49 protein-coding genes and 2 pseudogenes (2 of these 51 cut by a window edge) are annotated in these 57671 nt (G+C 56.3%); 12 read left to right on the top strand and 39 right to left on the bottom strand.

Going from position 1 to position 57671, the window contains the following annotated elements; translation table 11 throughout:
* The 4 genes from alaS to pncC all read right to left on the bottom strand — a co-directional run.
* Positions 1–144 carry the start of an alanine--tRNA ligase gene (gene alaS, locus SERAS12_RS03905; RefSeq protein ID WP_013811547.1) on the bottom strand. It extends 2484 nt beyond the left edge of the window, so only the first 144 of its 2628 coding nucleotides appear in the window; the start codon lies at positions 142–144; its stop codon lies beyond the left edge, outside the window.
* Between the two features lie 132 nt (positions 145–276).
* Entirely contained in the window at positions 277–783 is a 507-nt protein-coding gene (recX, locus tag SERAS12_RS03900) for a recombination regulator RecX (RefSeq protein ID WP_004950322.1), read from the bottom strand.
* Between the two features lie 64 nt (positions 784–847).
* Positions 848–1912: a recombinase RecA gene (recA, locus tag SERAS12_RS03895; protein WP_004950320.1), complete on the bottom strand. Its 1065-nt coding sequence runs from the start codon at positions 1910–1912 to the stop codon at positions 848–850.
* A gap of 112 nt (positions 1913–2024) precedes the next feature.
* Positions 2025–2513, bottom strand: coding sequence for a nicotinamide-nucleotide amidase (gene pncC / locus SERAS12_RS03890; RefSeq protein ID WP_013811546.1), 489 nt, complete (start codon positions 2511–2513; stop codon positions 2025–2027).
* 254 nt (positions 2514–2767) lie between these two features.
* Here pncC and SERAS12_RS03885 point away from each other — a divergent pair, with 254 nt between their 5' ends.
* Positions 2768–4162, top strand: a complete 1395-nt coding sequence (locus SERAS12_RS03885) for an MFS transporter (RefSeq protein ID WP_013811545.1) — start codon at positions 2768–2770, stop codon at positions 4160–4162.
* Between the two features lie 34 nt (positions 4163–4196).
* Here the strand turns inward: SERAS12_RS03885 and chbG are convergent, their stop codons facing one another.
* From chbG to SERAS12_RS03860, 5 genes are all read right to left on the bottom strand, one after another.
* Positions 4197–4958 (bottom strand): chitin disaccharide deacetylase, encoded by a 762-nt coding sequence (gene chbG, locus SERAS12_RS03880; RefSeq protein ID WP_013811544.1) that lies wholly within the window; start codon positions 4956–4958, stop codon positions 4197–4199.
* Between the two features lie 152 nt (positions 4959–5110).
* Entirely contained in the window at positions 5111–5974 is an 864-nt protein-coding gene (gene chbR / locus SERAS12_RS03875) for a transcriptional regulator ChbR (RefSeq protein WP_013811543.1), read from the bottom strand.
* Positions 5974–7359 (bottom strand): glycoside hydrolase family 1 protein, encoded by a 1386-nt coding sequence (locus SERAS12_RS03870; RefSeq protein WP_013811542.1) that lies wholly within the window; start codon positions 7357–7359, stop codon positions 5974–5976. The genes chbR and SERAS12_RS03870 overlap by 1 nt, the downstream gene beginning before the upstream one ends.
* A gap of 48 nt (positions 7360–7407) precedes the next feature.
* Complete coding sequence (gene chbC, locus SERAS12_RS03865; protein ID WP_013811541.1) at positions 7408–8769, bottom strand: PTS N,N'-diacetylchitobiose transporter subunit IIC; 1362 nt, start codon at positions 8767–8769, stop codon at positions 7408–7410.
* Between the two features lie 11 nt (positions 8770–8780).
* Complete coding sequence (locus tag SERAS12_RS03860) at positions 8781–9098, bottom strand: PTS sugar transporter subunit IIB (RefSeq protein ID WP_006317708.1); 318 nt, start codon at positions 9096–9098, stop codon at positions 8781–8783.
* 875 nt (positions 9099–9973) lie between these two features.
* Between SERAS12_RS03860 and mutS the strand changes: the two genes are divergently transcribed.
* Positions 9974–12529, top strand: a complete 2556-nt coding sequence (gene mutS, locus SERAS12_RS03855) for a DNA mismatch repair protein MutS (RefSeq protein ID WP_013811540.1) — start codon at positions 9974–9976, stop codon at positions 12527–12529.
* An 81-nt stretch (positions 12530–12610) separates the two neighbouring features.
* Here mutS and rpoS read toward each other — a convergent pair whose 3' ends face one another.
* The 13 genes from rpoS to cysG all read right to left on the bottom strand — a co-directional run bounded on the left by rpoS (position 12611) and on the right by cysG (position 24466).
* On the bottom strand, positions 12611–13609 hold the full coding sequence (gene rpoS, locus SERAS12_RS03850) for an RNA polymerase sigma factor RpoS (RefSeq protein ID WP_004950287.1): 999 nt from the start codon (positions 13607–13609) through the stop codon (positions 12611–12613).
* A gap of 54 nt (positions 13610–13663) precedes the next feature.
* Positions 13664–14650, bottom strand: a complete 987-nt coding sequence (gene nlpD / locus SERAS12_RS03845; RefSeq protein ID WP_013811539.1) for a murein hydrolase activator NlpD — start codon at positions 14648–14650, stop codon at positions 13664–13666.
* Between the two features lie 325 nt (positions 14651–14975).
* A complete protein-coding gene (locus SERAS12_RS03840; protein ID WP_006323650.1) occupies positions 14976–15602 on the bottom strand; it encodes a protein-L-isoaspartate(D-aspartate) O-methyltransferase in 627 nt (208 codons plus the stop codon).
* Positions 15596–16357 (bottom strand): 5'/3'-nucleotidase SurE, encoded by a 762-nt coding sequence (gene surE / locus SERAS12_RS03835; RefSeq protein WP_006323649.1) that lies wholly within the window; start codon positions 16355–16357, stop codon positions 15596–15598. Before surE ends, SERAS12_RS03840 begins: the two co-directional genes overlap by 7 nt.
* A 250-nt stretch (positions 16358–16607) precedes the next feature.
* Complete coding sequence (truD, locus tag SERAS12_RS03830; RefSeq protein WP_013811538.1) at positions 16608–17654, bottom strand: tRNA pseudouridine(13) synthase TruD; 1047 nt, start codon at positions 17652–17654, stop codon at positions 16608–16610.
* 3 nt (positions 17655–17657) lie between these two features.
* A complete protein-coding gene (gene ispF, locus SERAS12_RS03825; protein WP_004950274.1) occupies positions 17658–18131 on the bottom strand; it encodes a 2-C-methyl-D-erythritol 2,4-cyclodiphosphate synthase in 474 nt (157 codons plus the stop codon).
* A gap of 10 nt (positions 18132–18141) precedes the next feature.
* Positions 18142–18849: a 2-C-methyl-D-erythritol 4-phosphate cytidylyltransferase gene (ispD, locus tag SERAS12_RS03820; RefSeq protein WP_013811537.1), complete on the bottom strand. Its 708-nt coding sequence runs from the start codon at positions 18847–18849 to the stop codon at positions 18142–18144.
* A gap of 3 nt (positions 18850–18852) precedes the next feature.
* On the bottom strand, positions 18853–19173 hold the full coding sequence (ftsB, locus tag SERAS12_RS03815) for a cell division protein FtsB (RefSeq protein ID WP_004950270.1): 321 nt from the start codon (positions 19171–19173) through the stop codon (positions 18853–18855).
* Positions 19174–19626: 453 nt separating this feature from the next.
* The gene (locus SERAS12_RS03810; RefSeq protein WP_013811536.1) at positions 19627–19944 is read right to left on the bottom strand and encodes a DUF3561 family protein; all 318 of its coding nucleotides are present in this window, start codon (positions 19942–19944) and stop codon (positions 19627–19629) included.
* Positions 19945–20029: 85 nt separating this feature from the next.
* The gene (gene cysC / locus SERAS12_RS03805; RefSeq protein ID WP_013811535.1) at positions 20030–20722 is read right to left on the bottom strand and encodes an adenylyl-sulfate kinase; all 693 of its coding nucleotides are present in this window, start codon (positions 20720–20722) and stop codon (positions 20030–20032) included.
* Positions 20661–22106, bottom strand: coding sequence for a sulfate adenylyltransferase subunit CysN (cysN, locus tag SERAS12_RS03800; RefSeq protein ID WP_013811534.1), 1446 nt, complete (start codon positions 22104–22106; stop codon positions 20661–20663). The genes cysC and cysN overlap by 62 nt, the downstream gene beginning before the upstream one ends.
* An 11-nt stretch (positions 22107–22117) precedes the next feature.
* Positions 22118–23026, bottom strand: coding sequence for a sulfate adenylyltransferase subunit CysD (gene cysD, locus SERAS12_RS03795; protein ID WP_004950261.1), 909 nt, complete (start codon positions 23024–23026; stop codon positions 22118–22120).
* A gap of 9 nt (positions 23027–23035) precedes the next feature.
* A complete protein-coding gene (cysG, locus tag SERAS12_RS03790; protein WP_013811533.1) occupies positions 23036–24466 on the bottom strand; it encodes a siroheme synthase CysG in 1431 nt (476 codons plus the stop codon).
* Between the two features lie 261 nt (positions 24467–24727).
* On the opposite strand from cysG, the gene SERAS12_RS03785 reads away from it, so the two are divergent.
* A complete protein-coding gene (locus SERAS12_RS03785; protein ID WP_013811532.1) occupies positions 24728–25798 on the top strand; it encodes an aminopeptidase in 1071 nt (356 codons plus the stop codon).
* A 63-nt stretch (positions 25799–25861) separates the two neighbouring features.
* Here SERAS12_RS03785 and SERAS12_RS03780 read toward each other — a convergent pair whose 3' ends face one another.
* The 3 genes from SERAS12_RS03780 to cysJ all read right to left on the bottom strand — a co-directional run bounded on the left by SERAS12_RS03780 (position 25862) and on the right by cysJ (position 30180).
* A complete protein-coding gene (locus SERAS12_RS03780; protein ID WP_006323641.1) occupies positions 25862–26596 on the bottom strand; it encodes a phosphoadenylyl-sulfate reductase in 735 nt (244 codons plus the stop codon).
* 69 nt (positions 26597–26665) lie between these two features.
* Positions 26666–28381 carry an assimilatory sulfite reductase (NADPH) hemoprotein subunit gene (gene cysI, locus SERAS12_RS03775; RefSeq protein WP_013811531.1) on the bottom strand — a complete coding sequence of 572 codons (1716 nt, stop codon included), beginning with the start codon at positions 28379–28381 and terminating at the stop codon, positions 26666–26668.
* The gene (gene cysJ / locus SERAS12_RS03770; protein ID WP_013811530.1) at positions 28381–30180 is read right to left on the bottom strand and encodes an NADPH-dependent assimilatory sulfite reductase flavoprotein subunit; all 1800 of its coding nucleotides are present in this window, start codon (positions 30178–30180) and stop codon (positions 28381–28383) included. Before cysJ ends, cysI begins: the two co-directional genes overlap by 1 nt.
* Before the next feature lie 559 nt (positions 30181–30739).
* Between cysJ and queD the strand changes: the two genes are divergently transcribed.
* Positions 30740–31099 (top strand): 6-carboxytetrahydropterin synthase QueD, encoded by a 360-nt coding sequence (gene queD / locus SERAS12_RS03765; RefSeq protein WP_004950240.1) that lies wholly within the window; start codon positions 30740–30742, stop codon positions 31097–31099.
* Between the two features lie 29 nt (positions 31100–31128).
* Here the strand turns inward: queD and queE are convergent, their stop codons facing one another.
* Positions 31129–31800: a 7-carboxy-7-deazaguanine synthase QueE gene (queE, locus tag SERAS12_RS03760; protein WP_013811529.1), complete on the bottom strand. Its 672-nt coding sequence runs from the start codon at positions 31798–31800 to the stop codon at positions 31129–31131.
* Between the two features lie 323 nt (positions 31801–32123).
* Between queE and SERAS12_RS03755 the strand changes: the two genes are divergently transcribed.
* The 4 genes from SERAS12_RS03755 to SERAS12_RS03740 all read left to right on the top strand — a co-directional run bounded on the left by SERAS12_RS03755 (position 32124) and on the right by SERAS12_RS03740 (position 38637).
* Complete coding sequence (locus tag SERAS12_RS03755; protein ID WP_013811528.1) at positions 32124–33461, top strand: aromatic acid/H+ symport family MFS transporter; 1338 nt, start codon at positions 32124–32126, stop codon at positions 33459–33461.
* A gap of 399 nt (positions 33462–33860) precedes the next feature.
* Entirely contained in the window at positions 33861–35552 is a 1692-nt protein-coding gene (hutU, locus tag SERAS12_RS03750) for a urocanate hydratase (protein ID WP_004950232.1), read from the top strand.
* Complete coding sequence (hutH, locus tag SERAS12_RS03745) at positions 35549–37084, top strand: histidine ammonia-lyase (RefSeq protein ID WP_013811527.1); 1536 nt, start codon at positions 35549–35551, stop codon at positions 37082–37084. The genes hutU and hutH overlap by 4 nt, the downstream gene beginning before the upstream one ends.
* A 161-nt stretch (positions 37085–37245) precedes the next feature.
* Complete coding sequence (locus SERAS12_RS03740; protein ID WP_013811526.1) at positions 37246–38637, top strand: amino acid permease; 1392 nt, start codon at positions 37246–37248, stop codon at positions 38635–38637.
* Positions 38638–38667: 30 nt separating this feature from the next.
* On the opposite strand, the gene SERAS12_RS03735 is transcribed toward SERAS12_RS03740, so the two are convergent.
* The 9 genes and pseudogenes from SERAS12_RS03735 to SERAS12_RS26735 form a co-directional block, all read right to left on the bottom strand.
* Entirely contained in the window at positions 38668–39858 is a 1191-nt protein-coding gene (locus SERAS12_RS03735; protein WP_013811525.1) for a methionine gamma-lyase, read from the bottom strand.
* 36 nt (positions 39859–39894) lie between these two features.
* On the bottom strand, positions 39895–40275 hold the full coding sequence (locus SERAS12_RS03730; protein WP_013811524.1) for a hypothetical protein: 381 nt from the start codon (positions 40273–40275) through the stop codon (positions 39895–39897).
* A gap of 12 nt (positions 40276–40287) precedes the next feature.
* Positions 40288–41478: an FAD/NAD(P)-binding oxidoreductase gene (locus tag SERAS12_RS03725; protein WP_013811523.1), complete on the bottom strand. Its 1191-nt coding sequence runs from the start codon at positions 41476–41478 to the stop codon at positions 40288–40290.
* Between the two features lie 306 nt (positions 41479–41784).
* A complete protein-coding gene (eno, locus tag SERAS12_RS03720) occupies positions 41785–43080 on the bottom strand; it encodes a phosphopyruvate hydratase (protein ID WP_013811522.1) in 1296 nt (431 codons plus the stop codon).
* A gap of 81 nt (positions 43081–43161) precedes the next feature.
* Entirely contained in the window at positions 43162–44799 is a 1638-nt protein-coding gene (gene pyrG / locus SERAS12_RS03715; RefSeq protein ID WP_013811521.1) for a glutamine hydrolyzing CTP synthase, read from the bottom strand.
* A gap of 378 nt (positions 44800–45177) precedes the next feature.
* Complete coding sequence (gene mazG / locus SERAS12_RS03710; protein ID WP_013811520.1) at positions 45178–45972, bottom strand: nucleoside triphosphate pyrophosphohydrolase; 795 nt, start codon at positions 45970–45972, stop codon at positions 45178–45180.
* Positions 45973–46098: 126 nt separating this feature from the next.
* Entirely contained in the window at positions 46099–48330 is a 2232-nt protein-coding gene (relA, locus tag SERAS12_RS03705; protein ID WP_013811519.1) for a GTP diphosphokinase, read from the bottom strand.
* A 9-nt stretch (positions 48331–48339) separates the two neighbouring features.
* Positions 48340–49004 (bottom strand): annotated as a pseudogene (gene rlmD, locus SERAS12_RS03700) (23S rRNA (uracil(1939)-C(5))-methyltransferase RlmD); the annotation flags it as partial.
* A 1-nt stretch (position 49005) separates the two neighbouring features.
* Complete coding sequence (locus SERAS12_RS26735; protein ID WP_371105508.1) at positions 49006–49125, bottom strand: TRAM domain-containing protein; 120 nt, start codon at positions 49123–49125, stop codon at positions 49006–49008.
* A gap of 125 nt (positions 49126–49250) precedes the next feature.
* On the opposite strand from SERAS12_RS26735, the gene barA reads away from it, so the two are divergent.
* Positions 49251–51977 (top strand): two-component sensor histidine kinase BarA, encoded by a 2727-nt coding sequence (gene barA, locus SERAS12_RS03695; protein ID WP_013811518.1) that lies wholly within the window; start codon positions 49251–49253, stop codon positions 51975–51977.
* 29 nt (positions 51978–52006) lie between these two features.
* On the opposite strand, the gene SERAS12_RS26730 is transcribed toward barA, so the two are convergent.
* The 4 genes and pseudogenes from SERAS12_RS26730 to dgt form a co-directional block, all read right to left on the bottom strand.
* Positions 52007–52153, bottom strand: a complete 147-nt coding sequence (locus SERAS12_RS26730; RefSeq protein WP_371105549.1) for a hypothetical protein — start codon at positions 52151–52153, stop codon at positions 52007–52009.
* Between the two features lie 8 nt (positions 52154–52161).
* Positions 52162–52284: pseudogene (locus SERAS12_RS26725) on the bottom strand (glycerate kinase); the annotation flags it as partial.
* 60 nt (positions 52285–52344) lie between these two features.
* On the bottom strand, positions 52345–53784 hold the full coding sequence (degP, locus tag SERAS12_RS03685) for a serine endoprotease DegP (RefSeq protein ID WP_013811517.1): 1440 nt from the start codon (positions 53782–53784) through the stop codon (positions 52345–52347).
* Between the two features lie 191 nt (positions 53785–53975).
* Positions 53976–55493 carry a dGTPase gene (gene dgt / locus SERAS12_RS03680; RefSeq protein WP_013811516.1) on the bottom strand — a complete coding sequence of 506 codons (1518 nt, stop codon included), beginning with the start codon at positions 55491–55493 and terminating at the stop codon, positions 53976–53978.
* A gap of 129 nt (positions 55494–55622) precedes the next feature.
* Between dgt and mtnN the strand changes: the two genes are divergently transcribed.
* The 3 genes in view from mtnN to SERAS12_RS03665 are tightly spaced (at most 1 nt apart) and all read left to right on the top strand, a layout consistent with a single transcriptional unit that may run on beyond the window.
* Entirely contained in the window at positions 55623–56324 is a 702-nt protein-coding gene (gene mtnN / locus SERAS12_RS03675) for a 5'-methylthioadenosine/S-adenosylhomocysteine nucleosidase (RefSeq protein WP_041415885.1), read from the top strand.
* A gap of 1 nt (position 56325) precedes the next feature.
* Positions 56326–57132 (top strand): vitamin B12 ABC transporter substrate-binding protein BtuF, encoded by an 807-nt coding sequence (gene btuF, locus SERAS12_RS03670; protein ID WP_013811514.1) that lies wholly within the window; start codon positions 56326–56328, stop codon positions 57130–57132.
* A protein-coding gene (locus SERAS12_RS03665) for a TRIC cation channel family protein (RefSeq protein ID WP_004950186.1) crosses the window boundary here: on the top strand, positions 57132–57671 show its 5' portion. Its footprint extends 75 nt past the window's final position; 540 of the gene's 615 nt are visible here — the first part of the coding sequence; its start codon is at positions 57132–57134; its stop codon lies off the right edge, out of view. Before btuF ends, SERAS12_RS03665 begins: the two co-directional genes overlap by 1 nt.

Raw genomic sequence — 57671 nt, 5'->3', positions numbered from 1 at the left:
TTTAAATTGGTTCATGCCGGCATTGGTAAACAACAATGTCGGATCATTGTTAGGTACCAGGGAGCTGCTTGCTACAACCTGGTGGCCTTTACTATGAAAGAAATCGAGAAACGCTTGACGGATCTCAGCGGTGCTCTTGCTCATAATTTTCCCGGAAAGGCTAGAATAACGACACGTGAGCAAGAGCGCGACATCCTGACGATGGCATCTAGCTCACGAACAAAAAGTGGGGATAAGATAAATTTTCTTCAGAGGGAAGTAAAACCCCGTGTGCGCTCATTGCGCAAAATCACGGTAAATTGACTGAATTTCTTCCTGAAAGAAGCCCCGATAGAGCAGATAACGCTGCACTTTGGCTTTCTCTTTCCAGTCCGTTGGCAGTTCGTCGCCAAATTTACGCTGCGCCACCAGTTTGGCTTGTTCACACCAGTCGATATCACAGTCTGCCAGCGCCGTCTGAGTCAGCTCTTTATCCACGCCCTTTTGCATCAGTTCCGAGCGAATGCGCTGCGCGCCGTAGCCTTTACGGCTGCGACTGCCGATATAACTGCGGGCAAAGCGTTGATCGTCCAGCCAGTTGTGCTGGTAACAATAGGCAATAACCTGTTCGATAACGGCGGGATCTACGGGTTCTTCAGGAGGAGGCGCAGAGGGGCTGGGGGTCTTGGAGCCGAATCTGGCTTTCGCCATAAATGGCTGCGCCGCAAGTTTGCGGCGCAGTTCAGCTTCACTATGATCGCGTTGCGACAGCAGACGCATTGCGCGGCTCAGCAAGTCATTCATTATTCAAGCCTGATTTAATCGACGTTGGTGCGGCCTACACAGCACGCACCAACCTCAACAGCGATTAAAACTCTTCGCTGGTTTCAGCTTCGCCATCATCGAAGCTTTCATTGGTAGCAGTAACCAGTTCACCGTTGCTGTGCAGCAGCAGGTCGCGCAGTTTTTTATCCAACTCAGCGGCAACAGCCGGGTTTTCTTTCAGGAAGTTGCAGGCATTCGCCTTACCCTGACCGATTTTATCGCCGTTATAACTGTACCAGGCGCCGGCTTTCTCGATCATCTTGTGCTTAACGCCCAGATCGACCAGTTCACCGCGGCTGTTGATGCCTTCACCGTACAGAATTTGGAACTCAGCCTGCTTGAATGGCGCAGCGATTTTGTTTTTCACCACTTTAACGCGGGTTTCACTGCCCACCACTTCATCGCCTTCTTTAACCGCACCGATACGGCGGATATCCAGACGAACAGAAGCATAGAATTTCAGTGCGTTACCGCCGGTGGTGGTTTCCGGGTTACCGAACATGACACCGATTTTCATACGGATCTGGTTGATGAAGATCAACAGCGTGTTGGCGTTTTTCAGGTTACCGGCCAGCTTACGCATCGCCTGGCTCATCATACGTGCCGCAAGGCCCATATGTGAGTCACCGATTTCACCTTCAATTTCCGCTTTTGGCGTCAGCGCCGCTACGGAGTCAACGATGATCACGTCAACCGCACCAGAACGGGTCAAGGCATCACAAATTTCCAGAGCCTGTTCACCGGTGTCCGGCTGGGAACACAGCAGGTTGTCGATATCGACGCCCAGTTTTTTGGCATAAATCGGGTCCAGCGCGTGCTCGGCATCGATAAATGCGCAAGTTTTGCCTTCGCGCTGTGCGGCAGCGATAACCTGCAGCGTCAGAGTGGTTTTACCGGAGGATTCCGGGCCATAAATTTCAACGATACGGCCCATTGGCAGGCCGCCCGCACCCAGTGCGATATCGAGTGACAGTGAGCCGGTGGAGATCGTTTCTACATCCATAGAACGGTCTTCACCCAGACGCATGATGGAGCCTTTGCCGAACTGTTTCTCAATCTGGCCCAGTGCCGCAGCTAACGCCTTTTGCTTGTTCTCATCAATAGCCATTTTTGCTCCTTCGTTTCGCAATGCCGGTGTTACCCCACACTGCCACGGAATGTATGTTGTGCAGGAAATGTCGCTAATTATACTGTATGGTCATACAGTATCAAGCCTAATTTTACAAAAATTCGTCAAGTGCGGTTTGCAGCGCGAAAATCGTCGCCTGAAGCCGCACTGCATCACGATCGCCGGCAAATTGCATCTTGTGCGCCAACACCTGCCCAGAACGTTCGGCGAAACCAAACCATACGGTACCCACCGGTTTTTCCGCACTGCCGCCGTCCGGCCCGGCAATGCCGCTGACCGACAGCGCCAGGCTGGCCTGCGCCGCGTGTAATGCCCCCTGCGCCATCTCGCGCACCACTTCCTCGCTCACGGCACCGTGGGCGGCAAGAGTCGCTTCCGCCACGCCCAGCAACTCGTGTTTCGCCGCGTTGCTGTAGGTGACGAACCCACGATCGAAGTAGGCGGAGCTGCCGGCAATGTCAGTAATGGCTTTGGCGATGCCGCCGCCGGTGCAGGATTCCGCACAGGTGATCCACAGACCCTTGGCTTTCAGTTTTTCCCCTACGGCAATGCTGAGTTCCCGCAGCTGATTTTCACTCATAACCCCTCCATAGCGAATCAGGTATATGCGCCCGATAGTAGCACTTATCAATGCCTGGCCGACGGCGCGATGGCATAAATGCGCAGTGCCTCGCAGGAGAGGCGGTGTTAAGCCGTGGGTCAAACTGCTAGTATCAAATGTAACGCTCGGGTTACGAGCGGCGTTTCCAGATGAGGGATCTCACAGGGCTGTCTGTCTATGCTGCCGGCATGGCTGGCCCCAAGCAAACCAGGACAAAAGATTAGGATGATAGAGTGAAAAAAACGTTAGGCGTCTTCTTTCCGTTGTATACCACCACCCTGCTGATGTTGCTGGGTTCAGGGTTGCTCACCACTTACATCTCCCTGCGCTTAACCTCAATCCACGTCACCGGTGCGCTGATCGGCGCGATTATCGCCGCCAACTACATCGGCCTGGTGATCGGCGGTAAAGTCGGGCATTTCCTGATTGCCCGCGTCGGCCATATCCGCGCTTACGTCTCCTGCGCCGGCATCATTACCGCCGCAGTGCTGGGGCACGGCCTGACGGAATACATTCCGGCCTGGGTGGTGCTGCGCCTGATTATCGGCCTGTGCATGATGTGCCAGTTTATGGTGCTGGAGAGTTGGCTGAACGACCAGTCGGAATCCAATCAGCGCGGTAGGGTTTTCGGTTTCTACATGGCGGCCACCTACCTGGGCATGTCGCTGGGCCAGGTGGTTCTGATGCTGCAGACCAATCTCGGCATCACCACGTTGTTGGTGATCGCACTGTGTTTTGCACTCTGTCTGGTGCCCATCGCCCTCACCACTCGCACCAATGCGCGTCATATGTCACCGGCGCCCATGGAGCTGCGCTATTTTATCGGCGCCATTCCCAAGGTATTGGCGACCACGCTGGTGATCGGCATGGTCGTCGGCTCTTTCTATGGTCTGGCGCCGGTCTACGCCAGCATGCAGGCGCTAACTACCCAACAAACCGGCCTGTTTATGGCGATCTCCATCTTTGCCGGGCTGGTGGCGCAGTTCCCGCTCAGTTGGCTGTCGGACCACTATAACCGTACGCTGTTGATGCGCATCAATGCCATTTTACTGATCGTGGCAGCACTGCCGCTGGCTCTGGTGCCACACATCGATTTTCCGGTGCTGCTGGTGGTGGGATTTATCGTCAGCATGCTGCAATTCACGCTGTATCCGCTGGTCGTGGCATTGGCGAACGATCTGATCGAACCGGAGCGGCGCGTATCGCTGGCAGCCTGTTTGCTGATGGCGTTCGGCGTTGGTGCCAGTATCGGGCCGCTGGCGGTCGGTGCGCTGATTCAGCCGCTGGGCGGCAACATTCTGTATGCGTTCTTCTCGCTTTGCGGCGTGCTGCTGGTGGCCTTCAGCCGTACGGTAAAAGAAGACGAATCGCAGTTTGTGCAGGATGCGCCATTACCGCATATTCCCCTGCCGGACAGCCTGACCAGTTCGCCACTTTCACCGGCATTGAACCCAACCTTCGATGAGCAGATCATTCACGATACCATGCCGCCGCCAGAGGCGGCACCGGATCCAATAGAGGAGCAAACCAGCGAAACGCCGGCGATGGAAGAAGCGGAGGAGCCTATCCCGCAGGGCGCAGACCCCGATGAGGATACGGGGTTGAAAAAGGCCCACTCGATGCTTTAATCATCGGCCCCTCCTTGAGCGCGGTATCCGAGCATCACAGATCCAGGAAGGATCCCAGACGGTAACCGCGCTCCGCAATCGCGTTTTTAATGCCTGGCGCGGTCAATACTTCCACCTCCGCAAGCCGCGGATAACAGTATTTGCTCTCCAATAGGGTCTTATCCAGGAATGCCGGGTGGCACATCATCTCTACTGAACCGACGCCACGTTCGTCGGCCCGGTCAAGCACCTGCAAAAACAGGGCTTCGGATATAGCCTCGCCATAGAAACCCGAATCAAACCACTCGGTGCTGTGATCATAACGCAACGGAATACCTTGTTGCTCCACTGCCTGGCGGTCAATACGCAGCGGAATGGATTTTGACTGAGCGAAGGCTTCCACCAACGGATAGATCTGCGGCAGCATATGCGCATGATGGTGGCTGTCGATATGAGTCGGTGCTTTACCGAAAACGGCCGTAAACTTGTCGTACTGCCCCACCAGCTCATTGTAGATTTCGTCCAAATCCAACATCGCAGACTCGGCCCTTTCCCACAGCCACTTACCCAGTTCCCCCCGCTCATTGACCAATGACGGCATAGCAGTCAAGGGACGCCCATGAGTCAACACAAAATGCAGCCCCACCTGCAGCCCAGGAAAAATTCTGCTTAACTGCGCCGCGTGGTGCACATCCTCGCCATTCACCATGGCGGTAGTTGAAGAGACCACCCCATAGTGAAACGCCTCGATAATGCCGTAGTTCTGGCCTTTGCTCAGGCCAAAATCGTCGGCGTTCACTATCAGTAACTTTTCCATTTTGGCATCCATTTAACACATTTTTGGCGAGGGAAAGCCGTCCGTCAGGTACGGCAGGTCCCTTCACGTAGACAAAGAAACTTATTTCATCAGGCTATGAGTGGCCTGAAAGGTATTCGGAATATCGGCGTTAATACTTATCGGGAGCGGCCCTAAATAGGGCCGTAGAACTTTTTTCGGTAATTACCCGGGGTGACTTCGGTGAGTCTTTTAAAGTTTTTAATAAACAGGCTCACGTCACCGTAGCCTGAATCGAAGGCAATATCCGACACGGAATAGTTCGTCACCTCAAGCTGCGTTTTGGCAAAATTGATGCGGATTTCATTAATCACCTGCATCGGCGTTTTATGGTAATAACGCCGCATCGCCCGGGTCAGGTATTCCTGCGTTTTCCCAGACAGCTCAACCATATTCAGCAGCGCCTTTTCGCCAAACATCGCTTTATCATGCATGCCCGCCAGCGTATTCTTCAGCCATTGGGGAATGTCATCGCCTTCGCCGCACTCTTCCTTGTAATGACGGATGCGGCTGACGATATAAAAAGTCAGCGTTTCCAGGAACTCGGCAAAGTCATCTTCGCGAAACTGCGGGGAACCGACGACCGACTCGATATAGGCCAAAAATTCGTTCTTCAGACTGTAAGCCTGTGAGGCGACAAAACAGCGCGGCAGAAGCTGCAGGTAGTGCTCCTCAAAGAAGACCTTGCCGACCGCCACGTTGAAAATTTTCGCGGCGCCAAACTCGTAGAAGCTTTGATGGCGTGAGCCGATAGGGATAAAAACAAAGTCTCCCCGCTCGAGCAGCACCCGCTTGCCGTTGATCTCCTGATAGCATTTACCGCTCAGGACAATGGTGAACTCATAGTAGTCATGCTGATGCAGCCCGGTCGCGCTCTCCACCTTGTTATAGATAAACAGATGAAAGTCTTTGCAGTTAAAAAAATCCTGCTCCCGAATCAGCTTAACGTCGTTCGCATTCAGCGAAACCTGATTATCAGTCACCGCGTACGCTCCCATTAGTCGAAACCGTTTTGTCTGGCCGTTTCGGCGAACCAGTAGCCACTCTTTTTAAGCGTGCGCCGTTGGTTTTCCCGATCCAGTCTGACTAGCCCGTAGCGATTCTTATAGGCATTGAGCCAGGACCAACAGTCAATAAAGGTCCATAAATGATACCCTTTGCACTGAGCCCCCTCTGCCAGCGCCTGATGCAACCATTTGAGATGATCGCGTATAAAGTCGATGCGATAGTCATCCTCCACCCGGCCGGTAGCGCCGATGAACGCCTCCTCACCCTCTACGCCCATGCCATTTTCTGAAATATAGCAGGGAATATTGCCGTAGTTTTCCTTCAGATCCATCAGAATGTCATACAGCCCTTTTTCGTAGATCTCCCAGCCCCGGTGCGGGTTAATCTTCCGGCCCGGCATCTCATAGTAGCTGAACAGATCTTCCGGCATCGTCACCCTATCGGTGGCCCGGAAACCTTCTTTCGCTTTAACCCTGCGAGGCTGGTAATAATTGACGCCCAGGATATCCACAACCCCGTCGGCAATCAGCTGTGCATCCTCGGGCTCGGTCTGCGGTTGCAGCCCATTGGCTTTCAGCAAATCCACCAATTCTTGCGGATAACGCCCTTTTGTCACTGGATCCAGGAAGCTCTTGTTCAGCAACAGATCCGCATAGTTGGCCGCCACGAGGTCGTCCTGGCGGGTCGAGCGGGGATAGGTCGGGCTCAGGTTCAAAATAATGCCGATCGTGCCCTCGTTACCCAGCGCCCTGAAATGACTCACCGCTTTGGCGTGCGCCAGAACGCTGTGGTAAGCCACCACGACGGCCCTTTTGAAATCGACCACGCACGGATAGTGCAGGTCGTTCAGATAGCCCGCTTCAACCGGCACAATCGGCTCATTGAACGTGAACCAGTGGGTGACTCTGTCGCCGAACAGGGTGAAGCAAGTCTTGGCGTAGCGAGCATAGGCTTCGACCACAACCCTGCTTTCCCAGCCGCCTTTCTGCTGCATGCACAGCGGCATATCGAAATGGTAGAGATTGATAAATGGCGTGATGCCCTGCGCTAACAGACTATCAATCAGCGCATTATAGAAGGCGACCGCTTTAGGGTTCACTTCGCCATCGCCCTCCGGGATCAGCCGGGACCAGGAGATGGACGTTCTGAAGGTGTTATGTCCAAGCGTTTTTAACAGCAGGATATCGTCGCGGAAATTGTCATAAAACGTGGACGCTTCGGAGGGACCCACCTGATGATGAAAACGTTCGGGGGTGGTTTCATGCCAATAATCGAAGATGTTCCGGCTCTTGCCATCCCGCGCAGAGGCCCCTTCCGACTGCGGCGCAGACGTGGCGCTTCCCCACCAGAAATCGTCAGCAAAGTGATATTTCATTCAAACGCCCCTAAAACCGGGGCAGCAGACGCTGCCCCATTCCGACAGTTAGAATTTCAGCGCCTTGGCGATATCTTCTTCGCTCTCGGTCGCCTGATCGATCTGGCTTTGCGCCTTGTTGGAAATCATTACAAACGGCAGGTAAATCAAGGTCGCAACGCCCAGGTTGAAGAAACTCAGCAACATGGCGACAATGCTGCCGTTGGTGTTGAAGAACGCCCCCAGCCCGACCGGCATGGTCCAAGGCGCAATGTTGGTGATGGGCGGGATCATCCCGGTGTAATAGGCCACCGTGGTGATAATCGTCAATACCGGTTGAACCAGGATGAACGGAATAAACATCACCGGGTTCATAATCACCGGCAAGCCAAACAGGATAGGTTCATTGATCTGGAAGATGCCCGACGGGGTAGCCAGCTTGGCAACCTGACGATAGTCTTCGCGGCGTGAGGCGATAAAGATGGCGATAATCAGCCCCAGCGTCGAGCCGGTCCCGCCCAGGTAAATGTAGGAGTCGACGAACGGCTTCGCCCACATGTGGAACTCTTTGCCCGCAGCAACCGCAGCCTCTACGGAACCGTACTTGTTGTAAAGCTCCACATTCTCCAGCGCGAATGGCGTCATGATGCCACTGTCCAACGCCGCCAACGCCATCGAGCCATGTACCCCGAAGAACCACAGCAGCGAGGAGAACATCACATATACCCATCCCACCACGCTGCCCATTTTCGCCAGCGGAGCCGAAATGCTGTCCATAATGATTTGGTGGAAGTTGGTGCCCCACAGCGTAAGGCAGTAAGCCAGCACGCCCATAATCGACAGGATAATAAAGCCGGGGATCAACGCGGAGAAAGATCGTGATACCGAAGAAGGCACACTGTCCGGCAGGCTGATCACCCAATTGCGGCGCACCACAAAGGCAAACATCTCCGCCACCACCAGGCCGATCACCATACCGGAAATGATGTTGGCGCCCCCCAGCCAGTTCGCCCCCACAGCGTAGGCTTCACCCACACTGAACGGCGTCACGGTCATAAAGGCGGCAACGGCCAGCAACGCGGCTGCCAACGGATCAACCTTTCTTTCCTCAGCTAAAGCCATACTGATAAAAAAGGGCGTCATAAGGGACATAATCCCCAGGGTACCGTTATAAACGCTGCCGCCGATGCTTTTCAGGCCATTGAGCGTTTCAATGGTGGATGCATCCAGCCGCACTCCCAGCGAGAAGAAGAACGATCCCTCACCGAAGCTGAGAAACACGTTGTTGATCAGAACGAACATCGCCCCGGTCAGCGTCAGCGGCATTAACCGGATAAACCCGTTTTTGATGGCATTAACATGGGGTTGCTTACCAATTTTCACGGCAAAAGGCAGAATGACCTTTTCCAACGAGGCAATTAACGTATTCACGGCAACGCCCCTTATTGGTTAGCTTTTTTGATTGTGGCAACCGCCGCCTTCAGTACGCCAAGGCCATCGAGTTTGCCGTACAAAACGGAGTCGATCACTTCGACCGGTTTATGCGGCAACTGTTTCTGCACTTCGGCAAGCGTGTAGGCAATCTGTGGCCCCAGCAGGATCACATCTGCCTCAGCGCCTTTCTCCGCAGCCAGAGCTTCGGGATAAGCGGCAATGATCACCGGCACCTCGTACTTCTCCGCTTGCGCTTTCATTTTTGAAACCAGCAGAGAAGTGGACATACCGGCAGAACAAAACAGATAGATTTTTTTCTTTTCCATACCAAGCACCTTGAGATAATCAAAAAAGCCACATGTCATTTGTATGCCAGATGCAATGACGATTGCCCTACGCACTTTCCTTGTGAAGACTCCATGAATGTTGCCCTGGTTGCGAACAGTATACGGAGCTGCAAGCGCGGATAAGTAATTCACCGCTCCGGATAACCGTCTCTCCTTGACCTGACAACTTGACTCCCTTCACATTTCGGGCAAAAAAATTATGTGAGCGGCTTAACAAATAAATGCACACGACGAAATAAAAACGAAGAAACCCCTTAAATGTTATCTATAAACAATAAGTTGTAAATAGACACGCTATATATACGTCTTATCAGCGGCTTTGTCTCATAGCATTCAAGGTAACAGTATAAAATAGTTCATAGTTGATTATGGCGCTGTACCGGTGGCACCCGGAAACCCGTAGCCTAACGGGCAGGTTCTGGCGTGCGCCAACGGATAGGAGAAGTGAAACATCGAAGGGAAAAATCATGGAAATTTGGTGCCGACCGGCAGATTGATGTGCAACTTCATCCTTTCATTGCAAGCCATCTTTGCGCAAAGCTTCCAATTTTTACCTGTGACAGCGGATTGCCCGCTGGGCTAGTATAGCGTTGGAAAAGGTCCTTATATTCGTAGCGCTACCAGTAACACGCAAGCCTCATCATCTTGATGGCTCAGGCGACAAAAGTTTGCCAGCCTGTTTGCCTGCCATATAAGCTCCGTTTTAGGCCCACTGATTGATTTACATGAGCTATCGTATATTTTTGCTCACAACCCACAGATTTAGCGATTTTTTGTGAAATGGCGTGATACCTAATGATGACAATGAAAATCACAATTAACTTTAAATTCAATGGATTGGAACCGGTAACGTTATGACCAGCACCGATAAACTCGATTCACACACCCCCATGATGCAGCAGTACCTGCGCCTCAAGGCGCAGCACCCCGAAATTCTGCTGTTCTACCGCATGGGCGATTTCTATGAGTTGTTCTACGATGACGCCAAACGCGCCTCCCAACTGCTGGATATTTCGCTGACCAAACGCGGCGCTTCAGCGGGTGAGCCAATCCCAATGGCCGGCGTGCCGCACCACGCGATCGAAAACTACCTTGCCAAGCTGGTTCAGCTCGGCGAGTCCGTCGCCATTTGCGAACAAATCGGCGATCCGGCGACCAGCAAAGGCCCGGTCGAGCGCAAAGTCGTGCGTATCGTCACGCCCGGCACCATTACCGACGAGGCTCTGCTGCAGGAACGCCAGGATAACCTGTTGGCGGCGATCTGGCAGGATGCGCGCGGTTTCGGCTACGCCACGCTGGACATCAGCTCAGGCCGTTTTCGCGTCGCCGAACCGGAAGACATTGAAACCATGGCGGCCGAGTTGCAACGCACCAATCCTGCCGAGCTGCTTTATCCGGAAACCTTTGAACACATGGCGCTTATCGAGAAGCGCCACGGCCTGCGCCGTCGTCCATTGTGGGAGTTTGAACCCGAAACCGCACGCCAGCAGCTTAATCTGCAGTTCGGCACCCGCGATCTCACCGGTTTTGGCGTGGAACAGGCCCATCAGGCATTGCGCGCCGCCGGCTGCCTGTTGCAGTACGTCAAAGATACTCAGCGCACGGCATTGCCGCATATCCGTGGCATCACCATGGAGCGTCAGCAAGACGGCATCATCATGGATGCCGCAACGCGGCGTAACCTTGAACTGACCCAGAACCTGTCTGGCGGCAGTGAAAATACGTTGGCGGCCATTCTCGATTGCACCGCAACGGCGATGGGCAGCCGTATGCTAAAACGTTGGCTGCATATGCCGACCCGCGACATCAAGGTGTTGAACAACCGCCAGCAGGCGATTGGCGCGCTGCAGGATCTGTATGCCGATCTGCAGCCTTCGCTGCGGCAGGTGGGGGATCTGGAGCGCATACTGGCGCGTCTGGCGTTGCGCAGTGCCCGTCCGCGCGATTTGGCGCGCATGCGCCATGCATTCCAGCAGTTGCCGGATATTCACGCTCTGCTCCAGAGTGTGGAAACTCCGCATGTGCAACATCTGTTGTCGCAAGTCGGCCAGTTTAATGAACTGCAGGATCTGCTGGAACGAGCGGTGGTTGAAGCCCCACCTGTGCTGGTGCGTGACGGCGGCGTCATCGCCCCCGGTTATAACAGCGAACTGGATGAGTGGCGCGCATTGGCCGACGGCGCCAGCGACTATCTCGATCGTCTGGAGATCCGCGAACGCGAAAAGTTGGGGCTGGATACGCTGAAGGTGGGGTTCAACGGCGTGCACGGCTATTACATCCAGGTCAGCCGCGGACAAAGCCACCTGGTACCTATCCACTACGTGCGCCGCCAAACGCTGAAAAACGCCGAACGCTATATTATTCCTGAACTGAAAGAGTATGAAGACAAGGTCCTGACCTCCAAAGGCAAGGCGCTGGCGATCGAGAAAGGCCTGTATGAAGAACTGTTCGATTTGCTGCTGCCGCACCTCGGGGAATTGCAGCAAAGCGCCGCTGCGCTGGCTGAACTGGACGTGCTGGCTAACCTGACGGAGCGTGCGGAAACGCTGAACTACGCCTGCCCGACCATGAGCGAGCAGCCGGGCGTACGCATTACCGAAGGCCGACATCCGGTGGTGGAACAGGTGCTGAGCGAGCCGTTTATCGCCAACCCGCTGTCGCTGTCGCCTCAGCGTCGAATGCTGATCATTACCGGCCCCAACATGGGCGGTAAAAGTACCTATATGCGTCAAACGGCGCTGATCGTTCTGATGGCGCACATCGGCAGCTACGTGCCGGCAGCCAAAGCCGTTATCGGCCCGGTGGACCGTATCTTTACCCGCGTTGGTGCCGCAGACGATCTAGCCTCTGGCCGCTCTACCTTTATGGTGGAAATGACCGAGACGGCCAATATTCTGCATAACGCCACCGAGCACAGCCTGGTATTGATGGATGAAATCGGTCGCGGCACGTCGACCTACGACGGTCTGTCCCTGGCCTGGGCCTGCGCCGAGAATCTGGCCAGCCGCATTAAGGCCATGACGCTGTTCGCCACCCATTACTTCGAACTGACGACCCTGCCGGAGAAAATGGAAGGTGTGGTTAACGTTCATCTGGATGCGCTGGAACATGGCGACACCATCGCCTTCATGCACAGCGTGCAGGACGGTGCGGCAAGTAAAAGCTATGGTCTGGCGGTTGCGGCGCTGGCCGGTGTGCCGCGCGAGGTGATCAAACGCGCACGCCAGAAACTGCGTGAGCTGGAAGCCATCTCCAGCCATACCGCCTCCGGTACCGTTGACGCCACCCAGATGACGCTGCTGAATGAAGAAACCTCACCGGCGGTAGAAGCGCTCGAGGCACTGGACCCGGACTCTCTGTCCCCACGCCAGGCGCTGGAGTGGCTTTACCGCCTGAAGAAAATGGTGTAAATCCGCCGACGCTACAGGCATAAAAAAACGGTGAGCATTATGCTCCACCGTTTTTATTTTGATGCGATTCAACTGCCGACGCTATTCGCGGAACAGCGCCTCAATGCTCAGGCCCTGCAACTGCAGAATTTCACGCAGGCGACGCAAACCTTCAACCTGGATCTGACGTACACGTTCGCGAGTCAGACCAATTTCACGGCCCACATCTTCAAGCGTTGCCGCTTCGTAGCCCAACAGGCCGAAACGACGAGCCAGCACTTCACGCTGCTTGGCGTTCAGTTCGAACAACCACTTAACGATGCTCTGTTTCATGTCATCGTCTTGCGTGGTGTCTTCCGGGCCGTTGTCTTTCTCGTCAGCCAGAATGTCCAACAGCGCTTTCTCTGAATCTCCGCCCAACGGCGTATCGACAGAAGTGATACGTTCGTTCAGACGCAGCATACGGCTGACGTCATCGACCGGCTTGTCGAGTTGCTCGGCAATCTCTTCAGCGCTCGGTTCATGATCCAGTTTATGAGAAAGCTCGCGCGCAGTGCGCAAATAGACATTCAGTTCTTTAACGATGTGGATAGGCAAACGAATGGTTCGGGTTTGGTTCATTATCGCCCGTTCAATCGTCTGACGGATCCACCAGGTTGCGTAAGTTGAGAAGCGGAAACCGCGTTCCGGGTCAAACTTTTCCACTGCACGGATCAGGCCGAGGTTGCCCTCTTCAATCAGATCCAGCAGCGCCAGGCCGCGATTACTGTAGCGACGGGCGATTTTCACCACCAGCCGCAGGTTGCTTTCGATCATTCGGCGGCGGGACGGCACGTCACCGCGCAGTGCACGCCGCGCAAAATAAACTTCTTCCTCTGCAGTAAGCAGCGGAGAATAACCGATTTCACCCAGATAGAGCTGCGTCGCATCCAATACGCGTTGGGTAACGCCTTGAGAGAGCAACTCTTCTTCCGCTAAATCACTCTCACTGGCCTCTTCTTCGACCAGTGCTTTTTCGTCGAATGACTCCGCTTCCGTTGCGTTCTCGTCGAAATCCGCATCATCCTGTAACTCGTTAACTTTCAGCGTATTTTGGTTCATATGCTGCTCCTACCCGTGATACCGCGAGCAGAATATCAGCGTATTCTGCCCAATCTATCGCTGCGGAAGAAAACGCAGCGGGTTTACGGATTTCCCCTTGTAACGAATTTCAAAATGCAAACGTACTGAACTGGTTCCGGTGCTACCCATGGTGGCTATTTTTTGACCCGCCTTCACTTCTTGTTGTTCCCGGACCAGCATTGTGTCGTTGTGAGCGTAGGCGCTCAGGTAATCATCATTGTGTTTGATGATGATCAGATTACCGTAACCCCGTAAAGCGTTGCCTGCGTACACTACGCGACCATCGGCGGTAGCGAAGATAGGCTGCCCACGGGAACCGGCGATATCGACACCTTTATTCCCACCTTCTGATGAGGAAAAGTTATCAATAATCTTACCGTCAGTTGGCCATCTCCAGCTACTCACTGGCGAGCTGTTACTGACGGTGCTGCTCACTGGTGGAGCAACGACCGGCGCGGTAACAGGTGCTGCTGCGGTGGTTGCCGCTACTGCACCCGCTGCAGGTAACATCTTACCTACATTCTGTTTACCCGAATTATCAGAATACGCGTTAGTTGATGGAGAATCAACCGTTGCAGTTTGTATCTGCGTAGTAGAAGGCGGCTTCGGAACACCGCCGCGGGTTGCGTCTGTCGCCGCCAGCATGCCACCGTTTCCGTTCGCAGAACCATTACCAAGTTGAATGCTTTGACCCACATTCAAACTGTATGGCTCAGGAATATTATTACGTTGCGCCAGGTCACGGAAATCGCTCCCGGTGATCCACGCGATGTAAAATAGCGTGTCGCCTCGTTTTACCGTGTAGGTATTACCGCTGTAGCTCCCTTTGGGAATTGAATTGTAACTGCGGTTGTAAACGATACGCCCTTCAGGGCTGGCGTTTGCTCCGGCGTTGCCGGATGCAGCGGCTCCGCCACCGCCCACACTACTGATAGGGGCTGATGTCGATGCATCATTCGTACAACCCGCCAACCACAAACTCACCATCGTACACACCGCAACCCGGCGTAAAGTAATCATTGGGCTTCCCGTGCTCATGCTTCCCCCATGACAGCAATATCAGCGATATATCCAAAATACCCTTTACATCGTAGCTGAGCTTTTACCACTCTCTCAGTTTCTGCGATGAAAGGTGCCCGCGGCCGATCCCTGAATGCCAGGAAATCTCCTGCCGGAGCCTCAAAACAGCGCGCCAATGCTAACCACATTAGCGATGCCGCACCATAAGACAACTACGCAGAAAGGCAATTGTATTGAAAATTAACTTTATTGAAACGTTAAAACCTTAACCAGACGTGATGAAAGTGCAACAGATTTCATTTTACGCCTAAAATTCAGACAATCCTTAGGCCAGCTCACCCTTCACCAACGGCACAAAACGCACCGCTTCGACGGTATCGATGACAAAATCATTACCCTGACGTTGGATACGCTTGAGAGTTTGGGTCTGTTCACCCACCGGCAACACCAGAATGCCGCCGTCGTCCAGCTGTTCCATCAGCGCCGGTGGGATCTCCGGCGGTGCTGCAGTAACGATAATGGCATCAAACGGGCCGCGCGATGCCCAACCCTGCCAGCCGTCGCCATGACGTGTGGACACATTGTGAAGATCGAGCTGTTTCAAACGGCGCTTGGCCTGCCATTGCAGCCCTTTGATACGTTCGACGGAACAGACATGTTGCACCAAATGCGCCAGAATAGCGGTTTGATAACCGGAGCCTGTGCCGATTTCCAATACTCTTGAAGTGGGCGTCAGATTTAACAGCTCGGTCATTCGCGCAACCATATAAGGTTGGGAAATGGTTTGGCCAGAGCCGATGGGCAGCGCAGTATTTTCATAGGCTTTGTGTTCAAGCGCTTCGTCAACAAAGCGTTCACGCGGTACCGCCTCTATCGCTTGCAGCAACCGTTCTTCCTGGATCCCCTGTTGACGCAGCTGCGTCAGCAATGTTTGCATACGCTTGTTCACCATTCCCCGCCAACCCCTGCTTTGGTTAACCACGTTTTTACCACGTCTTGGGCCGCATAGGCGGTTAAATCCACCTGTAATGGCGTAATCGCCACATACCCTTGCTCCACCGCGGCGAAATCCGTGTCTGGCCCGGCATCAAACTTATCACCCGGCGGCCCAATCCAATAAAGGTTTTGCCCACGCGGATCTTGCTGGCAGAACACTTTGTCGGCCGGGTGACGGCTACCGCAGCGGGTTACGCGAATGCCTTTGATCTGGTCCAACGGTAAATCCGGCACGTTAATATTCAGAATTTTTCCCGTTCGCAACGGTTCACGCTGTAAAGCGCGCAGCACACGGCAGGTGATCGCAGCAGCAGTAGCGTAATGCTGATGGCCATTCAACGACACGGCCAACGCGGGCAAGCCCAAATGGCGCCCCTCCATGGCGGCCGCTACGGTGCCGGAATAAATAACGTCATCGCCAAGATTGGGGCCGGCGTTGATGCCGGAAACCACGATGTCCGGCGCTGGCTGCATCAGGGCGTTCACTCCCAGATACACACAGTCGGTCGGCGTTCCCTGCTGCACCGCAATATCACCATTGGGCAACGTCAGGGTACGCAGCGGTGATTCCAGCGTCAGCGCATTCGAAGAGCCGCTGCGGTTACGGTCGGGCGCCACAACCTGCACCTCAGCGAATTCCCGCAGCGCCGCCGCCAGTACCTGAATACCTGGGGCGGTAACACCGTCGTCATTACTCAGCAATATCCGCATAAGAGGTTGTCTTCTTTTATCTCTCTCGCCCATACAGCGTTTAACGCAGCCTGGCATTTAAATACTCGGAATAGCCGCCCAAAAGGCGGTACTTAACCAGCAGATATTATGTTTACTCCCCCCGGCATGTCCAGTAACCAAGGGAAAGTCGAATTTTCCGGCCAACCATTGACCACGCCAAAAACAATAAACTTAGCCTCTGCCGTCATTCGCCAGACGAAAAAAAACCTGCCTCTGCAGGTTTTCTTTATTACTCGCTAATGTCCGCATCACTGCTATCTTGCCGCATGATTTCGCGCACCACGCTGGTGGCAAAACTGCCGGCCGGCAGCCAAAAGCGCAATTCAACGGTGGCATCATCCCACCAATTCCACTGTATCTTTTGCGGTTGCAGCAGCAGCGCGCGACGAGCCGGATCAACGCGTTCGCGCTTTAACAACGCCATCAGCTCCGGCTGTTCCGCCAAACATTGCTGTTCAACGTTCAGCGCTTCCCCGGCGGTACCCGGTTCGCCGTCGCCCGGCAACGGCGCGGTAATCAACAGTTCACCGGCATCCAGCCGCTGCTGCAACTCAGCCAGTTCGTCCGGTTTGGCGACAAACCAACTGCCGCGGCCAGTCAGTTGCAGCGCATCCCCTTCCAGCACCGTGCGGTGCTGTTGATTGGCCAAGCGTCGGCTGGCGATCAGGTTAAATAGCGCGCTGCGGCTGGCGGAAAGGTAAAAACTGCGCTTGCTGCGCTCTTTAACCCGGATCTCATCATTCGCCCAGCGGCGCGCCATGACCAGGTTATTGCCACCGCGACCAAAACGCTGGCTGCCGAAATAGTTCGGCACGCCACCCGCAGCAATGGCCTGCAGGCGCTGCTCTACATCCTGACGATCGGAGATCTGACGCAGCACCAGAGTAAAAGCATTGCCTTTCAGCGTACCGATGCGCATTTTTCGCAGATGGCGGGCACTGGCCAGCACTTCGCAGCCCTCCAGCGAGAACTGGCTGAAATCAGGCGTTTCTTTGCCCGGCAGATGCAGGCAGAACCACTGTTCTGTCACCGCATGGCGATCTTTCAGGCCGGCGTAGCTGACCGAACGGGCGTGAATGCCGGCGAAACGTGCCAGATAATCGGCGACAAACTGGGTGTTACATCCGTTCTTGCGGATGTTCACCAGCACATGTTCGCCTTCTCCGTCCGGCTCAAAGCCCAGATCTTCCACCACCACGAAATCTTCCGGGCTGGCTTTCAGCACCCCGGTGCTTTGCGGCTGGCCGTACAGCCAGGTCAAATTAGCCATGTCCATGCGTTATTCCTTGATCAACAAGGCAACCGCTTCGCAGGCAATGCCCTCGCCACGCCCGGTAAAACCAAGCTGTTCGGTGGTTGTGGCTTTGACGTTAACGTCGTCCATATGGCACTGCAGATCTTCCGCCAGGAAAATGCGCATCTGCGGAATATGCGGCGCCATTTTGGGCGCCTGGGCAATAATAGTGATATCCAGGTTCCCCAGGCGATAACCTTTGGCGCGGATGCGTTTCCAGGCTTCACGCAGCAGCTCGCGGCTGTCGGCGCCTTTGAAGGCCGGATCGGTGTCCGGAAACAGTTTACCGATATCCCCAAGCGCCGCCGCCCCCAGCAGGGCATCAGTCGCCGCATGCAGGGCCACGTCACCGTCCGAATGGGCCAGCAAACCTTTTTCATAAGGGATGCGAACACCACCGATCACCAGCGGCCCTTCGCCACCAAATTTATGTACGTCAAAACCGTGACCGATACGCATGATGCGCTCCTTAATCGTCTAACTGGGTTAAATAGAACGCCGCCAGCGCCAAATCCTCCGGCCGCGTCACTTTAATATTGTCCGAGCGCCCGGCAATCAGCAGCGGGTGATAACCGCAATGCTCCAGCGCAGAGGCTTCATCGGTGACCGCCGCCCCGTCGTCCAGCGCGCGCTGCAAACAAAGCTTGAGCAATTGCAGCGGGAAGAGTTGCGGCGTAAGCGCATGCCACAGGTCCTGACGTTCAACGGTATGGGAGATAGCTGCGTGGCCGGGCTCCGCCCGCTTCATGGTGTCGCGCACCATTGCTGCCAAAATGCCGCCAACGTTGCTGTGTTCGGTGATAGCCAGCAGACGATCGAGATCTTCGGCATGCAAGCAGGGGCGTGCGGCGTCATGCACCAGCACCCAATCGGCCTCGCCCGCCAGTTGCAACCCGGCCATCACCGAATCGGCGCGCTGTCGGCCGCCAACGGTCACTCGTACTCGAGGATCCTGGGCAATAGGTAACTGGCAGAACTGCCGATCCTCAGGACCGATCGCCACAATCACCTGCGGAATGCGCGGATGACGCAGCAGCGCGTGGATCGCATGTTCGAGAATGGTTTGCTTACCGATGGTCAAATACTGTTTCGGGCAATCCGCCTGCATGCGGCTGCCGATACCGGCAGCGGGCAGGACGGCAATCACCGAGGGAAAGGTGCCTGCAGAGTGATTCATTCGTTACTTTTGTACGTTATTTTGCGAGGAGGACGCCGCGTTGCGTCTTGATTGATCAGGAACCAGACGATAGAAGGTTTCACCGGGCTTAATCATGCTCAGTTCATTGCGCGCACGCTCTTCGATCGCTTCCTGACCACCGTTCAAATCGTCGATTTCGGCAAACAACTGATCGTTACGCGCTTTCAATTTAGCATTGCTGCCCTGTTGGAGCGCAACATCTTCATTGACCCGCACGTAATCGTGAACACCATTTTTACCCAGCCACAGTGAATACTGTAGCCATCCGAGCAATGCCAGCAATAGCAGCGTAAGTTTTCCCATCTCCGCCCCCTGAAAAACCGACCAATCATCCCACAACTTTTCGTTGGACTCCACACTGAGAGCGGCATTCACCGCCAAATTCAGAGTAAGGATGAGAATTTACTGAGTTTATAACCTAAATTCGCGCTGAAAGCGGTAAAAAAAGCCCATTTCGTCTCAGAAAAAACCTACCGACCACACAGTTTTTTCTCCTGTTATGCTTTTGGAAGTGATGCAACAAGAAAAATGGGGTGGCAGTTTTACTTTGTTTACGCCGGTGGCAATGCCGTAAAACAGCATTTTAGCGCCGATGGGGCTAAATTCACCGGTCGGGGCATGATTAAGAGGAAAGGTTGCCGCAGCAGATTTTCACCCACCCGCCCCATCCGCGCATTCAGGCGTGTTAAGCAAAGTTTTGTAACCTTCAGCACCGCTTTGCAATGCTTCGGGCACGGTGGTTTGGCGCCCCGCAGCTCACCAGCCGGTCAGAAAACTGAATACCAGCCAGAACAGGCAAAGCACGATAACGCCGGTCAGCAGCAACGTCAGCAGCAGCCTGTCGCGCAGCAACATGCTGAGCGTGATGCCAATCAGCACCGAAACCGGCATCAGGGCCAGGAAGAACGGCCAGGTGTAGAGCAGAAAGAACAGGGTATTGGAACCGTAAACCAGAAACGGCACCGCGAACGCCAGCCAGTAGAAAACAAAGCCGCAGACGCCGCCCAGGAAAGAATACGAGGGTTCCTCTTTTTCAAGCGTAGAGTCGATCAAGACAGGCGAGACATTTTGCATAGTAATCCCTGGTTATTCGGCGCGCTCTGCGGCGAGCTTAGCGTAAAAAGCGTATGGCGCAAAAACGCCACACGCTTTTTTGAATTCAGGGTTTGATAATAGCCCGACCACGCAACACGTCTAACAATTGCGCAATCAAATTTGTTACCAATTGTTGGCCATCAAGGTGAATATCAGGTTGCTGCGGCGCCTCGTAAACCGAGTCGATCCCGGTGAAATTACGCAGCTCGCCAGCACGTGCTTTTTTGTACAATCCCTTAGGATCGCGCGCTTCGCAAATCGCCAATGGAGTATCGACAAACACCTCGATAAAACGATCGCTATCGAGCAGTTCACGCACCATTTGTCGTTCAGCGCGATGCGGGGAAATAAATGCGGTCAGCACCACCAACCCGGCATCCACCATCAGCTTCGCCACTTCGCCCACACGGCGAATATTCTCACGCCGATCGTCATCGGAGAAGCCCAGATCGCGGCACAAACCGTGACGCACGTTATCGCCGTCCAACAGATAGGTGCTGACGCCAAGCGCGTGCAGAGCCTGTTCCAGCGCGCCGGCAACGGTAGATTTCCCCGAGCCGGACAGCCCGGTAAACCACAGCACCACACCCTTATGACCGTTGCGGGCTTCGCGATCCGCACGCGCTACCGCATGCGGATGCCAGACCACGTTGTCATCATCCGGCCCGGTTGGCCGTTGTTGATCCTCGGTCACGTTATTTGCCCCCAAGCAGGTCGCGCGCACCCCAATGCGGGAAGTGCTTGCGCACCAGGGCATTCAGTTCCAGCTCGAACGCGCTATGGTCCCCCGCCAGCGCCTGCGCACCTTGCAAGGTTTCGCGGATTAAGCCGGCACCGACCGTAACGTTGCTCAAACGATCGATAAAGATCAGCCCGCCGGTATCATGGTTGCGCTGATAGCTGTCCAGCACCAGCGGTTCGTCAAAGGTCAGTTCCACCAAACCGATGCCGTTCAACGGCAGGGTATCCGCCTGATGCTGCGCCAGCGAGTTGATTTCTACCTGGTGGCGAATGCCTTCCACGCGCGCTCGGGTCTTTTTGCCCGCGACTTTGATGTCATAGCTCTGGCCCGGCAGCAGCGGCTTCTCAGCCATCCACACCACGTCGACCAGCGCGCTTTGCGCCGCCTGCAGGGTTTCCCCGGCATCGACCAGCAGATCGCCGCGGCTGATGTCCACTTCATCTTTCAGCACCAGCGTAATGGCTTCGCCCGGCACTGCTTCCTGCAAGTCGCCATCAAAGGTGACGATGCGCGCTACGGTGGATTCCACGCCGGAAGGCAGGACCTTCACGCGTTGGCCCACACGCACTACACCGGCCGACAGCGTGCCCGCGTAGCCGCGGAAATCCAGATTCGGTCGGTTGACGTATTGCACCGGGAAGCGCAGCGGCTGCGCTTCACGCTCGCTGATCACATCCACGGTTTCCAATACCTGCAGCAGCGTCGGGCCGCTGTACCAAGGCATATGCGCGCTTTCGGTCGCGACGTTGTCGCCGTCGAGCGCCGACAGCGGCACAAATTTGATGTCCAGATCGTTCGGCAACTGTTGTGCAAAGGTCAGATAGTCCTGCTTGAACTGCTCGAACACCGACTCTTTATAGTCCACCAGATCCATTTTGTTGACCGCCACCACCAGGTGACGAATCCCCAGCAGCGTAGCGATAAAGCTGTGCCTGCGGGTTTGATCCAACACCCCTTTGCGGGCGTCGATCAGCAGGATCGCCAGATCGCAGGTCGAAGCGCCGGTCGCCATATTGCGGGTGTACTGCTCATGTCCCGGGGTATCGGCGATGATAAATTTGCGTTTTTCGGTCGAGAAATAGCGATAGGCCACGTCGATGGTAATGCCCTGCTCGCGCTCGGCCTGCAGGCCGTCCACCAGCAGCGCCAGATCGAGTTTCTCGCCCTGAGTGCCGATGCGCTTGCTGTCACTGTGCAACGTTGACAACTGATCTTCGTAGATCTGGCGGGTATCGTGCAGCAAGCGGCCGATCAGGGTGCTTTTACCGTCATCGACGCTGCCGCAGGTCAGGAACCGTAACAGGCTTTTATGTTGCTGCGCGTGCAGATAGGCTTCTACTCCGCCCTGGTCAGCGATTTGTTGGGCAATTGCCTGGTTTTGCGAAACTGTAGTCTTCATCCGGCGGCTCCTTAGAAATACCCTTGACGCTTCTTCAGCTCCATCGAGCCGGACTGATCGCGGTCGATCATCCGTCCCTGGCGCTCACTGGTGGTAGATACCAACATCTCTTCGATGATCTCCGGCAGCGTTTCCGCCTCCGATTCCACCGCGCCGGTCAGCGGCCAGCAGCCCAGGGTGCGGAAGCGCACCATACGCTGGCTGATCTCTTCGCCCGGCTGCAGATCGATACGATCGTCGTCCACCATCAGCAACATGCCGTCACGCTCTACCACCGGACGCGGTGCAGCCAAATACAGCGGCACGATGTCGATTTTTTCCAGGAAGATGTATTGCCAGATATCCAGCTCAGTCCAGTTCGACAGCGGGAACACGCGAATGCTCTCACCCTTGTTGATCTGACCGTTATAGTTGTGCCACAGCTCCGGGCGCTGGTTTTTCGGATCCCAGCGGTGGAAGCGGTCGCGGAAGGAATAGATGCGCTCTTTGGCGCGCGATTTCTCTTCGTCACGGCGCGCCCCACCAAAGGCGGCGTCGAAACCGTACTTGTTAAGCGCCTGCTTCAGACCTTCGGTTTTCATGATATCGGTGTGCTTGGCGCTGCCGTGCACGAACGGGTTGATGCCCATCGCCACGCCTTCCGGGTTTTTGTGTATCAGCAGCTCAAAGCCGTATTCTTTCGCAGTACGGTCACGGAATTCGTACATTTCGCGGAATTTCCAGCCGGTATCCACGTGCAGCAACGGGAAGGGTAACGTGCCTGGGTAGAACGCCTTACGCGCCAGGTGCAGCATCACGGAAGAGTCTTTACCGATGGAATAGAGCATCACCGGGTTGCCGAATTCAGCGGCGACTTCACGGATGATATGGATACTCTCCGCCTCCAATTGCCGCAAATGAGTGAGTCGTTTTTCGTCCATAACAGATCCTTAAGCCAAATTCACGACGGCTGGGCGTGATACCCCTTTCGTCTGCGGTTGATGCCCAAACCAGGCGATTTGGTGATGCAGTTCCACCACTTCGCCGATCACCAGCAGCGCCGGTAACGGTGCCTGTTGAGCCAATTGTTCGAGTTGTTGCAAGGTACCGATCTGCACCTGTTGGTCCGCACGCGTACCTCGGCTGATCACCGCGACCGGCGTACTGGCCTCGCGGCCGTGGGCAATCAGGCGCTGACTGATGTCCGCCGCCTTCATGGTGCCCATGTAGATAGCCAGAGTCTGTCGCGCACGCGCCAGATCGGCCCAATCCAGCCCGTCGCCGTCGGGACGACAGTGGCCGGTAATAAAGGTAACGCTCTGCGCATAGTCACGGTGCGTCAGCGGGATGCCGGCATAAGCCGTCGCCCCGGCAGCGGCGGTTACGCCTGGCACAACCTGGAATGGAATGCCTGCGGCTGCAGCCACTTGCAGCTCTTCGCCACCGCGGCCAAAGATAAAGGGATCGCCCCCCTTCAACCGCACCACGCGTTTACCCTGTTGCGCCAGTTCCACCAGCAGACGGTTGGTTTCTTCCTGAATCACCGAGTGTGCGCCGGCACGTTTGCCCACGCAGATGCGTTCGGCGTCGCGACGCACCAAATCCAGAATTTCATCGCTAACCAAATGGTCATACAGCACCACATCGGCTTGCTGCATCACCTGCAGCCCACGCAAGGTCAGCAACCCCACGTCGCCAGGGCCTGCGCCCACCAGCGCAATTTCACCCTGGGTGCCTTCGCTGCCCAGTGCAAACTGCTGCAAATCCTGCTCCAACTGCTGCTCCGCCTGCACCTGCTGACCATTGGCCACCAGCGTGGAGAAGCGACCGCCGAAAGTTTTCTCCCAAAAGCGACGACGTTCGCCGATCGAACTCAGCCGTTGCTTCACCTGGCCGCGCCAGCGCCCAGCCACCTCCGCCATCTGCCCCAGGCTGGCAGGCAACAACGCTTCGAGCTTTTCGCGCAGCATGCGCGCCAATACCGGCGCCTGGCCGCTGGAAGAGACGGCCACCACCAGCGGTGAGCGATCGATAATCGACGGGAAGATAAACGAGCAGCGCGGCTGATCGTCGACCACATTAGCCAGCACCCGGCGTTTATCCGCCTCGCTAAACACCTGGGCATTCAGCACGCTGTCATCGGTTGCGGCAATCACCAGGAAAACGTCATCCAGCTGTTGCGCGGCAAAAGCCTGCCCCAGCCAGCGGATATGCCCCTGCTGACGCTGATGTTCAAGTTCCGGTGAGAGCGACTGCGCAACTATCCGTATTTCAGCCCCGGCGCGCAGGAGAAGATCGACTTTGCGCGCAGCCACTTCGCCGCCGCCAACGACCAACACCGGGCGTTGTTTCAGGTCGGCAAATATAGGTAGATAGTCCACAACAGCCTTTTCATATATGCAGAAAGATAGTGTGACTATACGGGCTGAGATTTAGCCTCTGAAATGACGAAAAGGAATTAATAGTTCCTTTATGGAATATAGGCCGCATCGCATGGCTCAGGCGGTGATAAGCGGGATGAAAGTTTGCGTGCAGGCACCAAAATTAGGAGCCGAAGAAATTGTGTAATGTCGCGCGTCGTCTCATACTGGACACCGCAAAAAATCATCGGTATCGCCGATATCAAAGAAGGATTTTTCGGTATGTTCTCCCGCGTTTACCTGAAGACCGGCCTGCTGGCAGCAGCGCTCAGCGGCGTTTTCAGCGTTTCGGCCGCTCTCCCGGCAGTGAAAGAAACTCCCATGGGGAAATTCGCCGCCGACCAGATTCGCCATATCGCCACCTATTTCCCCGGCCGCATGGCGGGCAGCCCGGCAGAATTGCTCACGGCAGACTACCTCAAACAACAATTCGGCAAGATGGGCTATCAGAGCGATATCCGCAGCTTCAACACCCGCTATCTCTACACCAGCAAAGACGGCAAAAAGAACTGGAATAACGTCACCGCCAGTTCGGTGATCGCCGCCAAAAATGGCAGCAGCCCGCAGCAGATCCTGATCGTGGCGCATTTTGATACTTACACCCCGCAAAGCGATACCGATCTGGACAACAACCTTGGTGGGTTGACGCTGCAGGGCGTCGATGACAACGCCTCAGGCGTCGGCGTAATGCTGGAGTTGGCGGAGCGCCTGAAGAACATCCCCACCGCTTACGGCCTGCGCTTTGTTGCCACCAGCGCCGAGGAGATCGGCTCGCTGGGCGCACAGAACTACCTGCAACGTATGAGCGCGGAAGAAAAACAGAACACCGTACTGGTGATTAATCTCGACAGCCTGGTAACCGGCGATCGTTTGTACTTCAACGCCGGTCTCAATACCCCGCCTAAGATGGCCAAGCGGAGCCGCGATCGCGCCCTGGATATCGCCCACCGTTACGGCATCGCCGCTGCCACTAACCCTGGCAGCAAACAACGGCCGAAAGGTACCGGTTGTTGTTCCGATCAAGAGGTGTTTGATAGCGCGGGTATTCCGGTGCTTTCGGTCGAAGCCACCAACTGGTCACTGGGTGATAAAGACGGCTACCAGCAGCGCGCCGTCAGCCCCCATTTCCCGCAAGGCATGACCTGGCACCGCCCGCAGTACGACAACTTGCAGTATCTGGAACGTTATCTGCCGGGCAGGATCGACAAGCGCAGCCGCGAGAGCGTGCAGATCCTGCTGCCGCTAATCAAAGAACTGGCGCAGGCGCATCCGGTTAAAGCGCAGAAAAAGTAATTTTGAATAGAAATAACAAGGCCCGACAAACATTGCCGGGCCTTGAGCGGGTTCACTGCAAACTTAGCCTTCGTGCAGGCCGCACTCACGCTTGAGGCCGAAGAAGCGAGTTTCTTCCTCGCTCATACCCGGCTCCCATTTCTGCGTGGTATGGGTATCCCCGACCGACAGATAGCCTTGCTCCCATAACGGGTGGTAACTCAGGCCGTGATCGGTCAGGTATTGATAAATCTTGCGGTTATCCCAATCGATAATCGGCAGGATTTTGAATACGCCACGCTGCACCGCCAGCACCGGCAAGTTGGCGCGGCTGCCGGATTGCTCGCGGCGCAGGCCGGCGAACCAGGTCTGCCCGCCAAGGGTCTCCAGTGCGCGATTCATCGGTTCAACCTTGTTGATCTGGTTGTATTTCTCGATACCTTCTACGCCCTGTTCCCACAGTTTGCCATAGCGCGCCTCCTGCCAGGCGGGCGACTGCTCGGCACGGAACACCTGCAGATTCAGCTTCAGTTTGTCGACCAGTTGATCGATAAACTGATAGGTTTCAGGGAACAGATAGCCGGTGTCGGTGAGGATCACCGGGATATCCGGCTTGATCCGGGTGACCAGATGCAGACACACCGCCGCCTGAATGCCAAAGCTTGAAGAAAGCACAAACTCGCCGGGCAGATGTTCCAATGCCCATTCCACGCGTTGCTCGGCGGAAAGGGTTTCCAGTTGACCGTTGACGGCCCCCAGCTTCAACGCCTGTCCAGACTTGGGCAACGCATTCAGCGCCGCCAGATCGAATTCAGCCATATTGCCTGCCTCCTGATTCTTGAACTCTACCGCGCTCACTTGGCCCCACTAAAGAGGGGCCAAACGACGTCAGTCCCAGAAATCCTGCGCCGGATCCACAACCGGCCTGACAATGCCCGCGCGGATGGTGAAATCGCCAAAGCCTTCGCCCACAGTGCGCTCTTTCGCCCAGCGGCCAACCAGTTGGTCGATCTCCTTGAGAATTTCTTCTTCGTTAATATTTTCACGGTACATGCGTGGAATGCGCGTGCCTTCACGGTTACCGCCCAAATGCAGGTTATAGCGACCCACCGCCTTGCCCACCAGGCCCAATTCCGCCAGCAACGCACGGCCGCAGCCGTTCGGGCAGCCGGTGATACGCAACACGATGTGTTCGTCACCCACGCCGTGCTGGTGCATGATCCCTTCCACCTTGGTGACGAACTCCGGCAGGAAGCGCTCGGCCTCCGCCATCGCCAGCGGGCAGGTAGGATACGACACGCAGGCCATCGAGTTTTTACGCTGCTCGCTGATCCCGTCGTCGATCAGGCCATGATCGCGCGCCAGGGCTTCGATCTTCGCCTTCTCGCTTTCCGGCACGCCGGCGACGATCAGGTTCTGATTGGCGGTCAGGCGGAAATCCCCTTTGTGGATCCGGGCGATCTCGGCAACGCCGGTTTTCAACGGGCGACCCGGATAGTCCAGCAGGCGGCCGTTTTCAATAAACAGCGTCAGGTGCCATTGATTATCAATGCCTTTTACCCAACCGATACGATCGCCGCGCCCGGTGAATTCGTACGGGCGGATCGGCTCAAAGGTAATGCCGGCGCGCTTTTCCACTTCGGCACGGAAGGTATCCACACCGACGCGTTCCAGCGTGTATTTGGTTTTGGCGTTTTTGCGATCGGTACGATTCCCCCAGTCGCGCTGGGTGGTCACCACCGCTTCGGCTACCGCCAGCGTGTGTTCCAGCGGAATGTAACCGAATTCGCTGGCCTGACGCGCATAGGTCTTTTTGTTGCCGTGTTCAATCGACAAGCCGCCGCCCACCAGCAGGTTAAAGCCCACCAGCTTGCCGTTCTTGGCGATCGCCACAAAGTTCATGTCATTGGCGTGCAGATCGACGTCATTCTGCGGCGGGATCACCACCGTAGTTTTGAATTTACGCGGCAGATAGGTAGCGCCGAGGATCGGCTCTTCGTCGGTGGTTGCCACTTTTTCCTGATCCAACCACACTTCCGCATAAGCACGGGTACGCGGCAGCAGATGCTCGGAGATCTTCTTCGCCCACTCGTAGGCTTCCTGATGCAGCTCGGACTCCACCGGGTTCGAGGTGCAGAGCACGTTGCGGTTCACGTCGTTGGCGGTAGCCAGCGCGTCCAACCCCAAACGGTTCAGCAATTGGTGCACCGGCTTGACGTTACCCTTCACAATACCGTGGAACTGGAAGGTCTGACGGTTGGTGATGCGAATGCTGCCGTACAACGTGCTTTCCTGCGCGAACTTATCGATGCCCAGCCATTGCTGCGGGGAAATAATGCCCCCCGGCAAACGGCAGCGCAGCATCATCGCATGACGCGGTTCCAGCTTCTGCTCGGCGCGCTCGGCACGGATATCGCGGTCGTCCTGTTGGTACATGCCGTGGAAACGAATCAGCAAGAAGTTATCGCCGTTGAAACCGCCGGTCAGGCCGTCCTTCAAATCTTCGGCGATAGTGCCGCGCAGGAAGTTGCTTTCTTTCTTCAAACGCTCGGCATCGGCCAGTTTGCCTTCAACCACCAGAGGCCCCGGGTGTTTATCACTCATCAGTAAACATCTCGCTGATAACGGCGCTCAAGGCGCAGCTCACTTAAAAATTCATCCGCCAGCTCGGTATCCATGCCACCGTGCTCGGCCACCAGTTCCAGTAATGTGTTTTCCACGTCTTTCGCCATGCGGTTCGCATCGCCACAGACGTAAATGTGCGCGCCTTCCTGAATCCAGCGCCACACTTCAGCGCCCTGTTCGCGCAGTTTGTCTTGTACGTAAACCTTATGCTGCTGGTCACGTGACCAGGCCAAATCAATGCGGGTCAACAGGCCGTCTTTGACATAGCGCTGCCATTCAACCTGATACAGGAAATCTTCGGTAAAATGCGGATTGCCGAAGAACAACCAGTTCTTGCCGCTCGCACCCTCAACGTCACGCTGTTGCATAAAGGCGCGGAACGGGGCAATGCCGGTGCCGGGACCGATCATGATCACCGGAGTTTCCGGGTTGGCCGGCAGGCGGAAGTTGTCGTTATGCTCAATGAAAACCCGTACGTCGCCGTCCTCTTCCAGGCGATCGGCCAGGAAGCTGGAAGCGCCGCCGGCGCGGGCGCGGCCGTCGATGTCGTAACGTACGACGCCAACGGTGACGTGCACTTCGTTTTCAGTCTCAGCCTGCGAGGAGGCGATGGAATACAGACGCGGCGTCAACGGGCGCAGCAGGCCAATCAACTGCTCGGCGCTGAGATCCGCCGGGGCCTGGCGCACCATATCGACGATCGGCGTATTGTGCGCGTAATGCTGCAACGCGGCTTTATCCGCCAACAGGCCAATCAATTTCTCGTCACGCGACAGCGCGGCATATTTATCGACAATCGGCGTGGTGTTTTGCGTCAGCTCGAAGTGGCTGCGCAACGCTTCAGCCAGCGGCAGAGTCTTGCCTTCCACTTCCACCGGCTCATCACCCTTCAGCCACAGCAACTGAACCAGTTCGTCCACCAGCGCAGGATCGTTATCGAACCATACGCCCAGCGCATCACCCGGTTTGTAACGCAGGCCGGAATCACCGAGATCGATCTCGATGTGGCGCACGTCTTTATCGGAGCCGCGGCCGGTAATTTTTTGCTTCACCGCCAGTTGTGCGGTCAGCGGCTGTTGTTTGCTGTACGGGCTGCTGTCGAGCAGATCAACCGCGCCACTAGCCAGCACGCCCGGTGCGGCGTTTTCCGCCGGCGCACGCGCTTTCAGCACATCCACTACCTGCTTGCGCCAGGCCGTGGCCAGTTCCTGGTACTCCACATCGGCGTCAATGCGTTCTACCAGGCGCTCGGCACCCAACTCGGCCAGCTTGCCGTCGAAGTCTTTACCGGACTGACAGAAATTCTCGTAGGAAGTGTCTCCCAGCCCGAATACCGCAAATGCGGTCTCGTTGAGTTTGGGCGCTTTCTTCGAGAACAGGAATTTATGCAGCGCAACCGCCTCTTCCGCCGGCTCGCCCTCCCCCTGCGTGGAGGCGACGATCACCAACAAACGTTCCTGGGCGATCTGCTTGAACTTGTAGTCGCCGGCGTTCACCAGAGTGACGCTCAGCTTGGCGGCCAGCAGATCGTCACGCAGCTGCTCCGCCAGGCGGCGCGCATTGCCGGTCTGGGACGCAGAAATTATCGTGATGCTGGCGGCAGCGGATGCAGCCGGCGCAATGGCTACGGCTCCGGGTTGTTGGTTAACCATTCCCCAGAAATAGCCTGACAGCCACGCCAGTTGCGTCGGTGAATATTCACCAATCGCCGCTTGCAGGCGCGCCAGCTGTTCGGGCGTCAGCGGGAGCAAAGATGTTGGAGGAGCCTGAGTCGTCATCGCAGTACTTATTTCCTTACTTATAGCCTATGAATTTCAAGCTGCAGCCAGGCGGCCAACTCGCTCACCCCAGGCGCTTACTTTGGTAAGTCACCGGGAAGAGCGAGTGCAGGTAACAACGCTGCAGTTTGAAAGGCAACGGGTATGGCACCTATCCAGCCAGGCGCTCGCCAATGTCAGTCGCTGTCTTTTCGTTCAGTCTGGGGTCCTGAAAAGATCAGGAGAGTTTGTAAGGTTACCGAGCACAATAGCAACGATTAAATAAGGGATAGCAATAAATAATAACCAAAATGACTAAGCGGTTTTTCTGGTAAGGGATAGTGGTTAAAACGCTAAAGAGCGATTTTTATCCTTTTGAAAATAAACATGTTTTTTTGGCAGTTTTTGAATGAATCGCATTTACCGCTGATTACCCCATCCGATAGGTACGGCACGGACCAAACAAAAAAAGTGTTAACGCCGGTTTAACGGCGCGCGGGTAGACTAAAGCAGTATAAATGGCAAGCAGGCGCGCTTTCCGGTACTATGCGGCGGTTTTTGAGTCAATGAGGCCGTAATAATGGCAACCACGCTGTTTAAAGATTTTCAGTTTGAAGCCGCACACCGTTTGCCGCATGTACCGGAGGGCCATAAATGCGGCCGTCTGCATGGGCATTCGTTTATGGTGCGTCTGGAAGTGACCGGTGAAGTGGATGCACACACCGGATGGGTGATGGATTTCGCCGAGCTTAAAGCCGTGTTCTCCCCGATCTGGGAGCGCCTGGATCACCATTATCTGAACGATATTCCAGGATTGGAAAATCCCACCAGCGAAGTGCTTGCCGCCTGGATCTGGCAACAGCTTAAACCCCAGTTGCCGGAACTGAGTGCGGTCATGGTGAAAGAAACCTGCAGCGCGGGATGCGTCTATAAAGGTTGAAAAAAGGGCGCTGTATAGCGCCCTGAATTTTATGCAATATTCAAATACTTATGCGTCTGCATCGACAAGCGCCAGTTACGCGCAATGCAGGTTTCAATGCACAGGCGAGTCGCCTCTTCCTTTTGACTGATTGGCTGCAACGCGATAATCCGCGGTTTTTCATCGTGCAGCGTCGCCAGCAGCGCATCCAGCGCTTCAATATCACGCTCGCGTCCAACCGGATGCTTCACCTCGTCCGCACGTTGCAAAGCCTGATCCAACACCTTCATGCCGCCGCGCATATTCACCTTGGGGGAAACCGTCACCCAGGTTTTCGCCGAGCACTGGACCTCATGAGTGCCGCTGGTTTCAATCTGGCAACCGTAGCCATTTTCTTCCAGCAATTGGGTCAGCGGGGTCAAATCGTAAATGCACGGCTCGCCGCCGGTGATCACCACGTGACGTGCGGTATAGCCCTGCTGGCGCATGACGGCCAGCAGTTGCTCCGCGCTGGCGCTGCCCCAGGCATCGCTCTCTTCGGTTTTTACCAGGATCCGCTGCATATCCACTTCCCGATTGGCTTCCTTTTCCCAGGTATGTTTGGTATCGCACCAGCTGCATCCTACCGGGCAGCCCTGCAGGCGGATAAAAATGGCTGGAACGCCGGTAAAAAAGCCTTCGCCCTGCAAGGTTTGGAACATTTCATTAATCGGGTACTGCATCGGTTTCTCAATCAGGGTAGGGAAAAAGCGATTATCTCAGATTACGGCCCGGCAACCAAACTGGCTAAATTGTATTAAATTTTATCTTCTGCCCGTAGTTCAGCCTATCTCACCGCCTATCTGCTTCATTTATTACGTTTATCTGCGTCAACGGCCGCATTGGCGATGCATCCTGCGGTGTAAAAACAACATCCAGATAACAAATCGGACAAATATATTTGACATGAACTGCCGCGACACAGATGTATATACAGGCAAGCACAAGTCGGACGTCAGTTCCGGCAATGTATCCACCAACATCACATCTGCGTTTAGAGGTTGCCATGGCTCATTCCAGCGAGTTGAATATTCAGCAAGCCATCGACGACAGCAAGTTCTCGCTGTTTCATTGGACTTTAATCATTTTGGGATTTCTGATCCTTGCCATTGATGGCTTTGACACTGCAGCAATGGGCTATATCGCCCCTTCGGTCGCCAAAGATTGGGGAATTGTGAGACAGGATCTTGGCCCGGTGCTGAGCGCCGCGCTGTTGGGACTCTCACTCGGTGCGCTGGTGGCCGGACCGATTTCCGATCGCATCGGTCGCAAGCGGGTGCTGGTGTTTTCGTGTCTGTTCTTCGGCCTGTCCAGCCTGGCCACCGCCTATGCCGGTTCGCTCAACAGCCTGACGCTGTGGCGCTTTCTGACCGGGCTGGGGCTGGGCGCGGCGATGCCGAACGCCATCACGCTCATTTCCGAATATGCGCCGCAGCGCTGCCGTTCGATGGCGATTAACACCATGTACTGCGGTTTCCCGCTGGGTGCGGCCGGTGGTGGCGCTATCTCATCGTGGCTGATCCCGGCCTATGGCTGGCACAGCGTGCTGCTGTTGGGGGCGATTGCCCCGCTGATCCTGACGGTATTGTTGATCCTGTTCCTGCCGGAATCGGTAAAATACATGGTGAACCGCGGCAAGGACGCGATGAAAATCAGACGCATAGCCCAGCGTTTTGTCAGCCAGAATATTGATAACGTCACGCGTTTCTATCTGTATGAAGAGAAGCTGGCGCAGTCAAAAACCAGCATCGGCCTGCTGTTCACCCGCCCTTATCTGGCCGGCACGCTGATGCTGTGGCTAACCTACTTCATGGGGCTGGTGATTTATTACGTGCTGCTTAGCTGGATGCCGATCCTGATGCAGGGCCTGGGTTACCAGCTTGAACAGTCAGCCATTCTGACCTCGCTGTTCACCTTCGGCGGCACCCTCGGCATTTTGCTGGCCGGCTGGCTGATGGACCGCTGGAACGCCCATAAGGTGGTATCAAGCGGCTTTGTGATCACCGCCCTGCTGATTGTGGCGATGGCGACCGAGGACAGCCATATCGTGCTGCTGGGCGCCTTTATCTTCCTGATGGGCATCACCATGAACGGCGCGCAGTCCGGCCTGCAAACATTGGCCGCCACTTTTTATCCCACCCACAGCCGCGCTACCGGTATTGCCTGGATGCAGGGCATAGGCCGCTTTGGCGGCGTTGCGGGGACCATGATGGGCGCGCAACTGCTGGCCATGCAGTGGGAAGTGCAAAGCATCCTGATGTTCCTGTGCGTGCCGGCGCTGATCGCCGCCATCGCGACGGTATTCAAAATGACCCGAAGAGCGGCACTGCAACCGACGGCATAGGGTTAACGCCCGCCACTCTGGGATACATCCCTGTGTTCCAGAGTGGCGAGCGTTTTGCTGTCGGTGATATGATTTTTTTATCACCGCATCTAACTTGTAATGGGTATGTAAAATTATTGTGATTTGACGCTCAAAAATGACCCATTTTTAATTCATTTTTGTTGAATAGCTCACTATTCTTCTGCCCCAACCTAATGATCCCAGCCTCAAAAACAATATCATCTCATTGATAAACAACAAAAATAACTTTCTCTTATGCCATTTAAGGCGTCCACTGGTCAGTGTTGCATATGCTTGTACATACAAGTATATGTTAATAAACCCTACGCATTGTTATGGCGTGGTGATTCACCCCACCGCGTCATGGAATCTGCACCGATACTGTTTGAGGAAAATGCTGTGACTGCAAATAACAAAGTTCGCCATGTCGATGTACGCGCGCCACGCGGCACACAATTAAATGCAAAAAGCTGGCTGACCGAAGCGCCGCTGCGCATGCTGATGAACAACCTCGATCCTGAAGTAGCGGAAAACCCACATGAACTGGTGGTGTACGGCGGCATTGGCCGCGCCGCGCGTGACTGGGACTGCTACGACAAAATTGTCGCCACCCTGAAAACGCTGGAAGACGACGAAACGTTGCTGGTGCAATCCGGCAAGCCGGTCGGCGTATTCAAAACCCACAGCAACGCACCGCGCGTGCTGATCGCCAACTCCAACCTGGTGCCACACTGGGCCACCTGGGAACACTTTAACGAACTGGATGCCAAAGGCCTGGCCATGTACGGCCAAATGACCGCCGGCAGCTGGATCTACATCGGCAGCCAAGGCATCGTCCAGGGCACTTACGAGACCTTCGTGGAAGCTGGCCGTCAGCATTACGACGGCAGCCTGAAAGGCCGCTGGGTGCTGACCGCCGGTCTGGGTGGCATGGGCGGCGCACAACCCTTGGCCGCCACGTTGGCCGGTGCCAGCTCGCTGAACATCGAATGCCAGCAGAGCCGCATCGATTTCCGTCTGAAAACCCGCTACGTCGATGAACAGGCGACCGATCTGGACGACGCGCTGGCGCGTCTCAAGAAATACACCGCCGAAGGCAAAGCCATCTCTATCGCCCTGTGCGGCAACGCAGCGGATATCCTGCCTGAACTGGTACGCCGCGGCGTGCGTCCTGACATGGTCACCGACCAGACCAGCGCCCATGACCCGTTGAACGGCTACCTGCCGAAGGGCTGGAGCTGGGAAGAATACCGCCAGCGCGCGCAGACCGAACCCGCTCAGGTGGTCATCGCCGCCAAGCAGTCAATGGCCGAACACGTGGAAGCCATGCTGGCCTTCCAGAAAATGGGCGTGCCAACCTTCGACTACGGCAACAACATCCGCCAGATGGCGAAAGAAATGGGCGTCAGCAATGCCTTCGACTTCCCGGGCTTCGTACCGGCCTATATTCGCCCGCTGTTCTGCCGCGGCGTCGGCCCGTTCCGCTGGGCTGCGCTGTCCGGCGATCCGCAGGACATCTACAAAACCGACGCTAAAGTTAAAGAGCTGATCCCGGACGACGAGCATCTGCACCACTGGCTGGATATGGCGCGCGAGCGCATCAGCTTCCAGGGGCTGCCGGCGCGTATCTGCTGGGTCGGTCTGGGCCAGCGCGCAAAACTGGGCCTGGCGTTCAACGAGATGGTACGCAGCGGCGAGCTGTCCGCACCGATCGTGATTGGCCGAGACCACCTGGACTCCGGCTCGGTCTCAAGCCCGAACCGCGAAACCGAATCGATGAAAGACGGTTCAGACGCCGTATCCGACTGGCCGCTGCTCAACGCACTGCTGAATACCGCCAGCGGCGCGACCTGGGTTTCTCTGCACCACGGTGGGGGTGTCGGCATGGGCTTCTCGCAGCATTCCGGCATGGTCATCGTTTGTGACGGTACCGATGAAGCCGCCGAGCGCATCGCCCGCGTCTTGCATAACGATCCAGCCACCGGTGTAATGCGTCATGCCGATGCCGGTTACGACATCGCCATCGAATGCGCCCGCGAGCAAGGTCTGAATCTGCCGATGGTCGCCGCCACTCAAGGAGACAAAGCATGAAAGCGCTGACTATTCGCCCTGGCCAACTGACTCTGGCGCAACTGCGTGAGGTTTATCAGCATCCGGTCAACCTGACGCTGGATGACAGCGCCTATGCCGCCATTCAGCAAAGCGTTGCCTGCGTAGAACGCATCGTTGAAGAAAACCGCACCACCTATGGCATCAATACCGGTTTTGGCCTGCTGGCCTCCACCCGTATCGCCCGTGAAGATCTGGAAAACCTGCAGCGTTCGATCGTGCTGTCCCACGCCGCCGGCGTTGGCGCCCCGACCGACGACAACCTGGTGCGCCTGATTATGGTGCTGAAAATCAACAGCCTGTCGCGCGGCTTTTCCGGCATCCGTCTGGAAGTGATCCAGGCGCTGATGGCACTGGTGAATGCAGAAGTTTACCCGCACATTCCACTGAAAGGCTCCGTTGGCGCCTCCGGTGACCTGGCGCCGCTGGCGCACATGAGCCTGGTGCTGCTGGGTGAAGGCAAGGCCCGCTATCAGGGCGAATGGCTGCCTGCCACCGAGGCGCTGGCCAAAGCGGGCCTGAAACCTCTGACGCTGGCCGCCAAAGAAGGCCTGGCGCTGCTGAACGGTACGCAGGTTTCCGCCGCCTTTGCCCTGCGCGGCCTGTTTGACGCGGAAGACCTGTACGCTGCGGCGACGGTCACCGGTAGCCTGACGGTGGAAGCCGCTCTGGGTTCACGCAGCCCGTTTGACCCGCGTATCCATGCGGTGCGCGGCCAGCGTGGCCAGATCGACGCTGCTGCCGCCTACCGCCACTTGCTCGGCGAACGCAGCGAAGTGTCCGATTCGCATCGCAACTGCGAGAAAGTGCAGGATCCTTACTCCCTGCGTTGTCAGCCGCAAGTCATGGGCGCCTGCCTGACGCAGATCCGCCAGGCCAGCGAAGTGCTGGAGATCGAAGCCAACGCCGTATCCGACAACCCGCTGGTGTTCGCCGAAGAGGGTGACGTGCTGTCCGGGGGCAACTTCCACGCCGAACCGGTCGCCATGGCCGCCGATAACCTGGCGTTGGCGTTTGCCGAAATCGGCTCGCTGTCCGAGCGCCGTATCTCGCTGATGATGGATAAACACATGTCGCAGTTGCCGCCATTCCTGGTGGACAACGGCGGGGTGAACTCGGGCTTTATGATCGCCCAGGTGACCGCCGCGGCGCTGACCAGCGAGAACAAGGCTCTGGCCCACCCGGCCAGCGTCGACAGCATCCCGACCTCCGCCAACCAGGAAGACCACGTCTCCATGGCACCGGCCGCAGGCCGCCGCCTGTGGGAAATGGCGGATAACGTGCGCGGCATCCTGGCCGTCGAGTGGCTGGCCGCCTGTCAGGGGCTGGATCTGCGCAAGGGCCTGAAAACGTCGGAAGGTCTGGAGCAGGCACGTCGCGTGCTGCGTGAACATGTCAGCTACTACGACAAGGATCGTTTCTTCGCTCCCGACATTGAAGCCGCCAGTCAGCTGTTGGCGGCCGGTCATCTGACATCGCTGATACCTTCAGCGCTGCTGCCTAGCCAGGCATAAATAAAACCTCTACCCAAAGTAGTTGGCGTTGCCGCTAACAACGCGGCGACTTCGAGTAAATAAGGGTTATACCACGCAGTTTGTTCTGTCCCACCGGGTGCATTCCACCCGGTGCGGATAGCGCGTGCCTGTTCGGCAATAAAAACTCAACGGGAAGCAACATGCGTAATGAAACAACACAACTCAGACGCGGATTAAACGCGCGGCATATCCGCTTTATGGCGCTCGGCTCTGCCATCGGCACCGGCTTGTTCTACGGCTCCGCCGGGGCGATCCAACTGGCCGGCCCAGCCGTGCTGCTGGCTTATCTGGTCGGCGGCGCGGCGGTGTTTATGGTCATGCGCGCGCTGGGTGAAATGGCGGTGCATCAACCGGTATCCGGTTCGTTCGGCCACTACGCCAGCCACTATCTTGGCCCGCTGGCCGGTTTCCTCACCGGCTGGACCTATACCTTCGAAATGGTGATCGTCGCCCTGGCGGACGTCACCGCCTTCGGCATCTATATGGGGCTGTGGTTCCCGGACGTCGCCCAATGGGTGTGGGTGCTCAGCATTATCATGTTTATCGGCGCGCTCAACCTGTGCAGCGTGAAAGTGTTCGGCGAAATGGAGTTCTGGCTGTCGCTGATCAAGGTCGCGGCTATCGTGGCGATGATCGTCGGCGGCGCGGCGGTGATGCTGTTTGGTTTCGGCCAGACCCAGCACGCCACCGGCTTTAGCAATCTGTGGCAGCACGGCGGTTTTATGCCTAACGGCATCGGCGGCGTGATCGCCTCGCTGGCGGTAGTGATGTTCGCCTTCGGTGGCATCGAGATCATCGGTATCACCGCCAGCGAGGCGAAAGACCCGGCGAAGGTGCTGCCGAAAGCGATCAATGCGGTACCGGTGCGCATCCTGCTGTTTTATGTACTGACGCTGCTGGTGCTGATGGCTATCTATCCGTGGAACAGCATCGGCCAGAACGGCAGCCCGTTTGTGGAGATCTTCAGCAATCTGGGCATCAGCTCCGCCGCCAACGTGTTGAACGTGGTGGTGATCACCGCCGCCATTTCCGCCATCAACAGCGACATCTTCGGCGCAGGCCGCATGATGTACGGCATGGCGCAGGATGGCCAGGCACCGAAAAGCTTCTCCAAGCTGACCGCCAACGGCGTGCCCTGGATGACGGTGCTGGTGATGTCTGTCGCCCTGCTGTTGGGTGTGGTGCTTAACTACCTGATACCAAAACAGGTCTTTATGATCATCGCCTCCATCGCCACCTTCGCAACCGTCTGGGTGTGGCTGATGATCCTGCTGTCGCAGGCAGCCATGCGCCGTACGCTGACGCCGCAGGAGGTCAGTAAACTGAGCTTCCCGGTTCCGTGGTGGCCGATAGCACCGGCGCTGGCGACAGTATTTATGCTGTTCGTCATCGGTCTGCTCGGTTACTTCGAGGATAGCCGCATCGCCCTGTACGTCGGGCTGGTGTGGGTGGCTTTCCTTACCTTGGCATACTGGTTGTGGGTGCGTAAAAAAGGGGGAAGTTCCCCCGTCACAAGCTCGCCTCAGTATTAACGCTCAAACCCGCCACTGGCGGGTTTTTTATTACGCCTGTGCCAGCGCCTGTTCGATATCGGCGCACAAATCCTCTATGTCTTCCAGGCCCGCCGACAGGCGAATCAATCCATCGCTGATATGATGTCGCTGACGCTCTTCCGCGCTGTAAGCGGAATGGGTCATGCTCGCCGGATGCTGCGCCAGCGTTTCGCAATCCCCCAGGCTGACGGCACGCAAGATTAACTGCAACGCATTGAGGAAACGAATGCCCGCCGCCATACCGCCCTTCAGTTCAAAAGCGATCATGCCGCCAGGACGCGTCATCTGCCGCTGCGCCAAAGGGTACTGCGGGAAAGTCTCCAACCCCGGATAATACACCTGCTCTACCGCAGGATGCTGAACCAGCATTTCCGCCAACCGCTGAGCGTTATCGCAGTGGCGTTCCATGCGCAGCGGCAGGGTTTTCAAACCGCGCAACAGCAGCGCGGCATCCTGCGCCGACAATACCGCGCCGTTCATATCCTTCAGTCCCACCAACCGGATATTCTGCGCCAAATCCTGACGGGTCACCGCCAACCCGGCCAGTAAATCCCCGTGGCCGCCGATATACTTGGTGGCGGAATGCACCACGATGTCAGCCCCAAGCGCCAACGGTTGTTGCAGATAGGGCGTGCAATACGTGTTATCCACCAGCAGCAGCGCCTGCTGCCGATGAGTAATCTCCGCCACCGCGGCAATATCGATCAACCGCATATTGGGGTTGGCCGGCGTTTCGCAGTACACCAAACGGGTACGTGGCCCTATGGCTGCGGCCAGTTTTTCCGGCTGCGTCAGATCGACGTGCGTAACCTTGACGCCAAAACGCGCCAGACCCTGATGAAAATAGCTGAAAGTGCAGCCATAAATGGTTTCATCGACGATCAGCTCATCTCCCGGCGCCAGCAGCGTCCAGCAACAGGCGGTGATCGCCCCCATACCGGAAGAAAACGCCACCGCCGCCTCACCGCCCTCCAGGTTGGCTATCCGCTGTTCCAGCAGATTTAGCGTCGGGTTGGCGATGCGCGAATAAAAATAGCCCGGCTCGCTGCCGGCAAAGCAGGCACCACCGTATTCTGCCGTAGGAAAGGCAAAGGTCGAACTCATAAAGACCGGTGGACAAAGCGCCCCCAAATATTGCTGAGGATTGTAGCCGTGGTGGATCGCACGTGTGGCAAAGGCGTGTCGGATAGTGTCAGACATAACAACTCCTTACCTGATTGAGTAAAACAATTCCCGTTATTCCTCAGCGGCGTCAGGCGGCAGCGTGCTCATGCGCATACGCCCACCGATAATTTGCAAGGTACGCAGCACCAACATCAGGCCCAACAAGGTATCCGGCTGACGTAATAAGGCATACAGTGAACGAAAATTGGCAGGCGGCGGATCCAGCTGCAGTTCCGTGTGTGCCATTCGCAGCGCCATGCCGCCTTCCCATCCTGCGGCTACTACGCCTTCAAATTTGCCGGCCAGTTTTTCCACCAGCGCGTTATCCGCGATATCCACCCCATCTGACAGCAACGACAGCAGATCGACTACGTTATCGAGCCGCCCACCGGCCAGCAGCGGTTCCAGCTTCTCCAGCAGTGCCGTCAGGGGTTCATTTTCAGGTGCGTTCATCACTGCCCCTCGCTATATCAGCCCGCGTACCGTCGCCCAGTAGAGGCCGCGGTTAAACACGTTGCGCAGCATACCGCCCACCTTGGTCGGCGGCGTCGGCAACACATCATGCCGGTAGTCATAAACCAGCGGCATACCGGCGTGCAGCCCCATCTGGGCAATTGCCTGCACCTTGCCGTCGTAGTGGCTTACGGTCTGGCCCAGCCTCAGTTCAGCCACAATGTTATCGGCGATCACCGGCGCCTGATTGTGGCAGGAGCCGCCGGCTTTGCTGACGGGCAGATCCACCGTATCGCCGATGACATAAACCCCCTGCTGCCCGTAGACCTGCAGTGTCTGGTGATCGGTCGGCAGCCAGCCTTCTCCATTTTTAATATCGCTCAGCCCGGTATTGCGTACCGCTTCGACCGCACGGATCGGCGGCGTCGCCATCAGGATATCGAAAGGTTGTTCCTCGCCCTCGGCGGAGTATGCCACCTGTCGCTGCGTATCCACCCGATTGAGGGTAAAACCACGTTGATGGCGAATATCTCGCGCCGCGAAAATCGCGGGTAAGGCTTCGGCGGTAGGGCGCTGTAGAAACAAGCAATTACGCAACAGCTGTGAAACGCTGGGATAGGTATAAACAATCTCAATCGCCTTACGCACGCCGCGCCGACGCAGGTAATCATCAAGCATCAGCGTGGTTTCAATCGGTGCGATGCCACATTGGTGTGGCACGTTGGGCGTTTCAGGGAAGGAGACGGTAATAAAAATGCGGCCTTTTTCGATTGTCGCCAGCTTTTGCGCCAACTGCCGGGCCGCCTGATACTGATAGAAGTGATCCCCCGCCTGCGCCAACCCCTCGATGCGCTCAGGCCAAGGCACGCAACCGGTAGCAAACACCAGGAAATCGTACGCATACTGTTTGCCGCTACGGGTATGGATCACCCGCTGAGATAAATCGAACCGCTCAGCTTTATCAACAACAAACTTAACTTCCGGACTCAGCAAACTTTGTTGCGGACGCATTAACTCCTGTTTAAAAAAGGCGTTAAATGCCACGTACATAAATGCCGGTTTATAATAATGAATCGGAGAATCCGAAATCATTAATAACTCAACCTTATTATTCAATATATCCCGATGCAATTTAGTGGCCAGCACGTTGGCTAATATCGTCCCACCGGTTCCACCGCCGACAATCACAATCCTGTTCCGCATCAAGCCCTCACCCAGCCGCCCATAGGGCAGCGACTCTGTTAGGAAACTCAAAGAGGCAGGACAGCGGGTAATAGCTCTGCCTTACAGGCATTCTAGTAACTAAAATATATAAAGCAATTAAAAATGGAATTTATAAATGGGAATTTTGTTATTACAATTAAATTATAGAGTTAAAAACATCGTTGGAAGATTAATTAAATATCAATAAATAACACACTATTACTTGCGTAAATAATTAATGCTGAAAAATAGCGATAAAAAAACCCGCCGCAGCGGGTTTTTATTCAACAACGAACCAAGCCGTTATTACTGACCTTTAACTTCTTTCAGGCCGTTGAACGGTGCGCGGTCGCCCAGCGCTTCTTCGATACGGATCAGTTGGTTGTATTTAGCAACGCGGTCAGAACGGCTCATGGAACCGGTTTTGATCTGGCCAGCTGCAGTACCTACCGCCAGGTCGGCGATGGTTGCGTCTTCGGTTTCACCTGAACGGTGAGAGATCACCGCGGTGTAGCCTGCGTCTTTCGCCATCTTGATAGCAGCCAGAGTTTCGGTCAGAGAACCGATCTGGTTGAATTTGATCAGGATGGAGTTAGCGATGCCTTTATCGATGCCTTCTTTCAGGATCTTGGTGTTGGTAACGAACAGGTCGTCGCCCACCAGCTGGATTTTGTCGCCCAGCACTTTGGTCTGGTATGCGAAACCAGCCCAGTCAGATTCGTCCAGACCATCTTCGATAGACACGATTGGGTACTGTTTGGTCAGGTCTTCCAGGAAGTGAGTGAACTCTTCGGAAGTGAAGGCTTTGTTGCCTTCGCCGGCCAGAACGTATTTACCGTCTTTGTAGAACTCGGAAGCTGCACAGTCCATCGCCAAGGTCACGTCTTTGCCCAGCTCGTAACCTGCCGCTTTTACCGCTTCAGCGATAACAGCCAGCGCTTCGGCGTTGGAACCCAGGTTTGGCGCGTAGCCGCCTTCGTCACCTACAGCGGTGTTCAGGCCTTTGGCCTTCAGCACTTTAGCCAGGTGATGGAACACTTCAGAACCGATGCGAACGGCTTCTTTCAGGGTCTTCGCGCCAATCGGCTGAATCATGAATTCCTGAATGTCGACGTTGTTGTCAGCGTGCTCGCCGCCGTTGATGATGTTCATCATAGGCAGTGGCATAGAGAACTTGCCTGGGGTGCCGTTCAGTTCAGCGATGTGCTCATACAGCGGCATGCCTTTGGAAGCAGCAGCCGCTTTGGCAGCAGCCAGGGAAACCGCCAGAATGGCGTTTGCACCGAATTGGGATTTGTTTTCAGTGCCGTCCAGGTCGATCATGATCTTGTCGATGTTAGCCTGGTCTTTGGCGTCTTTACCCAATACTGCCTGAGCAATCGGGCCGTTTACTGCAGCAACGGCTTTCAGTACGCCTTTACCCAGGAAACGAGACTTGTCACCGTCACGCAGTTCCAGTGCTTCACGGGAACCGGTAGAAGCACCTGACGGCGCAGCAGCCAGACCTACGAAACCGCCTTCCAGATGCACTTCGGCTTCAACAGTCGGGTTACCGCGGGAGTCGATGATTTCACGACCGATGACTTTAACGATTTTGGACATTAGGTTTTCCTCAGTACAAGTTAAACTAAAACTCCAGACAAACAACGCGCGGTTCTCACCGCGCGCCGCTTACCAAATATTTTATTTCACCTGGCGCTTCTGGTGCTCACCAGCGGCCTTCACAAAGCCGGCGAACAACGGATGACCATCACGCGGCGTTGAAGTAAATTCCGGGTGGAACTGACAAGCGACAAACCACGGGTGATTCGGCAGTTCAATAATCTCAACCAGCTTGTTGTCTGCAGAACGACCGGCAACACGCAACCCGGCGGCTTCGATCTGCTTCAACAGCATGTTGTTGACTTCATAACGGTGACGATGACGTTCAACAATGGTCGGTTCGCCGTACATCTTGCGTACCAGGCTATTGTCTGTCAGGTGGCATTGCTGGCCACCGACACGCATCGTGCCACCCAAATCGCTTTCTTCAGTGCGCACTTCGACGTTGCCGTCTTCGTCACGCCATTCGGTGATCAACGCCACCACCGGGTACTTGCAGTCTGGCACAAACTCGGTTGAGTTGGCGTTCTCCATACCCGCTACGTTGCGGGCGAACTCCATCAGTGCCACCTGCATACCCAGGCAGATGCCCAGATAAGGGATGTTGTTTTCACGCGCATAACGCGCGGTCATCACCTTGCCTTCTACACCACGGTAGCCAAAACCGCCTGGGATCAGAATCGCGTCCAGACCTTTCAGCACTTCCACACCGCGGGTTTCGACATCCTGCGAGTCGATCAGCTTGATGTTCACGGTCAGACGATTTTTCAGACCGCCGTGTTTCAAGGCTTCAATCACCGACTTATACGCATCCGGCAGTTCAACATATTTGCCGACCATGCCGATGGTCACTTCGCCGCCCGGATTGGCTTCTTCGGAGATCACCTGTTCCCATTCGGCCAGGTTCGCTTCCGGTGCGTTGAGGCTGAATCGTTTACAAATATAATCATCCAAGCCCTGAGATTTCAAGAGGCCCGGGATTTTATAAATGGAATCAACGTCTTTCAGGGAGATAACCGCTTTTTCCGGCACGTTGCAGAAAAGTGCGATTTTCGCGCGTTCGTTAGCAGGAACTGTGCGATCGGAACGGCAAATCAGCACATCAGGCTGAATACCGATGGAAAGCAGCTCTTTAACGGAATGCTGAGTGGGTTTGGTTTTCACTTCACCGGCGGCAGCCAGGTACGGCACCAGCGTCAAGTGCATGTACAGAGTGTGCTCGCGGCCCACTTCTACCGCCATCTGGCGGATAGCTTCCAGGAACGGCAGCGATTCGATATCGCCGACGGTACCGCCCACTTCCACCAACACCACGTCGTGGCCTTCGCCACCTTCGAGAATGCGTTCTTTGATCGCGTTGGTGATGTGCGGGATAACCTGTACGGTTGCGCCCAGGTAGTCGCCACGGCGTTCTTTACGCAGAACGTCGGAATAAATGCGACCCGTGGTGAAGTTGTTGCGGCGCGACATTTTGGTGCGGATGAAGCGCTCGTAGTGACCCAAATCCAGATCGGTTTCTGCCCCGTCTTCGGTGACGAAAACTTCCCCATGCTGAATCGGGCTCATGGTGCCCGGATCCACGTTGATGTACGGGTCCAGTTTCATGATGGTAACGTTGAGGCCACGGGCTTCGAGAATAGCCGCCAGAGAGGCTGCGGCAATGCCTTTACCCAGAGAGGATACGACCCCGCCGGTCACAAAAATATAATTAGTTGTCATGCTGAACCTGAGAGTTTAGGTTTAAAGACGATGGAAGTACCAAGACGGGAAAGTAGTATACCCGAACCTCTCCAGACCTACAAACGATCGTTTTACTGTCCATCATCTCTGTCACCACCGGGAGTTCATCAGGGTTTAATCCGTGGGCACCTTGCTTACTGTCTTTTTAAAACAATGAGTTAGCAGGGAAAATTTTCTTTTACCGCCGTTTCATGGCACCAAAACGCCTTAAATTTCAGTTTGTTGGCATTTTCTTGCCGTTCTCTCGTCGTTCAGCAAACCAGGACCTCGAGCTTAACCGTTTCAGCTTGAGCGAACCTTGTCGCCGATCAACATTACGACCCTCGCCGAACAACTTTAGGACAACGCCGAACGGGATTAGTTTTCCTGGCGTTTAACCTGTTGCCACGCCTCTTCCATCTGCTCCAGCGTAGCCTCTTCCATCTGCAGCCCGCGCTGTTTGACAATCTCTTCCACCTGCCGGAAACGGCGCTCGAACTTGCGGTTGGCCGCCTGCAACGCGTTTTCCGCCTTGTGCCCGAGATGGCGCGATAAATTCACCGTAGCGAACAGCAGATCGCCGATTTCCTCTTCCAGTTTCTGTTCATCAACCACCGCTTGCTTGGCTTCATGCATCACTTCGTCGATCTCTTCGTACACCTTGTCCAGTACCGGCCCCAAGGTATGCCAGTCGAAACCGACCGAGGCGCAACGCTTCTGGATTTTGTGCGCCTTCATCAGCGCCGGCAGTGCCTGCGGGATATCGTCCAGCGCAGAATGCAGCGCCTTCTCGGCGCGTTCGCCGGCCTTCAACTGCTCCCAGCGGGCCGCTACCGCTTCGCTATCCGCCGCATCGGCATCGCCGAAGATATGCGGGTGACGGCGCTCCAGCTTGTCGCTGATGGCGTTGCACACCTCATCGAAGTCGAACACCCCCTGCTCCTGCCCCATCTGGGCGTAAAACACCACCTGGAACAGCAGATCGCCCAACTCATCGCGCAGATCGGCGTAATCCTGACGCTCAATGGCGTCCAGCACTTCGTAGGTTTCTTCCAGCGTGTAAGGCGCGATGGTGGCGAAGGTCTGCTTGCGGTCCCATGGGCAACCGTTCTGCGGGTCGCGCAGCGTTTTCATGATATTCAGCAGGCGCTGCAGCGGGGAGGATTGGGTCATAAAAAGATCTCTGAGAAAGAATGGGAGCGCATTTGTGCGCCCGCCGGATTAGTCGCCAATGGATTTCGGGCCGTATCGGTGTTCGCTTGCAGCCAACAACGATACGGCTCGAAAGACGCAGGGGATTTAGCTGCCGTGCAGGCGCTTGGCGTCTATCACGTCCGGCAACTGATTCAGCTTGGCCAGCACCCGGCCCAGCACCTGCTGGTTGTAGATTTCAATGTCCATGTCGATGGTCGCCAGCTGCTTTTTGGTGTCGCTCCGGCTGGCCACGCCCAGCACGTTGACCTTTTCATTGGCCAGAATGGTGGTGATGTCGCGCAGCAGGCCGCTGCGATCGTTGGCCATCACACGCACCACCAGCGAATAACCGCTGGAATAGCTTTCGCCCCACACGGCGTCAACGATGCGTTCCGGCGCGTGCGACTGCAAATCCACCAACTGATCGCAGTCCGCACGGTGGATGGAGATACCGCGCCCCTGGGTGATAAAGCCGACAATATCGTCGCCCGGGATCGGCTGGCAGCAACGGGCGATGTGGTGCATCAGGTTGCCTACCCCTTCCACCACTACCCGACCGTTGTCCTTGCTGCGGGTCGCCGGCGGCGCTTTATGCTGCACCAATTGGCGCAACGCTTCGCGATCCTGCTCCTCGGCGCTCGGTTTGTTGAACTTGCCTTGCAGGAAGTTCACCATCTGATTCAGGCGGATATCGCCGCCGCCAATCGCCGCCAGTATTTCATCCAGCGAATTCATGTTGTATCGCGGGATCAGCAGCTTCTCGGCCTCTTTCAGGCTGATGCCAAGGTGCTCCAGCTCGCTGTCCAGCATCTGGCGGCCGGCAAGGATGTTCTTGTCGCGATCCTGCTTGCGGAACCAGTTATGGATTTTGGAGCGCCCACGGCTGGTGGTGACATAGCCCAGGTTCGGGTTCAGCCAATCGCGGCTCGGGTTCGGCTGCTTCTGGGTGATGATTTCAATCTGATCGCCCATCCGCAACTGATAGGTAAACGGCACGATGCGCCCGCCAATCTTGGCACCGATGCAACGGTGGCCGACGTCGCTGTGAATATGATAGGCAAAGTCGAGCGGCGTGGAGCCGGCCGGCAGATCCACCACATCGCCTTTCGGGGTAAACACGTAGACGCGATCGTCGAACACTTGGCTGCGAACCTCGTCGAGCATCTCGCCGGAGTCCGCCATCTCTTCCTGCCAGGCGATCAGCTTGCGCAGCCAGGCGATGCGTTCTTCATAGCCGGAGCGTACCGTCGCTACCGCGCCTTCTTTGTATTTCCAGTGCGCGGCTACGCCCAGTTCAGCATCTTCATGCATCTGCCGGGTACGGATCTGGATTTCGAGCGTTTTGCCGCGCGGGCCCAGCACCACGGTGTGGATCGACTGATAGCCGTTGGGTTTCGGGTTGGCGACGTAGTCGTCGAACTCATCCGGCAGATGACGGAAGTGGGTATGCACAATCCCCAGCGCCGCATAGCAGTCCTGCAAACGCTCGACCACCACGCGCACCGCGCGCACGTCAAACAGCTCGTCGAAGGCCAGCGCCTTCTTCTGCATTTTGCGCCAAATGCTGTAGATATGTTTCGGGCGGCCGTAGATATCCGCTTTGATGCCCTCGTCGCCCATCGCTTTTCGCAGCGAGGCGACGAAGTCATCGATAAACTGTTCGCGATCGATGCGACGTTCGTGCAGCAGCTTGGCGATGCGCTTGTATTCATCCGGGTGCAGGTAACGGAAGCAGAAATCTTCCAGCTCCCATTTCAGTTGCCCGATGCCGAGGCGGTTGGCCAGCGGCGCATAGATATTCGAACACTCTTTTGCCGCCAGCACGCGTTCGTCTTCCGGCGCATCCTTCACTTCACGCAGGTGGGCGATACGCTCCGCCAGCTTGATCACCACGCAGCGGAAATCCTCCACCATAGCCAACAGCATGCGGCGCACGTTGTCGACCTGTTCGGAGGCCATGGAATCGTTCTGGGTGGCTTTCAGTTGGCGGATGGCGTCCATATCGCGCACACCGTGCACCAGGTAGGTGATACCCTTGCCAAACGCTTCGGTCAGGGTTTCTTCCGGCACGATGCCGGCGTCCACCAGTGGGAACAGCAGCGCAGCGCGCATGCTGTCGTTGTCCATGCTCAGCGTGGAGAGGATTTCCACCATCTCCAGCCCACGCCACAACAACAGCGGTGCGTCGGGATGGTTCTGAGTCTGTTGCTCACAGTAGCGCCAGGTTGCGGCTAATCGCTCACATGACTGCGGGTTAGGTAGCCCCAAGCTGGCAATCCACTCGTCGAGAGCAAATTCACCAGCCGTGTTCAGATGTGCACTTCTTACCGCAACCATACCCTCTCCCTACTTTGCAGCGACCCCAGGCGTGTTGTCGTTAATAAACAGCGCCATTGACTCAAGATGCCCCGTATGCGGAAACCTATCCAACATCCGCACACGTGCAAGACGATAACCGGCGTCCAGCAATATTTTGCTGCCGCGTGCCAGCGCAGTAGGGTTACAAGAAACGTAACTTCCCCGTTCTGGCGCCAGTTTTACACTATGTGACATCACGCCGACCGCACCCGCACGGGCAGGGTCCAGCATCACTTTATCAAATCCTTGTGCCGCTCAAGGTTGCCGCTCAACGTCTTCTTCCAGATTTTCATGGAAGAAGGAGGCATTATTCAGTTTATTCTTATGTGCATTATATTGCCCATTCGCTAACAGCGTGGCAACACCTTCTATCCCCACCGCCGCAGCGGCAGGGCAAAGTTGGCCCATGCCACAGAACAGGTCCAATACCCGATCATTGGGCTGAATGTCGAGCCATTCAAGGGCCTGCGCCGCCATTTGCTGATTTACTGTGTCATTTATCTCAATAAAGTCACGCGGACTGAAGTCTAAGCGTAGCCCGTCGACCTGATAGTACGGCGTTCCCCCACACAGTTTTCGCCGCTGCCGCTGCCGGGCGCCCAATAAATGGTTACGCTTTCTTGCTGCGCAAAGATCGGTAACGCCTGGCGATCCTCATCTTTTTTCTTCGGTCAGCTGGATTGCCGCCTGCTCGCCCGGCAAGACTCTCCGCACAAACACGTCTTTGCCGTTGTGGCGTGCCACACCCTGCCCAAAGGGAGCGAGGTCGCTCACACATTTGCAGACTTTGCCGGGTCGTCAGGCGGCGTTTGGGAGAGTAGAATTGCGCCATATTTGCCGATTGAGTGCTGGCTCATTAAAGTAGAGTGTGTCCGGCAATTCTCCCACATTGGAATCCCATGACCAAATACAGCTTGCGTGCGCGCATGATGATCCTGATTCTGGCCCCAACGCTGTTGATTGGTCTGCTGCTCAGCACCTTCTTCGTGGTGCACCGTTACAATGAGCTGCAAGAACAGCTGGTTGACGCCGGCGCCAGCATTATCGAACCCTTGGCGGTGGCCAGCGAGTACGGCATGACATTCCGCAGCCGCGAGTCGGTCAGGCAGTTGGTCAGCCTGTTGCACCGTCGTCATTCGGATATTGTGCGTTCAATTACGGTGTTCGATGCGCAGAATAATCTGTTTGTCACCTCCAATTATCATCACAATTTCGCCCAATTGCAGTTGCCGAAAGGTGTGCCAATGCCCACCGATCTGATGCTGACGCGGCGCGGCAACTCACTGATCCTGCGCACGCCGATCCTCTCGGAAAGCCAGTACCCGGATCAAAACGCCACCGACCCGGTTCCGCCGGACAACAACCTGGGCTATGTGGCGATCGAACTGGATCTTCAATCGGTGCGGTTGCAACAGTATAAAGAGGTGTTTGTTTCCACCCTGCTGTTGCTGCTGTGCATGTGCATTGCCATCCTGTTTGCTTACCGTCTGATGCGCGACGTGACCGGCCCGATCCGCAATATGGTGAACACCGTTGACCGCATCCGCCGCGGCCAGCTCGACAGCCGCGTTGAAGGCTTTATGCTCGGCGAACTGCATATGCTGAAGAACGGCATCAACTCGATGGCGATGTCGCTGACCGCCTATCACGAAGAGATGCAGCAGAATATCGACCAGGCGACTTCGGACCTGCGTGAGACGCTGGAGCAGATGGAGATCCAGAACGTCGAGCTGGATCTGGCGAAAAAACGTGCTCAGGAAGCGGCGCGTATCAAATCCGAGTTTCTGGCGAACATGTCGCACGAGCTGCGTACCCCGCTCAACGGCGTGATCGGCTTTACCCGCCAGATGCTGAAAACCGAGATGAGCGTCACCCAGACCGACTATCTGCAAACCATCGAACGCTCGGCCAACAACCTGCTGACCATCATCAACGACGTGCTGGACTTCTCCAAGCTGGAAGCCGGCAAGCTGGTGCTGGAACACATTCCGTTCTCGCTGCGTGAAACGCTGGACGAAGTGATTGTGTTGCTGGCACCCAGCGCTCACGAGAAAGGGCTGGAATTGACGCTGGACGTGCATAATGACGTGCCGGAGCAGGTAATCGGCGATTCGTTGCGGTTGCAGCAGATCATTACCAACCTGCTGGGCAACGCGATCAAATTTACCGAAACCGGCAACATCGATATCCGCGTAGAACTGCGCGGCCTGCAGGAACGTCAGGTCGAACTTGAAGTGCAAATCCATGACACCGGCATCGGTATATCAGAACGGCAGCAGTCGCAGTTGTTCCAGGCGTTCCGCCAGGCGGACGCCAGCATTTCACGCCGCCACGGCGGCACCGGTCTGGGGCTGGTGATCACCCAGAAGCTGGTAAAAGAGATGGGTGGCGATATCTGCTTCCACAGCCAGCTGAACCGAGGTTCAACCTTCTGGTTCCACATCACCCTCGAGCTGCACGAGGGCATGTTGTCGTTGCCGCCGAGCCTGCCGGACCTGCGCGGCAAGACGTTGGGGTATATCGAAGCCAACCCGATGGCGGCAGAAGCCACGCTCAACATGCTGAGCGTGACCCCGCTTGTGATCACCCATTCGCCTACGCTGGCTCAGTTACCGAAAAAGGATTACGACTTCCTGCTGGTGGGGGTACCGATCCCGTTCCGCGACAACCTGGCACAGCACGAAGGCAAACTGAAAGCGGCGCTGAGTATCGCCGGTCGGGTGATTCTGGCGCTACCCTGCCAATCGCAGATCAACGCCGAACAGCTTAAACAACAGGGCGCTATCGGTTGCCTGATCAAACCCATCACCGGCAATCGCCTGTTCCCGCTGCTGCGCATGGAAACGCCGCATCGCCTCATCGCCGTGCCGGAACCCAAACGCCTGCCATTGACGGTGATGGCGGTTGACGATAACCCGGCCAACCTGAAACTGATTGGTACCCTGCTGGCTGAACAAGTGGAAAAGACCCTGCTGTGCGAAAGCGGAGAAGAGGCGCTGGCACTGGCACGCGATAACGTGCTGGATCTGATCCTGATGGATATCCAAATGCCGAATATCGACGGCATCCGCACCAGCGAACTGATCCGCCAACTGCCGCACCACAACTCTACGCCTATCGTCGCGGTTACCGCCCATGCGGTGAGCGGTGAGCGCGAGCATTTGCTGCAAGCGGGAATGGATGACTATCTGGCCAAGCCGATTGATGAAGCTATGCTGACCCGCGTGCTGGCCCGTTATTACAGCGGCGAATCGGCCGCCGAGCCATTGCTGTCGTTAGACTGGCCGCTGGCGTTACGCCAGGCGGCGAACAAACAGGATTTGGCGCGCGACCTGCTGCAGATGCTGCTCGACTTCCTGCCGCAAGTCAGCGAACGGGTGCAGGCGGTGCTGGATGGCACCCCAGACGACAGCATTCTCGATTTGATCCATAAATTGCACGGCAGTTGCAGCTACAGTGGCGTGCCGCGCATGAAGCAGCTGTGCTTCTACCTTGAACAGCAGTTGCGCAAGGGCGTCGGCAACGACGAACTGGAACCGGAATGGCTGGAACTGCTGGATGAAATCGAACTGGTGAGCCAGGCAGCCCGCAGCCATCTGGAGAGCGATCGCCCAGCGACAAGCTGAGGGTTACCCCTCAGCATGATTAGCGGAACCTATATCTGCTGCGACAGCCTGATGGTCGCCGCAATATTGCGTGCGGTCATGCGCACGTTGTCGGCGGCATTCTCCAGCGCTTCGGTGACGATCTCAATCCCCTGACGCAGATCGGCATGGCAGAACGCCAACAGCGCGGCCCCTATACCGCCGGCCGCGCCCCCAGCGCCTGCACCATGCCGGCGCCGCCGTCGTTGGTGGCGCTGCCGCCGATGCCGATAATGCAATGTTTTACGCCGTGATCCAGCGCCGAACGGATCAGTTCGCCGGTGCTATAAACTCTCCCCCATAAAAAAGGCACGCCGTAGCGTGCCTTGAGAGCGGAGAGCGGAAGAAATTACTGCATCAACAGATACAACTGGGTATCGCCGCGTTGGATGTTCAACGCCAGCACCGACGGCTTGCTGTCGAGAATTTTGCGCAGTTCGCCCAGATTCTGGATAGGCTGCTGGTTAACCCCGAGGATAATATCGCCTTTTTTCAGGCCGATGCGCGCAGCGGCACTGCCGGCCTTGACGTTATCCACCTTCACGCCTTTCTGGCTGCCGGCCTGGGCATTGCTCAGCTCGGCCCCTTCAATGCCGGTGTAGATATTGCCGGACTCCACCTGAGTCTGGGCGCTTTGCTCCAGCGTGACGTCCACGGTCACCGGTTTGCCGTCGCGAATGATGCCCAGCGACATTTTGCTGCCGACCGGCAGCGTGCCGATTTCCGCACGGAACGAGGCAAAGCTTGAGATGGCTTTACCGTTCATGGTGACGATAACGTCACCGGCCTTGATGCCCGCCTTGGCGGCGGAGGATTTCGGCATCACCTGGCTGACAAAGGCACCGCGCTGGGCGTCCACCTTCATCGCTTTCGCCAGTTCGGAGTTCAACTCAGTGCCCATAATGCCCAGCTCGCCGCGTTTCACCTGGCCGAACTCAACCATTTGCGCCGTCAGGTTTTTCACCATGTTGCTCGGGATAGCGAAGCCAATACCGATGTTGCCGCCGTCCGGCGCCAGAATCGCGGTGTTAATGCCGATCAATTCGCCGTTCAGGTTAACCAGCGCGCCACCGGAGTTACCGCGGTTAATCGCCGCATCGGTCTGGATAAAGTTTTCGTAGTTTTCGATATTCAACCCGCTGCGGCCCAACGCGGAAACGATGCCGGAAGTCGCGGTTTCGCCTAATCCGTAAGGGTTGCCGATCGCCACGGTGTAATCACCGACGCGCAGTTGCTCAGAATCCGCCATTTTGATTGCCGTCAGATTTTTAAAGTCTTTCAGTTGGATCAGCGCAATATCGGAACGCGGATCCTTGCCTATCACCTTGGCGTCAAACTTGCGGCCGTCGCTCAGTTGCACCTGAATTTTATTGGCGTTATCTACCACGTGGTTATTGGTCACCACGTAGCCTTTGGCTGCGTCAATCACCACCCCGGCGCCCAGCGCCTGAAATTTTTCCTGGGTGCCCTGACCCGGTGTGCCCTGCCCACCATCAGCGCCGTTCTGGCACATTGGCGAAGCCTGGAACGGTGAACCGTCCTGGCAGAAAGGCGAATCCTCGCCAAAGAACTGCTGGAACTGCGGCGGCATCTTCTGCGCATTGACGGTGGTGCTGCCTTCAACGTTAATGCTCACCACGGAAGGCATCACTTTTTCCAGCATCGGCGCCAGGCTAGGCAGCTGTTGGGTGCTTGAAGACGCGGTTTCTGCAGCGCTGGCCGTCATCGGGCCCATCGCCATACCAATACTGAAAGCCAGGGCGCTAAGAACTAATGCGGTTTTTTTCATCTGTGTGTCTCTTATAAAGTCGTTCAGAAAGTATTGCGTTCTTTGTGCATAGTCAGAGCTTATTAATAGCCTGAAGTTCCGGCGCAGGTTATTGGTAATAGTAAACAAATATTGTCCGTCTTTACAAAACTCGAAATACTCACTGCGACCTGCTACGCATGCGTTCAAATAATATTTATTAACTGAATGAATTATTCAGCCGCCATTAGTTTTCGATATTCGTCGTAGGCATAAAGATCGGTCATGCCGCTGATATAATCTTGCAGCAAACGCGCGCGGAAATAATATTCCCGGATCGCCAATTGCTCGGGCGACAGGTGTTGCAACCCTTCAACCGCTTCGACATACGCCAACCGATGTTTGGTGGAAAGCTTGTGGAACAGGCGTGTTTCTATCGGATAAGCGCGATGGCTGTCTTCCCGCACCAAGCGGGTAAAATCCGCCAGCGGCATCGCCAGCAAGGGGCTGTAGATGTCCAGCAAGCCGCTGATCACCCGGTAGCCCTGCAGCTCAAGCTGTTCCACTTCGGGGTGATTGAAGACGTGCTTGAAGGCCACATTCTTGAAGATCTTCAACAGTTGGAACGCCGGGCTGGAGTCTTCCAGCAACGCCTGATTAAAGTTGCCCCGATAAACCGCATCCAGATTATCAATAAAACGCTGCGCCGCATGCGGCACCAGCCGCGCCACGGTGAACACCCGCAAATACATGAAGAACTGATCTTCGCTGCTGCGCCGCGCACCGCCGCGGTCGATCTTGCGAAAAGCGCTGGCCACGGTTTTATCAAACAAATCGCCCGGCGATACCTCGCCCCATTCCTGAGTTAAATGCTGATAAAGTTGTTCAACGGTGAAAATGTTTTTTTCCACCGCGTCTTCCAGATCGGCGACGCAGTAAGAAATATCGTCCGCCGCCTCCATGATATAAGTCAGCGGGAAGCGATCGAACTCGCCCATATTCAGCTCGCGCCGCAATCGATCGACAAATGCCTCTTCCGCCAGATAAAAGCCCGGTTTTTTCATCAGGTAGCTGTGGCTGGCGGGGATCTCGCTCGCCCAGTACGCCGGACGGGTATATTTCAGAATGCACCCCACCTGTGCATAGGTCAGGTTGAGCTTCAGTAACGTATGCACCAGCCGAATCGCCTGGGCATTGCCCTCGAAATGGCTGAGATCGTGGCGGATGCGGCTGCGCAGGCGGTTGAGATCGCCTTCGCCTTCGTGCAGGCGCAGCACGCCGATCTGGCAACGATCGTTGCTGGCGGGCTCGCTCCCGCAGCTGGCGGGATCGAGCCGCTGGGAAAACCAGTCGTTAATCGCCGACTCGCCGAAGTGCCCAAACGGCGGGTTGCCGATGTCATGCATCAGGCAGGACATCTCAACTATGCTTTCAAAAGGATCGAGCAGTTTGGTCAGGCCGAGCGCGTCGATCCGCCGTTCCTGTTTGAAACGGTTGAGGATCTCTTTTGCAATGTGCCGCCCGACCTGCTGCACCTCCATCGAGTGCGTCAGACGGCTACGCACCGCGGCGTTGCGCTCCAGAGGGAACACCTGGGTTTTTTGCTGCAGACGGCGAATGGCGGCTGAATTGACAATGCGCCCGCGATCGCTCTCAAACTGCCGCACGATGTCATATTCTTCCTCAGCCTCGATAGGCTTACTGAAAGGCCGCTGGAAGCTGATTTTTTGCTTAAAGTCGATCCCGGACATCTGTTTCTCCTCCGTTGCGCCCAGCCTCCGTGATAACAATTCCCGAGGGCATATGCAACGGATTATCTCTCTATGAGAGCCATGATAGACTATGGCGCAATTCCCACACCCAATCAGCGAGTGTTATTTATGAAAGTAGGCATCATCGGCGCCATGGAGCAGGAAGTTACCCTGCTGCGCGAACAAATTGAAAACCGTCAAACCATTCAACGCGCGGGTTGTGAAATCTATACCGGCCAGATCGGCGGCGTTGACGTGGCACTGCTGAAATCCGGTATCGGTAAAGTTTCTGCGGCAATGGGTACCACCCTGCTGCTGGAGCACTGCAAGCCGGATCTGGTGATCAATACCGGTTCCGCCGGTGGCCTGGCCGCTACGCTGAAAGTGGGCGATATCGTGGTTTCCGAAGAAGTGCGCTATCACGACGCCGACGTCACCGCCTTTGGTTACGAGCCAGGCCAGATGGCCGGTTGCCCGGCGGCCTTCGTGGCGGACGAAGCACTGATTGCGCTGGCGGAAAGCTGCATCAAGCAGTTGGATCTTAACGCGGTGCGCGGCCTGATCTGCAGCGGCGACGCCTTCATTAACGGTGCAGAACCGTTGGAGCGCATCCGCACCACCTTCCCAACCGTTGCCGCGGTAGAAATGGAAGCCGCCGCCGTCGGTCACGTTTGCCACCTGTTCGGCACGCCGTTTGTGGTGGTTCGCGCCATCTCTGACGTCGCCGACAGTGAATCGCACATGAGCTTTGACGAGTTCCTGGTCGTGGCCGCCAAGCAATCAACGCTGATGGTCAACGCGATGCTGCAAACCCTGGCCAAGCGCGGTTGATGTGAAGCCACGCCTTTCAGCCCTGTTGTGGCTGCTCGCGATCTGGGCGGCTCTGCCTGTCGGCGCCGCTCAGCGCGTGATCAGCCTCGCACCCAATACCACCGAGCTTGCCTACGCCGCCGGCATGGGCGATACCCTGCTGGCGGTGAGCGCCTTCTCCGATTACCCGCCGGCGGCCAAAAAGCTGGAACAGGTGGCTTCCTGGCAAGGGATCAACCTGGAGCGGGTACTGGCGCTGAAGCCGGATCTAATCCTCGCCTGGCGCGGCGGCAATCCGCAACGGGTGCTGGATCAGCTCGCCGCCTTCGGTATCCCGATTTTTTATGCGGATGCCACCACGCTCGATGACATCGCCCAGTCGCTGGATGACCTGGCCAAATACAGCCCGCATCCGGAGCAGGCGCACCAGGCTGCGGGCACCATGCGCCAACAGATCGCCGCGCTGAAAGCAAAATACCCGCACAACCAGCCGCGCCGGATCTTGTTGCAGTTTGGCACCCAGCCGCTGTTCACCAGCTCCGGCGCCACTCTGCAAAGCCAGGTGCTGTCGCTGTGCGGAGCGGAGAATATCTTTGCCGACAGCCGTATGCCGTGGCCGCAAATCAGCCGCGAGCAAGTGTTGGCCCGCCAGCCTCAGGCCGTAGTGATTACCGGCGACGCAAAAGAGATTGCCAGCGTGAAAGCCTTTTGGGCACCACAGCTGCAAGTGCCGGTGATTGCGCTGAACGGCGACTGGTTCAACCGCGCCGGCCCGCGCATCATGCTGGCCGCACAACAACTGTGCAGCCAACTGGCGGAGCTCCCCTGATGCTGGTGTTTTGGCTGGATATTCTGGGTACTGCGGTTTTCGCCATCTCCGGCGTATTGCTGGCCGGCAAGTTGCGCATGGATCCGTTCGGCGTGTTGGTGCTCGGCGTGGTCACTGCGGTCGGTGGCGGCACCATCCGCGATATGGCGCTGGCCAATGGCCCGGTATTTTGGGTGAAAGACCCGACCGATCTGGTGGTGGCGATGATAACCTGCGTGCTGACGCTGCTGCTGGTACGCCAGCCGCGACGCCTGCCGAAATGGATCCTGCCGGTGCTGGATGCCGTCGGGCTGGCGGTGTTCGTCGGTATCGGCGTCAATAAAGCCTTCGCCGCCGATACCGGTCCGCTGGTGGCCGTGTGCATGGGGGTCATTACCGGGGTTGGCGGCGGTATTATCCGGGACGTCCTGGCGCGGGAAATTCCGATGATCCTGCGAACCGAAGTTTACGCCACCGCCTGTATTGTCGGCGGTATCGTCCACGTTACCGCTTTCGCTACCTTCGGTATGCCGCTGCAGCAGGCGATGATGCTTGGCATG

The sequence above is a fragment of the Serratia sp. AS12 genome, from assembly GCF_000214195.1.
In the GTDB taxonomy this organism is placed as follows: Bacteria; Pseudomonadota; Gammaproteobacteria; order Enterobacterales; family Enterobacteriaceae; genus Serratia; species Serratia plymuthica.
This window is presented reverse-complemented; position numbering and strand designations above follow the sequence as displayed.

What these genes read in the sequence shown, in the direction of transcription:
- recX (WP_004950322.1), bottom strand. Translation starts at nt 783, where the DNA reads ATGAATGACTTGCTGAGCCGCGCAATGCGTCTGCTGTCGCAACGCGAT.
- recA (WP_004950320.1), bottom strand. Translation starts at nt 1,912, where the DNA reads ATGGCTATTGATGAGAACAAGCAAAAGGCGTTAGCTGCGGCACTGGGC.
- pncC (WP_013811546.1), bottom strand. Translation starts at nt 2,513, where the DNA reads ATGAGTGAAAATCAGCTGCGGGAACTCAGCATTGCCGTAGGGGAAAAA.
- chbG (WP_013811544.1), bottom strand. Translation starts at nt 4,958, where the DNA reads ATGGAAAAGTTACTGATAGTGAACGCCGACGATTTTGGCCTGAGCAAA.
- chbR (WP_013811543.1), bottom strand. Translation starts at nt 5,974, where the DNA reads ATGGGAGCGTACGCGGTGACTGATAATCAGGTTTCGCTGAATGCGAAC.
- SERAS12_RS03870 (WP_013811542.1), bottom strand. Translation starts at nt 7,359, where the DNA reads ATGAAATATCACTTTGCTGACGATTTCTGGTGGGGAAGCGCCACGTCT.
- SERAS12_RS03860 (WP_006317708.1), bottom strand. Translation starts at nt 9,098, where the DNA reads ATGGAAAAGAAAAAAATCTATCTGTTTTGTTCTGCCGGTATGTCCACT.
- mutS (WP_013811540.1), top strand. Translation starts at nt 9,974, where the DNA reads ATGACCAGCACCGATAAACTCGATTCACACACCCCCATGATGCAGCAG.
- rpoS (WP_004950287.1), bottom strand. Translation starts at nt 13,609, where the DNA reads ATGAACCAAAATACGCTGAAAGTTAACGAGTTACAGGATGATGCGGAT.
- nlpD (WP_013811539.1), bottom strand. Translation starts at nt 14,650, where the DNA reads ATGATTACTTTACGCCGGGTTGCGGTGTGTACGATGGTGAGTTTGTGG.
- SERAS12_RS03840 (WP_006323650.1), bottom strand. Translation starts at nt 15,602, where the DNA reads ATGGTGAACAAGCGTATGCAAACATTGCTGACGCAGCTGCGTCAACAG.
- surE (WP_006323649.1), bottom strand. Translation starts at nt 16,357, where the DNA reads ATGCGGATATTGCTGAGTAATGACGACGGTGTTACCGCCCCAGGTATT.
- truD (WP_013811538.1), bottom strand. Translation starts at nt 17,654, where the DNA reads ATGGACATGGCTAATTTGACCTGGCTGTACGGCCAGCCGCAAAGCACC.
- ispF (WP_004950274.1), bottom strand. Translation starts at nt 18,131, where the DNA reads ATGCGTATCGGTCACGGTTTTGACGTACATAAATTTGGTGGCGAAGGG.
- ispD (WP_013811537.1), bottom strand. Translation starts at nt 18,849, where the DNA reads ATGAATCACTCTGCAGGCACCTTTCCCTCGGTGATTGCCGTCCTGCCC.
- ftsB (WP_004950270.1), bottom strand. Translation starts at nt 19,173, where the DNA reads ATGGGAAAACTTACGCTGCTATTGCTGGCATTGCTCGGATGGCTACAG.
- SERAS12_RS03810 (WP_013811536.1), bottom strand. Translation starts at nt 19,944, where the DNA reads ATGCAAAATGTCTCGCCTGTCTTGATCGACTCTACGCTTGAAAAAGAG.
- cysC (WP_013811535.1), bottom strand. Translation starts at nt 20,722, where the DNA reads ATGCCCTGGTGCGCAAGCACTTCCCGCATTGGGGTGCGCGCGACCTGC.
- cysN (WP_013811534.1), bottom strand. Translation starts at nt 22,106, where the DNA reads ATGAAGACTACAGTTTCGCAAAACCAGGCAATTGCCCAACAAATCGCT.
- cysD (WP_004950261.1), bottom strand. Translation starts at nt 23,026, where the DNA reads ATGGACGAAAAACGACTCACTCATTTGCGGCAATTGGAGGCGGAGAGT.
- SERAS12_RS03785 (WP_013811532.1), top strand. Translation starts at nt 24,728, where the DNA reads ATGTTCTCCCGCGTTTACCTGAAGACCGGCCTGCTGGCAGCAGCGCTC.
- SERAS12_RS03780 (WP_006323641.1), bottom strand. Translation starts at nt 26,596, where the DNA reads ATGGCTGAATTCGATCTGGCGGCGCTGAATGCGTTGCCCAAGTCTGGA.
- cysI (WP_013811531.1), bottom strand. Translation starts at nt 28,381, where the DNA reads ATGAGTGATAAACACCCGGGGCCTCTGGTGGTTGAAGGCAAACTGGCC.
- cysJ (WP_013811530.1), bottom strand. Translation starts at nt 30,180, where the DNA reads ATGACGACTCAGGCTCCTCCAACATCTTTGCTCCCGCTGACGCCCGAA.
- queD (WP_004950240.1), top strand. Translation starts at nt 30,740, where the DNA reads ATGGCAACCACGCTGTTTAAAGATTTTCAGTTTGAAGCCGCACACCGT.
- queE (WP_013811529.1), bottom strand. Translation starts at nt 31,800, where the DNA reads ATGCAGTACCCGATTAATGAAATGTTCCAAACCTTGCAGGGCGAAGGC.
- SERAS12_RS03755 (WP_013811528.1), top strand. Translation starts at nt 32,124, where the DNA reads ATGGCTCATTCCAGCGAGTTGAATATTCAGCAAGCCATCGACGACAGC.
- hutH (WP_013811527.1), top strand. Translation starts at nt 35,549, where the DNA reads ATGAAAGCGCTGACTATTCGCCCTGGCCAACTGACTCTGGCGCAACTG.
- SERAS12_RS03740 (WP_013811526.1), top strand. Translation starts at nt 37,246, where the DNA reads ATGCGTAATGAAACAACACAACTCAGACGCGGATTAAACGCGCGGCAT.
- SERAS12_RS03735 (WP_013811525.1), bottom strand. Translation starts at nt 39,858, where the DNA reads ATGTCTGACACTATCCGACACGCCTTTGCCACACGTGCGATCCACCAC.
- SERAS12_RS03730 (WP_013811524.1), bottom strand. Translation starts at nt 40,275, where the DNA reads ATGAACGCACCTGAAAATGAACCCCTGACGGCACTGCTGGAGAAGCTG.
- SERAS12_RS03725 (WP_013811523.1), bottom strand. Translation starts at nt 41,478, where the DNA reads ATGCGGAACAGGATTGTGATTGTCGGCGGTGGAACCGGTGGGACGATA.
- eno (WP_013811522.1), bottom strand. Translation starts at nt 43,080, where the DNA reads ATGTCCAAAATCGTTAAAGTCATCGGTCGTGAAATCATCGACTCCCGC.
- pyrG (WP_013811521.1), bottom strand. Translation starts at nt 44,799, where the DNA reads ATGACAACTAATTATATTTTTGTGACCGGCGGGGTCGTATCCTCTCTG.
- mazG (WP_013811520.1), bottom strand. Translation starts at nt 45,972, where the DNA reads ATGACCCAATCCTCCCCGCTGCAGCGCCTGCTGAATATCATGAAAACG.
- relA (WP_013811519.1), bottom strand. Translation starts at nt 48,330, where the DNA reads ATGGTTGCGGTAAGAAGTGCACATCTGAACACGGCTGGTGAATTTGCT.
- barA (WP_013811518.1), top strand. Translation starts at nt 49,251, where the DNA reads ATGACCAAATACAGCTTGCGTGCGCGCATGATGATCCTGATTCTGGCC.
- degP (WP_013811517.1), bottom strand. Translation starts at nt 53,784, where the DNA reads ATGAAAAAAACCGCATTAGTTCTTAGCGCCCTGGCTTTCAGTATTGGT.
- dgt (WP_013811516.1), bottom strand. Translation starts at nt 55,493, where the DNA reads ATGTCCGGGATCGACTTTAAGCAAAAAATCAGCTTCCAGCGGCCTTTC.
- mtnN (WP_041415885.1), top strand. Translation starts at nt 55,623, where the DNA reads ATGAAAGTAGGCATCATCGGCGCCATGGAGCAGGAAGTTACCCTGCTG.